This window comes from Hathewaya limosa, assembly GCF_030815255.1.
Classification (GTDB): domain Bacteria; phylum Bacillota; class Clostridia; order Clostridiales; family Clostridiaceae; genus Hathewaya; species Hathewaya limosa.
The window spans coordinates 115344-173014 of the sequence record NZ_JAUSWN010000001.1; the positions used below are offsets into that span (position 1 = coordinate 115344).

General features: G+C 27.9%; 47 protein-coding genes, 8 tRNA genes and 4 riboswitches (2 of these 59 cut by a window edge). Of the genes, 45 read left to right on the forward strand and 10 right to left on the reverse strand.

What is annotated here, in order from left to right; all coding sequences use genetic code 11:
• The 10 genes from atpA to mreB all read left to right on the forward strand — a co-directional run.
• Positions 1–256: the 3' portion of a F0F1 ATP synthase subunit alpha gene (gene atpA / locus QOZ93_RS00510; protein ID WP_111943892.1), read on the forward strand. Its footprint begins 1265 nt before the window's first position; 256 of the gene's 1521 nt are visible here — the last part of the coding sequence; its start codon lies off the left edge, out of view; its stop codon occupies positions 254–256.
• A 21-nt stretch (positions 257–277) separates the two neighbouring features.
• The gene (gene atpG, locus QOZ93_RS00515; protein ID WP_307354709.1) at positions 278–1135 is read left to right on the forward strand and encodes an ATP synthase F1 subunit gamma; all 858 of its coding nucleotides are present in this window, start codon (positions 278–280) and stop codon (positions 1133–1135) included.
• Positions 1136–1182: 47 nt separating this feature from the next.
• Entirely contained in the window at positions 1183–2577 is a 1395-nt protein-coding gene (atpD, locus tag QOZ93_RS00520) for a F0F1 ATP synthase subunit beta (RefSeq protein WP_111943890.1), read from the forward strand.
• A gap of 15 nt (positions 2578–2592) precedes the next feature.
• Complete coding sequence (atpC, locus tag QOZ93_RS00525) at positions 2593–2991, forward strand: ATP synthase F1 subunit epsilon (RefSeq protein WP_307354710.1); 399 nt, start codon at positions 2593–2595, stop codon at positions 2989–2991.
• Between the two features lie 182 nt (positions 2992–3173).
• On the forward strand, positions 3174–3842 hold the full coding sequence (locus tag QOZ93_RS00530) for a hypothetical protein (protein ID WP_307354711.1): 669 nt from the start codon (positions 3174–3176) through the stop codon (positions 3840–3842).
• Positions 3843–3873: 31 nt separating this feature from the next.
• Complete coding sequence (murA, locus tag QOZ93_RS00535; RefSeq protein ID WP_307354712.1) at positions 3874–5133, forward strand: UDP-N-acetylglucosamine 1-carboxyvinyltransferase; 1260 nt, start codon at positions 3874–3876, stop codon at positions 5131–5133.
• A 147-nt stretch (positions 5134–5280) separates the two neighbouring features.
• On the forward strand, positions 5281–6369 hold the full coding sequence (gene spoIID, locus QOZ93_RS00540) for a stage II sporulation protein D (RefSeq protein WP_307354713.1): 1089 nt from the start codon (positions 5281–5283) through the stop codon (positions 6367–6369).
• Between the two features lie 179 nt (positions 6370–6548).
• On the forward strand, positions 6549–7343 hold the full coding sequence (locus QOZ93_RS00545) for a M23 family metallopeptidase (RefSeq protein WP_307354714.1): 795 nt from the start codon (positions 6549–6551) through the stop codon (positions 7341–7343).
• A gap of 72 nt (positions 7344–7415) precedes the next feature.
• Positions 7416–7670, forward strand: a complete 255-nt coding sequence (gene spoIIID / locus QOZ93_RS00550) for a sporulation transcriptional regulator SpoIIID (RefSeq protein ID WP_111943885.1) — start codon at positions 7416–7418, stop codon at positions 7668–7670.
• Positions 7671–7848: 178 nt separating this feature from the next.
• Positions 7849–8847 (forward strand): rod shape-determining protein, encoded by a 999-nt coding sequence (mreB, locus tag QOZ93_RS00555; protein WP_111943884.1) that lies wholly within the window; start codon positions 7849–7851, stop codon positions 8845–8847.
• A gap of 71 nt (positions 8848–8918) precedes the next feature.
• Here the strand turns inward: mreB and yyaC are convergent, their stop codons facing one another.
• On the reverse strand, positions 8919–9440 hold the full coding sequence (gene yyaC, locus QOZ93_RS00560; RefSeq protein ID WP_422723859.1) for a spore protease YyaC: 522 nt from the start codon (positions 9438–9440) through the stop codon (positions 8919–8921).
• A gap of 268 nt (positions 9441–9708) precedes the next feature.
• Between yyaC and QOZ93_RS00565 the strand changes: the two genes are divergently transcribed.
• The 15 genes from QOZ93_RS00565 to QOZ93_RS00635 all read left to right on the forward strand — a co-directional run bounded on the left by QOZ93_RS00565 (position 9709) and on the right by QOZ93_RS00635 (position 22983).
• Positions 9709–9793, forward strand: a tRNA-Tyr gene (locus QOZ93_RS00565).
• Between the two features lie 16 nt (positions 9794–9809).
• A tRNA-Thr gene (locus QOZ93_RS00570) sits at positions 9810–9885 on the forward strand.
• Positions 9886–9889: 4 nt separating this feature from the next.
• Positions 9890–9974 (forward strand) — tRNA-Tyr (locus QOZ93_RS00575).
• Between the two features lie 24 nt (positions 9975–9998).
• Positions 9999–10074: transfer RNA gene (locus QOZ93_RS00580), tRNA-Thr, on the forward strand.
• A gap of 5 nt (positions 10075–10079) precedes the next feature.
• Positions 10080–10164, forward strand: a tRNA-Tyr gene (locus QOZ93_RS00585).
• A gap of 21 nt (positions 10165–10185) precedes the next feature.
• Positions 10186–10261, forward strand: a tRNA-Thr gene (locus QOZ93_RS00590).
• A 5-nt stretch (positions 10262–10266) separates the two neighbouring features.
• A tRNA-Tyr gene (locus tag QOZ93_RS00595) sits at positions 10267–10351 on the forward strand.
• Positions 10352–10473: 122 nt separating this feature from the next.
• A riboswitch (SAM riboswitch) is annotated at positions 10474–10580 on the forward strand.
• A 98-nt stretch (positions 10581–10678) separates the two neighbouring features.
• Complete coding sequence (metK, locus tag QOZ93_RS00600) at positions 10679–11854, forward strand: methionine adenosyltransferase (protein WP_307354715.1); 1176 nt, start codon at positions 10679–10681, stop codon at positions 11852–11854.
• A 121-nt stretch (positions 11855–11975) separates the two neighbouring features.
• Positions 11976–14186 carry an SF1B family DNA helicase RecD2 gene (gene recD2 / locus QOZ93_RS00605; protein WP_307354716.1) on the forward strand — a complete coding sequence of 737 codons (2211 nt, stop codon included), beginning with the start codon at positions 11976–11978 and terminating at the stop codon, positions 14184–14186.
• 72 nt (positions 14187–14258) lie between these two features.
• The gene (locus QOZ93_RS00610; protein WP_111943881.1) at positions 14259–14918 is read left to right on the forward strand and encodes a ComF family protein; all 660 of its coding nucleotides are present in this window, start codon (positions 14259–14261) and stop codon (positions 14916–14918) included.
• Positions 14919–15170: 252 nt separating this feature from the next.
• On the forward strand, positions 15171–15704 hold the full coding sequence (hpf, locus tag QOZ93_RS00615) for a ribosome hibernation-promoting factor, HPF/YfiA family (RefSeq protein ID WP_307354717.1): 534 nt from the start codon (positions 15171–15173) through the stop codon (positions 15702–15704).
• 364 nt (positions 15705–16068) lie between these two features.
• Positions 16069–18600: a preprotein translocase subunit SecA gene (gene secA, locus QOZ93_RS00620; RefSeq protein WP_111943879.1), complete on the forward strand. Its 2532-nt coding sequence runs from the start codon at positions 16069–16071 to the stop codon at positions 18598–18600.
• 121 nt (positions 18601–18721) lie between these two features.
• Positions 18722–19832 (forward strand): peptide chain release factor 2 gene (gene prfB, locus QOZ93_RS00625; RefSeq protein ID WP_307354718.1). Its coding sequence is split into 2 segments (ribosomal slippage): positions 18722–18799 and positions 18801–19832, totalling 1110 coding nucleotides; the frame shifts between segments, so codons are not numbered across the junction.
• Between the two features lie 47 nt (positions 19833–19879).
• Positions 19880–22042 carry a Tex family protein gene (locus tag QOZ93_RS00630; RefSeq protein WP_307354719.1) on the forward strand — a complete coding sequence of 721 codons (2163 nt, stop codon included), beginning with the start codon at positions 19880–19882 and terminating at the stop codon, positions 22040–22042.
• An 82-nt stretch (positions 22043–22124) separates the two neighbouring features.
• Positions 22125–22239, forward strand: a riboswitch (FMN riboswitch).
• Positions 22240–22341: 102 nt separating this feature from the next.
• Positions 22342–22983, forward strand: coding sequence for an ECF transporter S component (locus tag QOZ93_RS00635; RefSeq protein ID WP_307354720.1), 642 nt, complete (start codon positions 22342–22344; stop codon positions 22981–22983).
• 47 nt (positions 22984–23030) lie between these two features.
• Here QOZ93_RS00635 and rimI read toward each other — a convergent pair whose 3' ends face one another.
• Genes rimI through tsaE form a run of 3 tightly spaced genes read right to left on the reverse strand, consistent with a single transcriptional unit; the run spans position 23031 to position 24660 of the window.
• The gene (gene rimI, locus QOZ93_RS00640) at positions 23031–23486 is read right to left on the reverse strand and encodes a ribosomal protein S18-alanine N-acetyltransferase (RefSeq protein ID WP_111943876.1); all 456 of its coding nucleotides are present in this window, start codon (positions 23484–23486) and stop codon (positions 23031–23033) included.
• 2 nt (positions 23487–23488) lie between these two features.
• Positions 23489–24202 carry a tRNA (adenosine(37)-N6)-threonylcarbamoyltransferase complex dimerization subunit type 1 TsaB gene (tsaB, locus tag QOZ93_RS00645; RefSeq protein ID WP_307354721.1) on the reverse strand — a complete coding sequence of 238 codons (714 nt, stop codon included), beginning with the start codon at positions 24200–24202 and terminating at the stop codon, positions 23489–23491.
• Positions 24199–24660 (reverse strand): tRNA (adenosine(37)-N6)-threonylcarbamoyltransferase complex ATPase subunit type 1 TsaE, encoded by a 462-nt coding sequence (gene tsaE, locus QOZ93_RS00650; protein WP_111943874.1) that lies wholly within the window; start codon positions 24658–24660, stop codon positions 24199–24201. Before tsaE ends, tsaB begins: the two co-directional genes overlap by 4 nt.
• Before the next feature lie 316 nt (positions 24661–24976).
• On the opposite strand from tsaE, the gene QOZ93_RS00655 reads away from it, so the two are divergent.
• The 10 genes from QOZ93_RS00655 to pepT all read left to right on the forward strand — a co-directional run bounded on the left by QOZ93_RS00655 (position 24977) and on the right by pepT (position 34901).
• Positions 24977–25597: a CBS domain-containing protein gene (locus tag QOZ93_RS00655; RefSeq protein WP_307354722.1), complete on the forward strand. Its 621-nt coding sequence runs from the start codon at positions 24977–24979 to the stop codon at positions 25595–25597.
• 92 nt (positions 25598–25689) lie between these two features.
• Positions 25690–25765 (forward strand) — tRNA-Trp (locus tag QOZ93_RS00660).
• A 334-nt stretch (positions 25766–26099) separates the two neighbouring features.
• Positions 26100–27356, forward strand: a complete 1257-nt coding sequence (locus QOZ93_RS00665) for an NAD(P)/FAD-dependent oxidoreductase (protein ID WP_307354723.1) — start codon at positions 26100–26102, stop codon at positions 27354–27356.
• Between the two features lie 36 nt (positions 27357–27392).
• Positions 27393–28397 carry a tRNA epoxyqueuosine(34) reductase QueG gene (queG, locus tag QOZ93_RS00670; RefSeq protein WP_307354724.1) on the forward strand — a complete coding sequence of 335 codons (1005 nt, stop codon included), beginning with the start codon at positions 27393–27395 and terminating at the stop codon, positions 28395–28397.
• 24 nt (positions 28398–28421) lie between these two features.
• On the forward strand, positions 28422–29132 hold the full coding sequence (locus QOZ93_RS00675; RefSeq protein WP_307354725.1) for a lysophospholipid acyltransferase family protein: 711 nt from the start codon (positions 28422–28424) through the stop codon (positions 29130–29132).
• Between the two features lie 357 nt (positions 29133–29489).
• The gene (locus QOZ93_RS00680; RefSeq protein WP_111943869.1) at positions 29490–30683 is read left to right on the forward strand and encodes a glycine C-acetyltransferase; all 1194 of its coding nucleotides are present in this window, start codon (positions 29490–29492) and stop codon (positions 30681–30683) included.
• 40 nt (positions 30684–30723) lie between these two features.
• The gene (locus QOZ93_RS00685; RefSeq protein WP_111943868.1) at positions 30724–31677 is read left to right on the forward strand and encodes an L-threonine 3-dehydrogenase; all 954 of its coding nucleotides are present in this window, start codon (positions 30724–30726) and stop codon (positions 31675–31677) included.
• A 145-nt stretch (positions 31678–31822) separates the two neighbouring features.
• Positions 31823–32461 (forward strand): endonuclease III, encoded by a 639-nt coding sequence (gene nth, locus QOZ93_RS00690; RefSeq protein ID WP_307354726.1) that lies wholly within the window; start codon positions 31823–31825, stop codon positions 32459–32461.
• 12 nt (positions 32462–32473) lie between these two features.
• A complete protein-coding gene (locus QOZ93_RS00695) occupies positions 32474–33646 on the forward strand; it encodes an NAD(P)-dependent malic enzyme (RefSeq protein WP_307354727.1) in 1173 nt (390 codons plus the stop codon).
• A 28-nt stretch (positions 33647–33674) separates the two neighbouring features.
• Positions 33675–34901, forward strand: coding sequence for a peptidase T (gene pepT / locus QOZ93_RS00700; RefSeq protein WP_307354728.1), 1227 nt, complete (start codon positions 33675–33677; stop codon positions 34899–34901).
• Positions 34902–34942: 41 nt separating this feature from the next.
• On the opposite strand, the gene QOZ93_RS00705 is transcribed toward pepT, so the two are convergent.
• The 3 genes from QOZ93_RS00705 to QOZ93_RS00715 all read right to left on the reverse strand — a co-directional run bounded on the left by QOZ93_RS00705 (position 34943) and on the right by QOZ93_RS00715 (position 37831).
• Positions 34943–36229 (reverse strand): S1C family serine protease, encoded by a 1287-nt coding sequence (locus tag QOZ93_RS00705; RefSeq protein ID WP_307354729.1) that lies wholly within the window; start codon positions 36227–36229, stop codon positions 34943–34945.
• Positions 36230–36380: 151 nt separating this feature from the next.
• Positions 36381–37040 carry a type II toxin-antitoxin system VapC family toxin gene (locus tag QOZ93_RS00710; RefSeq protein WP_307354730.1) on the reverse strand — a complete coding sequence of 220 codons (660 nt, stop codon included), beginning with the start codon at positions 37038–37040 and terminating at the stop codon, positions 36381–36383.
• Between the two features lie 155 nt (positions 37041–37195).
• Complete coding sequence (locus QOZ93_RS00715) at positions 37196–37831, reverse strand: RusA family crossover junction endodeoxyribonuclease (RefSeq protein WP_307354732.1); 636 nt, start codon at positions 37829–37831, stop codon at positions 37196–37198.
• 194 nt (positions 37832–38025) lie between these two features.
• Here QOZ93_RS00715 and tsaD point away from each other — a divergent pair, with 194 nt between their 5' ends.
• Entirely contained in the window at positions 38026–39048 is a 1023-nt protein-coding gene (gene tsaD / locus QOZ93_RS00720) for a tRNA (adenosine(37)-N6)-threonylcarbamoyltransferase complex transferase subunit TsaD (protein WP_307354733.1), read from the forward strand.
• Between the two features lie 56 nt (positions 39049–39104).
• Here the strand turns inward: tsaD and QOZ93_RS00725 are convergent, their stop codons facing one another.
• The gene (locus QOZ93_RS00725; RefSeq protein WP_307354734.1) at positions 39105–40232 is read right to left on the reverse strand and encodes an AI-2E family transporter; all 1128 of its coding nucleotides are present in this window, start codon (positions 40230–40232) and stop codon (positions 39105–39107) included.
• Positions 40233–40438: 206 nt separating this feature from the next.
• On the opposite strand from QOZ93_RS00725, the gene QOZ93_RS00730 reads away from it, so the two are divergent.
• Together QOZ93_RS00730 and QOZ93_RS00735 are read left to right on the forward strand one after the other, a co-directional pair.
• Positions 40439–41713, forward strand: a complete 1275-nt coding sequence (locus QOZ93_RS00730; RefSeq protein ID WP_307354735.1) for a M14 family zinc carboxypeptidase — start codon at positions 40439–40441, stop codon at positions 41711–41713.
• 159 nt (positions 41714–41872) lie between these two features.
• Entirely contained in the window at positions 41873–47173 is a 5301-nt protein-coding gene (locus QOZ93_RS00735) for a diguanylate cyclase (RefSeq protein ID WP_307354736.1), read from the forward strand.
• A gap of 48 nt (positions 47174–47221) precedes the next feature.
• On the opposite strand, the gene QOZ93_RS00740 is transcribed toward QOZ93_RS00735, so the two are convergent.
• Positions 47222–49141, reverse strand: coding sequence for an ABC-F family ATP-binding cassette domain-containing protein (locus tag QOZ93_RS00740; protein ID WP_307354818.1), 1920 nt, complete (start codon positions 49139–49141; stop codon positions 47222–47224).
• A 279-nt stretch (positions 49142–49420) separates the two neighbouring features.
• Here QOZ93_RS00740 and QOZ93_RS00745 point away from each other — a divergent pair, with 279 nt between their 5' ends.
• The 4 genes from QOZ93_RS00745 to QOZ93_RS00760 all read left to right on the forward strand — a co-directional run bounded on the left by QOZ93_RS00745 (position 49421) and on the right by QOZ93_RS00760 (position 53873).
• Positions 49421–50065, forward strand: coding sequence for a redox-sensing transcriptional repressor Rex (locus tag QOZ93_RS00745; protein ID WP_307354737.1), 645 nt, complete (start codon positions 49421–49423; stop codon positions 50063–50065).
• Between the two features lie 253 nt (positions 50066–50318).
• A riboswitch (glycine riboswitch) is annotated at positions 50319–50422 on the forward strand.
• 161 nt (positions 50423–50583) lie between these two features.
• A complete protein-coding gene (locus QOZ93_RS00750; RefSeq protein ID WP_307354738.1) occupies positions 50584–51453 on the forward strand; it encodes a sulfide/dihydroorotate dehydrogenase-like FAD/NAD-binding protein in 870 nt (289 codons plus the stop codon).
• Complete coding sequence (gltA, locus tag QOZ93_RS00755; RefSeq protein WP_307354739.1) at positions 51453–52844, forward strand: NADPH-dependent glutamate synthase; 1392 nt, start codon at positions 51453–51455, stop codon at positions 52842–52844. The genes QOZ93_RS00750 and gltA overlap by 1 nt, the downstream gene beginning before the upstream one ends.
• A gap of 144 nt (positions 52845–52988) precedes the next feature.
• Positions 52989–53873 (forward strand): DNA-3-methyladenine glycosylase family protein, encoded by an 885-nt coding sequence (locus QOZ93_RS00760; RefSeq protein WP_307354740.1) that lies wholly within the window; start codon positions 52989–52991, stop codon positions 53871–53873.
• Between the two features lie 19 nt (positions 53874–53892).
• Here the strand turns inward: QOZ93_RS00760 and QOZ93_RS14045 are convergent, their stop codons facing one another.
• On the reverse strand, positions 53893–54558 hold the full coding sequence (locus QOZ93_RS14045) for a TIGR01906 family membrane protein (protein ID WP_422723860.1): 666 nt from the start codon (positions 54556–54558) through the stop codon (positions 53893–53895).
• Between the two features lie 360 nt (positions 54559–54918).
• On the opposite strand from QOZ93_RS14045, the gene groES reads away from it, so the two are divergent.
• From groES to guaB, 3 genes are all read left to right on the forward strand, one after another.
• Positions 54919–55203, forward strand: a complete 285-nt coding sequence (gene groES / locus QOZ93_RS00765; protein WP_307354741.1) for a co-chaperone GroES — start codon at positions 54919–54921, stop codon at positions 55201–55203.
• 43 nt (positions 55204–55246) lie between these two features.
• The gene (gene groL, locus QOZ93_RS00770; protein WP_307354742.1) at positions 55247–56881 is read left to right on the forward strand and encodes a chaperonin GroEL; all 1635 of its coding nucleotides are present in this window, start codon (positions 55247–55249) and stop codon (positions 56879–56881) included.
• A 104-nt stretch (positions 56882–56985) separates the two neighbouring features.
• Positions 56986–57083, forward strand: a riboswitch (purine riboswitch).
• 128 nt (positions 57084–57211) lie between these two features.
• Positions 57212–57671, forward strand: the 5' end (the start) of a protein-coding gene (guaB, locus tag QOZ93_RS00775) for an IMP dehydrogenase (RefSeq protein WP_307354743.1). It continues 995 nt past the right edge of the window; only the first 460 of its 1455 coding nucleotides appear in the window; it begins with the start codon at positions 57212–57214; its stop codon lies beyond the right edge, outside the window.

Below are 57671 nucleotides of genomic sequence, written 5' to 3' on the forward strand. Positions count from 1 at the left end.
AGACCAATATGATGTTATGTCTGTAGAAAAACAAGTTATAATTTTATATGCTGCAGTAAATAATTACTTAATGGATATTCCAGTTAAGCAAATGAAACAATTTGAAAAGGAATTCTTAGAGTATGTAGATACTCAGCATAGAGATTTGTTAAAAGCTATAGAAAAAGAAAAGAAATTAACAAAAGAGATAGAAGATATGTTAGTTAAGGCTATAAATGACTTTAAAAAAATATTTATTATAAATGAACAAAAATAGGCCTCTAAGGAGGTGGAGTTAATGGCGGGAGCAGGATTTGCAACCATAAAAAAGAGAATAAAGTCTATTAATAACACTAAAAAAATAACAAATGCTATGTCTTTAGTTGCTACATCTAAGTTAAGAAAAAATAAAGAAAAATTATATGTAAATAGTCAATTTAAAAAAGGCTTCGATGAAGTTATAGAATCAATAATAAATGGATATGAAGGTAATAATATTTATTTTAAAGGTAATGGTTCTAAGAATAAACTTTATCTAACAATTACATCTGACTTAGGATTATGTGGCGGATATAATATTAATGTAATGTTAGAACTTAACAATCAAGCTAAAGGTGATAGAGAAAACACAAAAGTTCTTTCTATTGGTCAAAAAGGAAGAAATCTTTTAAAGAAATACAGATATGAAACAGTAGCAGAATATGTTGAAATATCAGCTCCTCCATCTTCAAAAGATGCTAAAGAAATAACTAATAAAATGTTACAACTTTATAAATCTGGAGAAGTAGGAGAAGTTTATATAATCTATACAAACTTTGTTTCTACTATAAGAAGAAATGTAGGAGTTAAGAAATTATTACCATTAGAGCGTAGTGAATCAAGTGAGAGTAACGGAATTTATATAGACACTAAAAACACTGATGCTGAACAAATGATTAAAGAAATAGTTCCAATGTATCTACAACAAGTAATTTTAAATCTATTAATAACATCCAAAGCTAGTGAGGAAAGTACTAGAATGGAAGCAATGAATGGTGCAACTAAGAGTGCAAATGATCTTTTAGATAAATTGAACCTTCAATATAATAGATTAAGACAGAGTGTAATAACTCAGGAAATATCTGAGATTGTAGGTGGAGCGGAATCACAAAAGTAGAGTATTAATAGGGGGAGTAATCCCCCTTATTTTGGAGGTGAAACCATATGTCACAAAGAATTGGTAAAGTTGTACAAATTATAGGACCAGTTATTGACATAAAGTTCGATTCAGATGCATTACCAAATATATATAATGCTATAGAAATTAAAATGGCAGATAGAACTATAATAGCAGAAGTAGAACAGCACGTTGGAGACGATATAGTTCGTACTATAGCTGTTGAAAATACAGAAGGTTTAAGAAGAGGATTAGATGCATATGATACAGGAAAACCTATTTCAGTTCCAGTTGGAGATGCTGTTTTAGGTAGATTATTTAATGTATTAGGTAATCCAATGGATGAAGGAGATAAGATCAAAGCAGAAAATTATTATCCAATCCATAGATCAGCACCATCATTTGAGGAGCAATCTGTTAAACCTGAAATTTTTGAAACAGGAATAAAGGTTATAGATCTTTTAGCCCCATATCCAAAGGGTGGTAAAATAGGTTTGTTTGGAGGAGCTGGAGTTGGTAAAACAGTTCTTATCCAAGAACTTATCAATAACATAGCCAAACAATACGGTGGATTATCTGTTTTCACTGGAGTTGGTGAGAGAACAAGAGAAGGTAATGACCTTTATCATGAAATGAAAGATTCAGGCGTTATTAACAAAACAGCCTTAGTATTTGGACAGATGAATGAACCACCTGGAGCAAGAATGAGGGTTGCATTAACAGGACTTACAATGGCTGAATATTTTAGAGATAAAGGGCAAGATGTTCTTTTATTTATAGATAACATATTTAGATTTACACAAGCAGGTTCTGAGGTTTCAGCACTTTTAGGAAGAATTCCTAGTGCAGTTGGTTACCAACCGACCCTTGCTACAGAAATGGGTGCTTTACAAGAAAGAATTACATCTACTAAAAATGGTTCTATTACATCTGTTCAAGCAGTATATGTTCCAGCGGATGACTTAACAGATCCAGCACCAGCAACTACATTCACTCACTTAGATGCAACAACGGTTTTATCTAGATCTATAGTTGAGCTTGGTATATATCCGGCTGTTGATCCATTAGATTCAACATCTAGAATATTAGATCCAAGAGTTGTTGGAGAAGAACATTATGATGTTGCTATAAAGATTAAACATATCTTAGAAAGATATAAAGAATTACAAGATATTATAGCTATTCTTGGTGTAGATGAATTAGCAGAAGAAGATAAGCTTATAGTTAGTAGAGCAAGAAGAATTCAAAGATTCTTATCTCAACCGTTTACTGTTGCAGAACAATTTACAGGAATGCAAGGTAAATTTGTATCTATAAAAGATACAGTAAGAGGATTTAAAGAAATATTAGAAGGAAAACATGATGATATTCCTGAAAGTGCATTCTTATTCGCAGGTACAATAGAAGATGTTATAGAAAAAGCTAAAACAATGAATAATTAGTTGAAGGTGAAACTAATGAAAGAATTTATGTTGAAAATTTTAACTCCTGAAAAAAGTTTCTTTACAGGAAAAGTTACCAAGGTAATTACAGAAGATAGAAGTGGGAGTATAGGAATTTTATGTGAGCATGAGCCTATGGTAGGGATGCTTGTACCTAATGTAACAACTTTTGTTACAGAAGATGGTGAAAAGAAAGCTTTTATATCTCAAGGGATATTAAAAGTTGATAGTGATTCAGTTTCGCTTTTATGTGATGCAGCTGAATGGCCAGAGGATATAGATTTTTCTAGAGCTGAAAAAGCAAAAGAGAGAGCTGAAAAAAGATTAAAAGAGAAAGATAATAATCTGGATGTCTTAAGAGCTGAGATTGCATTAAAAAGATCTTTAACAAGACTAAAATTGAATGCTAAATAGATAAATAAAAACCGGTATTACTTTAATATAAAAAGTAATACCGGTTTTTTTCACATTTTTATAGAAACTATTATATTATAATATATGATAATTAAATAATATCTTCTCTTTTACTTAAAAACTGTATAATAAGTTAAAAAATGGTCAAAATTTAAATATAAAAATTGTTTTAGGAGAGTAATATGAGAAGAAAAAAGCTTTTTATCATTAGTTTAGTTTTAATTTTTATATTACAATGTAATATAGTATTTTGTTATAGTACACAAAAAAATACCGATATTAAAAATTTGATAAATAGTGGATATATGAATAATGTGAAAGAATATGAAAGAATAAGATTTCATATATCTAATACCAATAATTTAAATAAAAATATAATAGAATTACAAAATATTTTTCTAAAAGAAAGGGTAAAATTAAATTATTGTAGTAATGAAAATATTATTGATAATGATAAAATAAATACAGCAAACTTATATATAAAGAAAAAAGGAGAGAGTTTTGCTTTTGTAATAAATTTATGTATAAAACAAGATAATGAAAAAATATCAAAAAGTATACTAAGGCAAATCTTAAAATCCTTTAATTTAAATATGGCTGATATTAAAGTATGTAGAAATATAAAAGCAAAGCTAAATAATGAAGTTAATATAGAAGTTTTAAAAAATAAGAGTGAAAAATATTTAAAAAATAATGGATACAACATTAACAGTATAAAACTTAACAATGGATTTAGTACAAAAGTTTCACAAGGGGGAAATAGAGAACAAGGTTTTTATTACTCCTTATGTAAATATAGTTCGGGAAATTATATTGTCATAGGAGACCCTGAAATATTTATTTCATACTAAGTAGAAAACAAAGAAGATTGGAGGATTAAATATGGATAATATTGTGGTTAAAGGTGGAAATATACTTAATGGAGATGTAGAAATTAGTTCAGCTAAAAATGCAGTACTGCCAATTATCTCAGCATGTATATTAAATGGAAAGAAAAATATAATTTACAAAGCACCTATGCTAGAAGATGTTTTTGTATTAAGTGAAGCTCTAAAATTTTTGGATGGTAAAGTGAAGATAGATACTTTGCAAGAAAAGTTAATAATAGATAGTTCAAATTTAAAATCTATACGAGTTCCGGATGAGTTAGTGAGAAAAATGAGAGCATCTTTTTTATTAATGGGTCCTATGTTGGCAAGATTTGGAGAGTTTAAAATTTCCTTACCGGGAGGATGCAACATAGGGACAAGACCTATAGATCTGCATTTAAAAGGACTGGCTGCTTTAGGGGCTGAAATTAATGTAGGGCATGGATATGTAGAAGCTAAAGCAGAGAAACTTATTGGAGATAATATATATTTAGATTTTCCTTCAGTAGGTGCCACAGAAAATATTATGATGGCTGCTACATTAGCAGAGGGAGAAACTATTATAGGAAATTGTGCAGAGGAACCAGAAATACAGGATCTTGCTAATTTTTTAAATAAAATGGGTGCTTGCATTACAGGAGCGGGAACGGATACTATAGTTGTAAAAGGTGTAAAGATGTTAAATGAAGTAAGCTATACACCTATACCAGATAGAATAGAGGCAGGAACTTTTATGATTGCGGCAGCTATTACTAAAAGTATTATCAACATAAAAGGAGTAAAAGAGGAACACTTAAAACCTGTAATAGCTAAGTTGGTAGAAATGGGAGTAAATATACAAATAAATAAAAATGAAATGATTGTAGATGGTAGAGGAAATTTAAAAGCAGTTGATATAAAAACAATGCCATATCCAGGATTTCCAACAGATATGCAATCTCAACTTATGTCTTTATTAAGCGTGGTAAATGGTACTAGTATGGTAACTGAAACTATATTTGAAAATAGATTTATGCATGTTGCTGAATTAGCCAGAATGGGAGCTAATATTAAAATAGACGGTAGAAGTGCAATTGTCCAAGGGGTATCAAAACTTACAGGAGCACATGTTAGGGCTACTGATTTAAGGGCAGGAGCAGCAATGATTTTAGCTGGCTTGGTAGCAGAAGGAACTACCACAATAAGTGATGTTTATCATATAGATAGAGGTTATGTAGCAATTGAAGATAAATTAGGTAAATTAGGAGCACATATAGATAGAAAAAGTATATAAAATTTAAGATGAAAAATGAAGTTCTTTTAAAAAGGACTTCATTTTTTTATTAAATAATATAAGTTATTTGGTATGTAATATTTGTAGGAATAATTTAAAGATACGGGAATATATATAGTCTATATGGATGTGAATAGGGGGAATGAAATGAAAAAAGTTATAGTATCAGTAAAATTAAGAGATATTTTAATAGGTATTTTAATCTTTAATATATGCATAGTAATCTTTTCCTTAATTGTTGTTGGAGTAAATAAGGGAAATAGGCAGTTAAAGTATGGAAATACAGAGAATAAACAAATAGAACATAATAATTCTAAAGTAGATTTGGATCTAAAAAAAGAAAAAGATACTATATTTAATAAAAAGATAGATTGTTGTATAAATTTATATCTAACTAGAGAAAAAAGGATAGTAAAGCTTGACTTAGAACAATACGTATTAGGAGTTGTATCAGCAGAGATGCCTGCAAATTTTAATATAGAAGCTTTAAAAGCCCAGGCTGTAGCTGCACGAACATATGCAGTTTGTCATACTAAGCATTTAGTTGGAGGGGGATGTAGTTTAAATGCAAATGCGGATATTTGTGATTCTGTACATTGTCAAGCATACATAAGTCAAGAGAAACGTATGAAAACATGGCCTAAAAAAGAGCGAGCAGAGTTATATAATAAAGTAAAAGAAGCTGTGGAAAGCACTAGAGGACAAGTATTATCCTATGATGGAGAACTAGTTATGAACCCATATTACTTTGCTACTAGTAGTGGTAAAACAGAAAATTCAGAGGAAGTTTTTAAGGAATCAAAACCATATTTAAAAAGTGTTGAAAGTCCAGGTGAAGAAGTTGCGCCTAAATATAAAACTCAATTTAAGTTTTCTAATGCAAATTTTACAACTGTAATGAATTCTCAATTTAAAGGATTAAATTTAAATTCTAATATAATAAAAGATAAAATTAACATTTTGGAAAGAAGTCAAGGAGGAAGCATAAAACAGATTAAAATAGGAAATATAACAACTACAGGGAAAATGATTAGAAAATTATTTGGTCTTCCATCTGCTAATTTTACAATAAGTTTTGAATCTACTAATATAGTCTTTAATTGTAAGGGGTATGGACATGGAGTTGGAATGAGTCAATGGGGGGCAGGAGTAATGGCCAGAGAAGGAAAAAAGTATGATGAAATATTAAGACATTATTATAGTGGAATAGAAATAAAGACTCTAAATTATAAATAGAAATTTCATATTAATTTAGAAAGCCTATAAGATTTATGAAAATCTTATAGGCTTTTATTTTTTGTTTTTAATAATAAAAAAAACGTCTAAAAATGTAAAAAAAAAAAACATAAAAAATTTTATCAAATATGTATTATTTATTACATAATGGACAAAATTACAAGTAGGAGGTGCTTGAAATGAATAATAAATCAAACAACATGGAAAATTCTAAAGGGAGCTTTGCAAATTTTTTGAAGAAAGAGAGCTTTTATGTAATTTTGTTTATTTGTTTATGTATAGTTGCTGCTGTAGCTGCACTAACAATTAATTCTAAAAAGATGGATACAGCTAAGGTGCAAAATGCAAATAAAACAGCAATGGAGAATCAATCAAAGAAACAGGATCCAAACAATGCATTATTTGTAAAAAATGAAAAAGAAAATAATAAAGTTGAGAAGGATGAAAATATAAAAGTTCGTAAAAGTGGAAAGACTTTAAAAGAAGCAAGTGAGTCAGTTGCAAATAATGTAAAGGTTCAATTTACTAAACCGGTAGAAGGAAAGTTGATACAAGGATATTCAGAAATACCTGTATTAGCTAGTGAAGATTCTAATGGAAATTCAAAAACATATAAAACAAATTTAGGTATAAACATACAATCTAAAGTAGGAACTCCAGTTAAGGCTGCTGCAGATGGTGTAGTAGAAGAGATTGGGGAAAACCCTAAAGGATATGGATATATGGTTGTTATTAATCACCAAAATGGATATAAAACAGTATATTCAAACTTAGATCAAAAAGTACTTATTAAAAAAGGTGATAAAGTAACTCAAGGTCAAGAAGTTGCTAAGATTGGCAATACAACTTTAAGAGTTAGTAATAACAAATCAGAAGGAAGCTATTTACATTTTTCTATGTTAGAGGGCAACGAAAGTTTTAAAAAATTGGATTATGAGAATAAATATATTGATCCATGTAAATTTATAAAATAAGAAAACTAAAGATAGTCACTTTTCTATAGAAAAGTGGCTATTTTAAAATTTAAATCTTAAGGAGGGTTTATTTTGAAAGATTATATAGAACAAAGAGTATTGGAAGTAGCTCAATATATTATAGAATCAAAATCAACAATAAGAAAAACCGCTACAGTTTTTGGAGTAAGTAAAAGTACAATTCATAAGGACATGACAGAAAGACTTCCTAAAATAAATCCACAAATTGCAAGCCAAGCTAAAAATGTTTTAGAATTAAATAAGGCGGAAAGACATATAAGAGGTGGAAAAGCTACCCAATTAAAATATAAAACTATGGAAGTTTAAAAATACCTATTTCATATGCACAATTATTATGTTAGAATAGTTAATGTGATATTTTACAATGCTTAAATTAAAGTAAAAAAAATTTTTTAAAAATTTATTCTAAAAAAAAGGTTTTTTTTGATTAGTATAGAAGTAAAATATGTTAGAACTAATATACCAATGAGCAGGAGTGAAAGCTATGTTTTTTTTCGGAATGGGTACTGATATGGGTATAGATTTAGGTACAGCTACAGTTCTTGTATACATAAAAGGAAAAGGTGTAATCTTAAAGGAACCTTCAGTAGTTGCAATCGACAAGACAAATGATAGGGTTTTAGCTGTTGGAGAAGAAGCAAGACAAATGATTGGTAGAACACCAGGGAATATAGTAGCAACAAGACCATTAAAAGATGGTGTTATCTCTGATTATGATATGACAGAAAAAATGTTAAAACATTTTATTAGAAAAGCTTGTGGAAGAAAGAAAGCAACTCCAAGAGTTGTTATTTGTGTTCCATGTGAAGCTACAGAGGTTGAAAGAAGAGCAGTTAAAGGAGCGGCAAAAATGGCGGGGGCAAAAATGGTTCAATTAATAGAAGAACCAGTAGCAGCTGCTATAGGTGCAGGCTTAGATATATCTAAAGCTAGTGGAAATATGGTTATAGACATTGGTGGAGGTACCACAGATATAGCAGTTATATCTTTAGGTGGTATGGTTGTAAGACAATCTATAAAGGTAGCTGGAGATGAATTTGACGAAGCAATTATTAAGTATATAAGAAAGAAACACAAGCTTATGATTGGTGAAAGAACTGCAGAGGAATTAAAGATAAATATTGGTTGTGCATATGAAGTAGAAGAAGAAAGTATGGAAATAAGAGGAAGAGATTTAATTACAGGACTTCCTAAAAACATAACAGTAACTTCTAGTGAAATGAGGGAAGCTTTAGCAGAAGCTGTAGAAGCTATAGCAGAGTGTGCACATGCTGTTCTTGAAAAGACACCACCTGAGTTAGCATCTGATATAGCTGACAAAGGAATTGTTATGACCGGTGGTGGAGCATTATTAAATGGGCTTGATAAGTTAATCCAAGATCATACTAAGGTACCAGTATATGTAGCAGAAGATAGTGTATCTTGTGTTGCATTAGGAACAGGGAAATCATTAGATTCCATAGAATATATGGGAAAAGAATAATATATTATTAAGTTATTATGTAAATAATAAAAAAATACAAGCTATATTATAAATAGCTTGTATTTTTTTATCTAAATTTTTAATGTATAAGATTTTTCTAAAGAAATACAAATTTTTTTAGCCATATTCATGATAAAACTTAATCTAATACTTCTAGAATAAAAAGGTTCCGAATTATTATAGGAATCAACAACTGCTACTATGGATAGGTTACCTACAGGAGGTAAATATTTTCCTACGCCTTTTCCAGGACATATGGGGTAATCTCTAATTATTATGTTACCTATATCTTCATCATCACTTAAACAAGCATCTATTCCTATAATGTTATGATTGGGATATTCATTATTTATATAGTTTAAGTTTTCTTCTAAATTTAAGGCGTGAATAGGTTTGTTTAAGGAGCCAAATACTTTTAGAGGAAACTTTCGATCTATCAATAGAGAACCTACTAATGGACCTAAACAATCACCTATGCATCTATCAGTGCCTATACATACTATTATAGTTTTTTCATCTATGGTTTTTTTTAAAGATTCAACTAGTGTATTTATACAGCGTTCATTTAAATAGTTAATACAAGTTTTATCCACAAGGCACCTCCTAAATATAGCAGAGTTTTAAAGGATAGTATATAATATTACACTAATAAAAATATGTGAATGAAAGATTAAATATGAAGAAGGTGTAAAAAAACATATTAATTTTTAGTAAAAAGGAGTATTATAAAGAAAATATAAGTATAAAGAAAGTAATCTTCTTAAATAAGGAGAAAACGACTTGAAATAAGAACCGTAAAAATGTATACTACTTCTTGTCGGAAATACACGACAACAAAACATAATAAGTAGTATTAAATAGGGATGAGTTCCCGAGTGGCCAAAGGGGGCAGACTGTAAATCTGTTGCGTTTCGCTTCGATGGTTCGAATCCATCCTCATCCACCATTATTTTAATACTTATGCTGGCATGGCTCAATTGGCAGAGCAGCTGACTTGTAATCAGCAGGTTGTAGGTTCAATTCCTATTGCCAGCTCCAATTTGGAGGAGTTCCCGAGTGGCCAAAGGGGGCAGACTGTAAATCTGTTGCGTCTCGCTTCGATGGTTCGAATCCATCTTCCTCCACCATTTTAAAAATAGAATATGTTTTGTGCTGGCATGGCTCAATTGGCAGAGCAGCTGACTTGTAATCAGCAGGTTGTAGGTTCGATTCCTATTGCCAGCTCCATTTTTGGAGGAGTTCCCGAGTGGCCAAAGGGGGCAGACTGTAAATCTGTTGCGTTTCGCTTCGATGGTTCGAATCCATCTTCCTCCACCATTTTAAAAAAATATATTTTGTGCTGACATGGCTCAATTGGCAGAGCAGCTGACTTGTAATCAGCAGGTTGTAGGTTCGATTCCTATTGTCAGCTCCATTTTTGGATGAGTTCCCGAGTGGCCAAAGGGGGCAGACTGTAAATCTGTTGCGTTTCGCTTCGATGGTTCGAATCCATCTTCATCCACCAAGGACATGTTTTCATGTCCTTTTATTTTTTATCATTTAAATGTTTCTATTGACCATGTAATAAGATTATGCTATGATGAAGTTATAATGTAAATATAAAAAAATAAAAAATTAAATAAAATGCTCTTATCAAGAGAGGTGGAGGGAAAAGGGCCCTGTGAAACCCGGCAACCAGTGTATAAACACTAAGGTGCCAATTCCTGCAGAATTTTATATCTGCAAGATAAGAGGTGGTAGATATTAACAACCTCTTCTTATTGAAGGGGTTTTTTTATTAGGAAAAAAGGCCATGCTCTAGAAAAGATAAACATTTTGGAGGGAGAATAATATGAGAAAGTTATTTACATCAGAGTCAGTTACAGAAGGACATCCAGATAAAATATGTGATCAAATTTCAGATGCTATTTTAGATGCTATTTTAGAAAAAGATCCTCAAGGTAGAGTTGCGTGTGAGACAACTTGTACAACTGGTGTTGTTTCAGTAATGGGGGAAATTACTACTAATTGTTATGTTGATATTCCTAAAGTTGTAAGAAAGACTGTAAGTGAAATAGGATATACAAGAGCTAAATATGGATTTGATGCAGAAACTTGTGCTGTTATGACATCTATTGATGAACAATCACAAGATATTGCTATGGGCGTAGACGAAGCTTTAGAATCTAAAGAGGGTAAAATGGATACAATAGAAGCTATTGGTGCTGGAGATCAAGGTATGATGTTTGGATATGCATCAAATGAAACAGCAGAATATATGCCACTTCCAATATCACTTGCTCATAAGTTAGCTTTAAGATTATCACAAGTTAGGAAAAATGGAACATTAGGATATTTAAGACCTGATGGAAAAACTCAGGTAACAGTAGAATATGAAGGTGATAAACCTGTTAGAATAGATACAATTGTTATTTCAACTCAACACGGTCCTGATGTTACTCGTGAACAAATTGAAGCTGATTTAATAAAATATGTAATTAAAGAAATAGTTCCTGAGGAATTATTGGATGGAAATACAAGATATTTAATAAATCCAACAGGAAGATTTGTAATTGGTGGACCACAAGGTGATACAGGATTAACAGGAAGAAAGATTATAGTAGATACTTATGGTGGAGCTGGAAGACATGGTGGCGGTGCTTTTTCAGGTAAAGATCCAACAAAGGTAGATAGATCTGCAGCATATGCAGCAAGATGGGTTGCTAAAAATTTAGTTGCAGCTGGTATTGCTGATAAATTAGAAATTCAGTTAGCTTATGCTATAGGAGTTGCTAAGCCAGTATCTATTTGTGTTGAAACATTTGGAACAGGTAAGAAATCAGAAGAAGAGATTGTTGAAATAATTAATAAAGTATTTGATTTAAGACCGGCTGCTATAATTAAAGAACTAGATTTAAGAAGACCTATATATAGACAAACAGCAGCATATGGCCATTTTGGAAGAATAGATGTTGATCTTCCTTGGGAAAGATTAGATAAAGTAGAGAAAATTAAAGAATTAATGTAATTAAATATTTTATAAAGGACACGATTACTCATTTATTTGGATAATCGTGTTTTCTAATTTTATATAAATTTTATGTTATAATTTAATAATAAGAGTTATAAAAAAGTATGGGAGAGATTTTATGTTTGAAATTATAGGTATAATAGAATCGATAATTTTTAAAAATGAAGAAAATGAATATACAGTAGCTAAATTAAAGGATGAAAAAGATGAACTTGTAACTATAGTTGGAACAATACCTTTTGTGAATGAAGGCCAAAATGTAAAAGTTACAGGTGAATGGAATGTTCATCCTAACTTTGGTAAACAGTTAAAAGTTAATTCATGTGAAGAAATTATACCTAAAACTTTAACAGGGATTGAAAAATATTTGGCTTCAGGCATAATTTCTGGAATAGGTCCTGTTACAGCAAAAAAAATAGTCTCACATTTTAAAGAAGAGACCTTAGATGTCTTAGATAATGATATTGATAGATTAGCCGAAATTGAAGGTATTGGGAAGAAAAAGATTAAATTAATATATGAATCATATTCTAGGCAAAGAGAATGTAGGAATATAATGATTTTTCTTCAACCTTACGGAATGACAGCTAATCAGTGTGTAAAAGTTTATAATAAATATGGGATTAGTGGAATAGATATAATAAAACAAAATCCATATAAGTTAGTAGAGGATATAGTAGGGGTAGGCTTTAAGACTGCAGATAAAATAGCACTAAATTTAGGAATAGAAAAAAATTCTCCTTATCGAATAAAAAGTGGAATAAAGTACTTGGTAAATGAATTTTGTTTGTTGGGAAATACTTATATGCCAATGGGTGAATTGATGGAAAAAGGAGAAAAGGTTCTTTGTGTAGATAAAGAAGAAATTGAAAAGGCTATTTTTGAAGTAACTATGGCTGGCAATATTAAAGTTGAAAATATAGATGAACAAGAATGTGTTTTTACAATACCTTATTATTATAGTGAATTATCTGTAACAAAAAAGATTTTAAGTCTAACTATGAGTTCTTATGATAAAGTTCATATTGATGTTGAAAAAGAAATAAAAAATTTTGAGAATGAAAATAATATTAAATTTGCTGTATCACAAAAAGAAGCCATTTGTGGGGCATTTGAAAATGGTATGGAAATAATAACTGGTGGTCCAGGAACAGGAAAGACTACTATAATTAATTGTATAATAAGAATATTTGAAGAATCAGGATTAAGTGTAGGTATGGCGGCTCCTACGGGAAGGGCAGCTAAAAGAATGACGGAAGCAACGGGTAGAGAAGCTAAAACTATTCATAGACTTTTAGAAATTGGATATAATGATGATGATAATATGCAGTTTTTGAAAAGTGAAGAGGATCCTTTAGAGTTTGATGTAATTATAGTAGATGAGGCATCTATGATAGATATTCTTTTAATGAACAATTTATTGAAGGCAGTTTCTTTAGGAACTAGAGTCATAATTGTGGGTGATGTAGACCAATTACCATCAGTAGGTCCAGGAAATGTACTTAGAGATCTAATAGAAAGTAAATGTGTAAATGTTGTTAGGCTAAAAGAAATTTTTAGGCAGGGAAAAGAAAGTATGATTGTCACTAATGCACATAAAATAAATAATTCAGAAATGCCTATTTTGAATAAAAAAGACAATGATTTTTATTTTTTAAGATGTGAGGACAGGGAAAAAATTTTAAATACAACTTTAGAACTTATACATAAGAGATTGCCTAAATTTAATGAAGCTTGGGATAATATGAAGGATATTCAAATTTTATCGCCAACAAGAAAAGGAGTTTTAGGTGTAGATAATTTAAATAAAGAATTACAAAATATATTAAATCCTAAATCAAAAGCTAAAAGAGAAAAAGAATTTAGGGATACCATTTTTAGAGTTGGGGATAAAGTTATGCAAATAAAAAATAACTATTCTTTAAAATGGGATAAAATAGATACAAAAGAAGAAGGTATAGGGGTTTACAATGGAGATATTGGATATATTTCTAAAATAGATGACGATGAAAATGTAATAGTTGTATTTGAAGATGATAGGATAGTTAAATATGAAAATACTTTCTTAGATGAATTAACTTTAGCATATGCAATTACTATTCATAAAAGTCAAGGAAGTGAATTCCCAGTAGTTATTATACCTATATTTATGGGACCTCCTATGTTGATGAATAAGAATTTATTATATACAGGGATTACTAGAGCCAAGAAATTAGCAGTTTTAGTGGGTTCCCAAAAAGCGTTAAAGTTTATGGTTACAAATGATAGAAGTTTTGAAAGGTATTCCGCCCTTAAATGGAGGATAACAAATATTATAGAGGATTTTTAAAAAACAGAATAAAATTTTAAAAATATGGATATAGTCTAAGATGAAACATATCTCAAATTATTAGAGGAGAATATGGAAAAGTTAAATTTTTTAATTAATTCAATCTTAGACTTAATTTATTTTAAAGAAGGGTTTTGTTTAAGTTGTGGAAATGAGCTTTTTACAGAAAAATTATTATGTAATGATTGTATAAAACGATTAAATTTATGCGTAGAAAAATTTAATATAGGAGAACATAAAGAAATTAAATGTTACACATGTTCAATATATTCTAAAACTATTAAAAAACTAATACTAAAGTTAAAATATAAAAATGGTTTTTCACAAGGAGAATTATTGAGTTCTTATATATATAGGTTAGTTTTAAGAGAAAAATTAAATTTTGATATGATAACATTTGTACCGTCTTCTAGAAAAAGAAAACGAGAAAGAGGATATAATCAATCTGAAATACTTGCTAAAAATTTAAGCAAACATATGAATATAAAATGTTATAAATTATTAATAAAAAATAAAGATACAAAGGATCAAATTGGATTAAATGAAGACCAAAGATGGGAAAATGTTAATGATGTATTTTGTATTAATTCCAAGTATAATCTAAAACAAAAGAAAATTTTAATTATAGATGATGTTATTACAACAGGTGCAACAGTTTATAATTGTAGTAAAGAATTGCTTAGAAATGGTGCAAGTGAAGTTATTGTAATAGGTGTTGCAAGAAATATATAATATATCCTCATAGAATTATATTATAGCATAAATTGAATAAAAAATCATATGTCCTATAATAGGGCGTTACTATAAAAGAGTATGAAAATAGAAGAGTGAGAGGCATAATTTTATTTAATTTTCTGTAAATTACTTCAAAACTAATTGTTATTTTATTAATTTCATTATAAAATGTATACAACAACAAAATAAAACCCAAAAAATTTAATTAAACTAATGCAAAGTTTTAGTTTAAGAGAGGGGCTGTGAAATATGGAAGTTAAAATAATTGGTAAAAACATCCAGGTTACAGAAGCATTAAAAGAAGTCATTACTAAAAAATTGGCTAGGCTTGACAAATATTTTAAAGACGAAGTAGTAGCTCATGTGGTTTTAAGTGTACAAAAAGGAAATCATAAAGCAGAAATAACTATTCCTTTTAATGGAGGGGTTGTAAGATCAGAAGAAGCAAATGATGATATGTATAAATCAGTTGATTTAATCTTAGATAAAATAGAAAGGCAAATTAGAAAGCAAAAAACTAAATTACAAAGGAAACTTCACGAAGAATCCTTAGTCTTTTCTCTAATCCCAGAAGATGATAAATATAAAGATAAGGAAGAACCAAAAATAGTTAAAACTAAAAAATTTGCCATGAAACCTATGGTAGCAGAAGAAGCTATTTTACAAATGGAACTTTTGGGTCATAATTTCTTTGTATATATGGATGCTGAAACTTCAGAAGTAAATGTTATATATAAAAGAAAAGATGGTAATTATGGATTAATTGAACCAGATTTTCAATAATTAATATTTAGTTTATTATATAGAATCAGTGAGTAGCAATGCTCACTGATTTTTAATTACAATATTAAGAAAATTTTGGTTAAAAAACTGTAAAAAGTAAATAATATTAATGCAAATTTTATAATTGAATATATTTACATTAATACTTTTATAATATATTATAAAATAGAACATTCTAAATAATTTATAAATATTATTTAGAATAAACTGTAAAAAGTTTATTCTAAACTAATAAAGTTGAATAGTAAAATTTTAAATGATATAATTTAAAATTATAATAAGAAATATAGATAAAGAGTTAATAAAAGTAGAGTAAAAGATATTTTAAAATAATAATGGAATAAGATTGCGAGGATGGCGAAGTATGAAGCTTTATGAAAAAATTTTTGGTACATATAGTGATAGGCAGGTAAAAAAAATATTACCTATAGTTAATAAAATAGATTCATATGAGGAAGCTATGGGTAAATTAAGTGAAGAAGAATTAAAAAATAAAACTTTAGAGTTTAAAGAAAGATTAGCTAAAGGAGAAACTTTAGATGATATACTACCAGAAGCTTTCGCTGTAGTTAGAGAGGCTTCATGGCGTGTTCTGGGAATGAAACATTTTAGGGTACAATTAATTGGGGGTATAGTTCTTCATCAAGGAAGAATTGCTGAGATGAAAACAGGAGAAGGTAAAACATTAGTAGCTACTCTTCCTACGTATTTAAATGCATTAACAGGAAAAGGTGTTCATGTAATTACAGTAAACGATTATCTTGCCAAAAGAGATAGTGAATGGATGGGTCAACTATATAATTATTTAGGTCTTACAGTAGGTGTTATATTACATGGGTTAAATACTGATCAAAGAAGAGAGGCATATGGTTCTGATATTACTTATGGAACTAATAACGAATTTGGATTTGATTATCTAAAAGATAATATGGTTATATATAAGGAAGAAAAAGTTCAAAGATATTTAAATTATTGTATAGTGGATGAAGTAGACTCAGTTTTAATAGACGAAGCTAGAACACCTCTTATTATTTCAGGTGAAGGTGATAAGTCTACTGAATTTTATAAAGTTGCGGATTTATTTGTTAAAACATTAAATGAAAAAGATTATGAATTAGATGAAAAGGCTAACTCTGTTATTTTAACTGAAACAGGGATTAAAAAGGCAGAGCAATTTTTTAAATTAGATAACTATGCAGATGCAGAAAATATGATGATACAGCATCATATAGTTCAAGGGTTAAAAGCTAATTATCATATGAAGAGAGATAAAGATTATATGGTAAAAGATGGCGAAGTTGTAATAGTTGATGAATTTACAGGAAGATTAATGGAAGGTAGAAGATATAGTGATGGACTTCATCAAGCTATAGAGGCTAAAGAGGGTGTCAAAGTAGAAAAAGAATCAAAGACTTTAGCAAGTATAACATTCCAGAACTTCTTTAGAATGTATGAAAAATTAGCTGGTATGACAGGTACAGCTAAAACTGAAGAAATAGAATTTAGAGAGATTTATGGTTTGGACGTTATAGAAATTCCTACTAATAAACCTATAGCAAGAAAAGATATGCCAGATCTAGTTTTTAAAACTCAGAGAGCTAAGTATAATGCTATAGTTGAAGAAATTGCTGAAACTAATAAAAAAGGGCAACCTATATTAGTTGGTACTGTTAGTATAGAAAAATCAGAATTATTATCATCATTATTAAAGAAAAAAGGTGTACCACATCAAGTATTAAATGCAAAATACCATGAAAAAGAAGCTGAAATAGTATCTCATGCTGGTGAAAGAGGAATGGTTACTATAGCAACTAATATGGCAGGACGTGGTACTGATATTAAACTTTCAGATGATATAGCTGAAGTTGGCGGATTAAAGGTAATAGGTACAGAAAGACATGAATCAAGACGTATAGATAATCAGTTAAGAGGACGTTCAGGACGTCAAGGAGATCCAGGACAATCAAGATTCTATGTTTCTTTAGAAGATGATTTAATGAGAATATTTGGTTCAGATAAGCTTCAAGCGGTTGTAGGTAGATTAGGATTAGATGATGAGGCTATAGAAAGTAAAATGGTTTCAAATGCTATAGAGAGTGCTCAAAAGAAAGTTGAAGGAAATAACTTTGACATAAGAAAAAATGTATTACAGTATGATGATGTTATGAATCAACAAAGAACTATAATCTATAAGCAAAGAGCTGAAGTTTTAGAAGGTGAAAACTTAAAAGAACAAATTATTAGTATGATAAAGGATGTAATTTCTGTAGCTGTAGATTCTCATGTTCTTCAAGTAGATGATGAAAAATATGATGAAAGTATAGAAAAGCTTATAACATATTTAGAGGATATTTTCTTACCAAGGGATATGATTAATCCAGAAGAATTAGGTAAAAAAGGTATAGATGAAATAAAAGAAGAATTAATTAATGTAGCATTAGATTTATACAATCAAAAAGAAAGAGAACTTCAAGGAACAGATGACGAAGAAGATAATAGTCCAAAGAATTTAAGAGAAATCGAAAGAATTATACTTTTAAAAGTTGTTGATTCTAAATGGATGGATCATATAGATAGTATGGATCATTTAAGACAAGGTATAGGATTAAGAGCATATAAACAACAGGATCCAGTTCAAGCATATCAATTTGAAGGAACAGATATGTTTAATGAAATGATTTGGAATATTAAAGTTGAAACAATTAAATATTTATTCCATGTTCAAGTTCATGAAAACATTCAAAGAGAAAGAGTTGCTACAGTAACTAATACTAGTCATGGAGAAGAAGATCTAAAGCAAGAACCTATTAGAAAAGAAAATAGAGTAGGTAGAAATGATCTTTGTCCATGTGGATCAGGGAAAAAATACAAAAATTGTTGTGGAAAATTTCAATAATAAAAAATAAAAATTAAAGTAGGTGAAGAATGGTTTCACCTACTTTAATTTATTCTATAAGTATTTAAGATAATATTTTATATGATATAATATGTTTATTCCATGAAAAGAGGTGTTGACTTTGTTAATTAAATTAGAAGAAATTTTAAGTGAGATAACTATATTAGTTAATGATGTGAATGAAATGAGTGTTTCACTTTGACTTAGATAGAATGCAGATTAGACTTTCAGAACTTGAAAGCGTTATGCAACAACCAAGTTTTTGGAATGATATAAAAAAAGCTGGAGAAGTAACAGTAGAGGCTAAAAACATAAAAGATAAAATTGAACGATATAAGGATTTAAAATTTAGGATAGATGATCTTAAAATGTTAGCAGAACTTAGTATTGAAGAAAATGATGAAGAATCTTATAGTGAAATAAAAAAAGAACTTAAAGAGTTAAATAAACTATATGAACAATTAAAGATAGAAACATTACTTTCTGGTGAGTATGATAGGAATAATGCAATTCTAACTCTTCATACAGGAGTTGGAGGTAATGATGCACAAGATTGGACAGAAATGCTTTATAGGATGTATTCAAGATGGTGTGATAAAAAAGGGTTTAAAATGCAGGTTTTAGATTATATACCAGCAGATGAGGCTGGTATTAAAGGTGTTACATTAAAGGTAATAGGAGACTTCGCATATGGATATTTAAAAGCAGAAAAAGGTGTCCATAGATTAGTAAGAATTTCACCTTATAATGCTAATGGCAAAAGACAAACATCTTTTGCATCTTGTGAAGTACTGCCTGAACTTAGAGATGAACAAGATAATATTGAAATTAATATGCAAGATTTGAAAATAGATACTTATAGAGCAAGTGGCGCTGGTGGGCAACATGTTAATAAAACAGAATCCGCTATAAGAATAACACATATACCTACCGGAGTTATTGTACAATGTCAAAGTGAGAGAAGTCAATTTACAAATAAAGATACAGCACTTAAAATGTTAAAGGCAAAATTGATTGCATTAAAAGAATTAGCACATAAAGAAAAAATTGAGGATTTAAGTGGAGAATTAAAAGATATTAGTTGGGGAAGTCAAATAAGGTCTTATGTATTCCATCCTTATAATTTAGTTAAAGACCATAGAAATGGTGTGGAAACATCTAATGTAAATGCAGTTATGGATGGTGAAATTGATATGTTTATAAACGCATTTTTAGAAAAGGATGTAAAGTAGAGAAAGAAGAAGGAGGATGGCAAGATTAAAATTGCCTTAGTGTGCATATGAGTAGTATATCAGAAATTTTATGTAAAGAATTTAATGTAAAAAGTTTTCAAATAGAAAATGTTATTACGATGTTAGATGAAGGCGCTACAGTTCCTTTTATAGCTAGATATAGAAAAGAGAGAACTGGAGGATTAAGTGATGTAACTTTAAGAGAAATATATGATAGATTAAAATATTTAAGAAATCTTAGTGAAAGAAAAGATACAGTGCTTAAGTCTATTGAGGAACAAGGGAAATTAAATGATGAATTAAAAGGTAAGATTTTAAATTCGCAAACTCTTACAGAAGTTGAAGATTTATATAGACCATATAAGCAAAAGAAGAGAACAAGAGCGACTATTGCAGTAGAAAAAGGATTAAAACCTTTAGCAGAAACAATTTTAAGTGATAAAACAATAGAAGATATACAAGTATTGGCTAGTAAGTATGTAAATGAAGAAAAGGGAGTTGCTAATACAGAAGAGGCATTGAAAGGTGCTCAAGATATTATTGCAGAGAAAATATCTGATGAAGCTAAATTTAGAAAGTGGATAAGAGAATTAGTTAAAAAAGAGGGAATAATACAATGTAAGAAGTCTTCTAAAGAAGAGGAACCTACTCCGTATGAAATGTATTATGATTATAGTGAAAGTATTAAAAATATACCTTCTCATAGAATTTTAGCTATAAATAGGGGTGAAAAGGAAGACGTAATTAGTGTTAAGATATTAGCCGATGAAGATAGAATATTAAATTATATATTACAAAATGTAAAAACAAATAACAATATTTTAGATAAATATATAGAAGAAAGTGTAAAAGATTCTTTAAAAAGACTGATATATCCATCTATTGAAAGAGAAATACGAAATGAACTTACAGAAAAAGGCGAGATAGGTGCAATTCAAATTTTTAAAGAGAATTTAAAGTCTTTATTAATGCAACCACCAATCAAAAAGAAAATAGTTTTAGGTTATGATCCAGGATTTAGAACAGGTTGTAAAATAGCTGTTTTAGATGAAACAGGAAAGGTATTATCTACAGAAACAGTATATGCGGCACTTCCAAAGGATGATAAAGAAAAGGCTATTAATATATTAAAAGATTTAATATATAAATATGATGTAGATATAATTTCATTAGGTAATGGAACAGCCTGTAGAGAATCAGAGGAACTTATTGGAGAACTTATTAAAAAGGTAAAAGAAGAAAAAAATAAGGATGTTTATTATGTAATAGTTTCTGAGGCAGGTGCATCTGTATATTCAGCGTCTGAATTAGCTACAAAGGAATATCCTGATATTAATGTATCATTAAGAGGTGCCATATCTATTGGAAGAAGACTTCAAGATCCTCTTGCAGAACTAGTAAAGATAGATCCTAAATCTTTAGGGGTAGGACAATATCAACATGATGTTATCCAAAAGAAGTTAGAAGAGTCTTTAAAAGGTATAGTTGAAGATGCTGTTAATAATGTAGGAGTAGATTTAAATATAGCTACACCATCTTTATTATCATATGTTTCAGGGGTAAATAGTACCATAGCCAAAAACATTGTAGCATATAGAGAGGAAAATGGTAAATTTACTAGTAGAGCACAACTTAAAAAAGTAAAAAGGCTAGGGGATAAAGCATTTGAACAATGTGCGGGATTTTTAAGGGTTATGGAAGGAAAAGAACATTTAGATAATACAAGTGTGCATCCAGAATCTTATAAGGGAGCTAAAAAACTTTTAGAACTATTAGGATACTCTAAAGAAGAATTAAATAATTCTGGATTAAAGGATATTGATGAAAGAGTCAAGAATTTTAGTTTAGAAGAGCTAAGTGAAAAAATAGAAATTGGAATTCCTACGTTACAGGATATTATAAAAGAGCTTAAAAAGCCAGGTAGAGATCCAAGAGAGGAACTACCAAGACCTATATTTAAAACAGGAGTATTAGAATTAAGTCAGTTAAAACCTGGTATGGAACTTATGGGAACAGTTAGAAATGTAGCTGATTTTGGTGCCTTTGTTGATATTGGAGTACATCAAGATGGATTAGTTCATTTAAGTCAACTTGCGGATAAATTTGTAAAGCATCCATTAGATGTAGTAAAGGTAGGAGATATAGTAAAAGTAAAAGTTCTTTCAGTAGATGAAAAGAGGGGAAGAATTTCACTAACTATGAAAGAGTAAAATTAAAAAAATAAATGTAATAAAAGCTATTGATAAAATTTGTTATAAATAGTATAATGTTTTTGAAAAGTTAATAAAACTTAAAATTCTTCAGGGCGGGGTGTAATTCCCCACTGGCGGTAAAGCCCGCGAGCCATAATGGCAGATTTGGTGTAATTCCAAAGCCAACAGTATAGTCTGGATGAAAGAAGATAGGTATATTATGTATTTACGCCCTGATTTTATAAATCAGGGCTTTTTTATGTATATGTACCTCACACCCTGAAAGATGAATATCTTTTAATGGGGGAATGAAGTTTATGGAAAAAAATAAGAAAACAAAGTTTAGTATTAACACATTAATTAAAATAGCTATGCTTTCTGTAATAGCTATGATTTTAATGAAATTAGAATTTGCATTAACTTTTTTATTTCCAAGTTTTTTAAAGTTGGATATTAGTGATATCCCAGCGTTATTAGGTGGTTTGGCTCTTGGACCAGTATCTGGAGTTTTAATATTATTATTTAAAAACATTTTAAAGATAATAGTATTTGGTACAGGAACTGCTGGAGTTGGAGAAATAGCTAATTTTACAGTAGGTATGTTTTTAGTATTTATAGCAAGTTTTATGTATGACAAGAAGAAAAATGTAAAATCGTTGATACTAGGACTTGTTATAGGAACTATAGTAATGTCTTTAGCTGCCGGTATATTAAATTACTATGTATTTATCCCACTTTATGCTAAGGGAATGGGGGCGCCAATAGATGCCTTTGTACAATTTGCTAAAAAAGTAAACCATAATGTAGTAGATTTTAAAACATTAATTTATTGGGCAATCATACCGTTTAATTTATTAAAAGGACTTATAGTATCATCAGTATATTTAGTTCTTCATAAAAGTCTAAATCCAATTATTCAAAAAGAACGAATAAAGAGCAAGAATAAAATAAGTGCATAAATAATAAATATAAAAAGCTATCTCATAAAAATATGGATAGCTTTTTTTTATAAATCATAACACCACATAATTAGGGCATCTTCTTTCGGATTAGAATAGAAATTTTTCCTAATGCCTTCATTTTTAAAACCCTCTTTTATGTAAAGAGTTTGAGCAGGAATATTAGAACTTCGAACTTCTAAAGTAATAGCATTACAGTTTTCCTTTTGGCAAAGAGTTTTTAATTCTTCAAGGATTCTTGAAGCTATTCCATTTCTTCTAAAATTAGGGTGAACAGCTATATTAGTAATCTGTCCTTCGCCATGTATTATCCATATACCACCAAAGCCTAAAATTTTTCCTGTAGAATCTTTGCAAGTTATATAATGTGAAAAGTTATTTGAAAATTCATCTTCTAAAGAATTTATACTCCAAGGAGTTTTTAAACTAAGCTTATTTATTTCATATACTTGGTTTAAATCTTCATGAGTCATAGTAGTATATGTAAAGGTATTTGAAGACATTGTTAATCCTCAACTCCTTTATGATATTTTTCTTCATATTCTCTTTCAGCCTGAGATTTTCTAAGATATATAGGTGCCAATGAATATATATCATCTATATTGTTATCTTTTAAATGTTGTAATCCAAGTTCACCTAAAGAAGAAGCTTTAACTACATTTAAACTAGTAGGTGCGAAGAATACGTTGCTTAACTTTGAACTTAAAAGTTCTTTGAATTTATATGTACCATCACCGATAAATGTAATATTACATTTGTAATCATTAAGTTTTTCAATTAATTCTTCAATAGAAGTACAAGAATAATCATCTAATTTTACCAAAGTACCATTTTCAAATTTATAAATAGCAGTATATACATTATTTCTAAGAGCATCTAATATAGGACATATAATCCCATCAGTATATGCTAGATTATAAGCTAGTGCATCTAAAGAAGATATACCAATCAAAGGTTTATTTAATCCATTACATATTCCTTTAAAAGTTGCCATACCAATTCTAAGTCCAGTAAAGGAGCCAGGACCTTTTGAAATTGCAAATCCATCTATATCAGCAATATCGGTTTCTGTGTTAGTTAAAAGTGTGTCTATCATAGACATAATTAAAACTGAATGTTGTTTTTTATAGTTAAAAGTTATCTCACCTAATAGTTTTTCATCTTCAATTAATGCACAAGTTGCACTTTGTGTGGCAGAATCAAAACTTAAAATCTTCATAATCTTATCTCCTTTATGTAGTCATATTTTTTGTTTGTATATTCTATATTGATTTGACGTTTATTAGGAGTAAGCTCATCACACTTATTTACATATATGTATAGAGCATCTTCTTTAGGGATTAGGTCTTCTATATAATTAGCCCATTCAATTATAGAAATACCATCACTAAATATGTATTCATCAAAACCTATGGCCTCTATTTCATCAGGATCATTTACTCTATAAACATCAAAATGATATAATTTTAATCTCCCGTCATATTCATTAACAATAGTGAAAGTTGGGCTTGTAATATGTTCATCTATGTTTAATCCCTTCGCTATTCCTTTGGTTAAATGAGTTTTTCCAGTTCCTAAATCTCCGATTAAGCAAATGATATCGCCGCTATTACATGTTTTACCTAATTTAACACCTAAATTGAAAGTTTCTTCAACTGAGTTAACTAAAAATTTCATTATCTCACCTCTGTATATTATTTTATCCTAATTAATAAAAAAAGTTAAGTATTCTATTAAATATAAAGCAATATATATAATTTTATCATATAGTATATAGTCATAATATATTAACTATATGCATAAAATATTAATTATATGGTTTAATATGGTTTGTTAAAATAAGTATTAAAGTTTTATATAAAACTTTAAAATTAACAAATTTTAATATTGGTCATAATTCTTGGAAAATTAAAAATATTATTCAAATAATATAGGCAATATGAGGTTAATAAGTTATAATAAGTTTAAAAGGATTTATAAAGGAGGGTCATAAATGTTTGTTAATAATTTAATGTTATCTAAAGAAAAGTTAGTAACAGTAACACCTAAGGACTCTGTCAAGAAAGCCTTAGAACTTATAGAAGAATATAAGTTTTTATCAATTCCTGTAGCAGAAGGGGATAAGTTCTACGGTACTATTTCAAAAGAAAGAATTTACACTTTTTATTTCGAGAAAAATCTAGATAAAAAAAGTTTATTGGAAGAGTTTTTAGTAGAAAATGTTATGAGAGTTGATGTACCTAAAGTAGACCCAATGGAACAAGTAGAAGAAGCATCTAATTATTTAGCTACAGAAAACACACCATTTGTGGCTGTAATAGATAGTGCAAATGAGTTTAAAGGTATAGTAACTCATAATGCAGTATTTAAGCAATTCACAGAATTATTTGGTTTAAATAGAGGGCAAAGAATATCTGTAATTGCCCATGATATTCCAGGACAAATATCTAAACTTTCTAAAATTATAACAGAAAATAATGGTGATATTATTAGTTTTGTTGTGGTTGATCCAAAAAGTTTAACAGAAGTAAAAGAAATCGTTGTAAGAATAAAAACAGAAAATTATGATGATATATTAAAGAAAGTCAAAGACGCTGGATTTAAAGTACAATAATATGTTTTAAATAAAGGAGGAATTTTTATCCTCCTTTATTTAAAAATATATTGATTTTAAAAAAAAATGATGATATAATGTTAATTGTTTTTAGGGGTATAGCTCAATTGGTAGAGTAGCGGTCTCCAAAACCGTTGGTTGCGGGTTCGATTCCTGCTGCCCCTGCCAGTTAATATTTAAAAAATTGATACAGCATTTGAATGACTAAGCTATATTTTATTATAGCTTGGTCATTTTTAATTTTTACTGAATAAACAAAGTTCATATCTTATAACTTAATTAAAAGGATCTTAGGTTACTATAAAAAATTCAAATTTAGTTAGGTAATTCTCAGAAATCTTATTAAAAATTTTTTCATTATGCAAATTTGTGGTTTTAAATAAAGATAGAAGTAAAATATAAATTATTTGATTTAATATACATAATAAGTCTATAATATACTAGGAATATATTGCAACAAAAAGGAGTAAATTTATTTACTATATTTCTTTGAGGTGAGTTTATGAAAGAATATGATATAGTTATAATAGGAGGCGGAGCATCAGGGCTGTCAGCTGCAATTGAGGCTAGAAAACAAGGTATAGAAAAAATACTTATTATAGATAAAGAAAAGTTTTTAGGTGGGATTTTAAATCAATGTATTCATAATGGATTTGGAAGATATATTTTAAAGGAAGAATTAACTGGACCAGAGTATGCCAATATTTTTATAAAAGAAATACAAAGACTAAGAATAGGATATAAACTTGAAACAACTGTATTAGAAATAGATAAAAACAAAAAAGTAACTTTTGTAAATTCAGAAGAAGGAGTTGTAGAAATAGGGGCAAAAGCTATTATACTTGCTATGGGATGTAGGGAAAAAACCAGAGGAGTGGTAAATATATCTGGAAGTAGTTTTGCAGGCGTTTTTACAGCAGGAATGGTACAAAGGTTAATAAATTTAGAAGGAATAATGCCAGGTAAGGAAATAGTTATTTTGGGATCTGGTGATTTAGGATTAATAATAGCTAAAACATTAACTTTAGAAGGTGCCAATGTTAAGGCCGTAATAGAAATGTTGCCTTATTGTAGTGGACTTAAAAGAAACTATAAAAAATGTTTAGAACCATTTAATATTCCTTTAAAGTTGCAACATACAATAATTGATATTAGAGGAAAAGAGCGAGTTAATGGAGTGGCTATAGCTAAAGTAGATGATAATTACAAGCCAATAAAGGGAACGGAAGAATTTATAAGTTGTGATACTGTCGTATTGTCTGTAGGATTGGTACCTGAAAGTGAACTATTTAAAAAGTTAGGAATAAAAATTAATGCTGTAACAGGAGGTACTTTAATAGACGAAAGTATGCAAACTAATATTAAAGGTGTTTTTGCATGTGGAAATGTGGTTCATTTACATGATTATGTGGATAATGTTACACAGGAAGGTGTTCTTGCCGGTAAGAAGGCTGCAATGTATTTAAATGGAGACTTAGATAATAATGAAGGTATTAATGTGGAAAAAGGAAATGGAATTTCATATGTTATACCTAATAACATTAATATTAATAATATAGAAAAAGATGTGCAATTTAAATTTAGAACAGAAAAATTGTTTAAAAATATTAATATAAAATTTAAGTTTGGAGAGAAAGAAATTAATTTTTATAGAAATAGTATAATTCCAAGTGAAATGGAAGTAATAAATATACCAAAAGAAATATTGAAAGAAAATAAAAATGAAAAAAATATAAATGTTAGTATTTGTAAAATATAATCAAATGTTAAGGTAATTAGAATAACAGAGGTGGTTATGGATTTAAAAAAGAAAATTATAGATTTTTGTAAATCTATAGGAATAGATAAAATAGGATTTGTTAAATGTGAGAGGTTTTATGAACTGGAAGAGTATTTTAAGTATAAAAAATCCAAAGATTTACTAAATGATTTTGAAGAAGATACTATAGAAAATAGAGTAAATCCAAAATTAATTATGCCTCAAGGTAAAACTATTATTTCGATAGCACTACCATATATGACAGAGAATATAGAAAAACAAGAACAATATTTTTCAAGTTATGCTTTAGGCGAAGATTATCATAATGTAGTTAACTTATATTTAGAGAAGATTGCTACATTTATAGAGAAATTAGGTGGCATAACAGAAACCTTTGTTGATAATAATCCATTGCCAGAAAGGTACATAGCCATGAAAGCGGGTATTGGGTTTATTGGAAAAAATAATTGCTTAATTACAGAGGAATATGGTTCTTATGTTTTTTTAGGAGAAATTATAACAGATTTAGAAGTCGAAGAAAGTACGCCAAAAGAAAGTAAATGTGGGAATTGTAATAAATGTATAGATATATGTCCAACTAAAGCTATTTTAAGTATAGATACAAATAAAAATATTAAAGGAATAGAAAATAATTCTAATATATGTCTTTCTTATGTAACTCAAAAAAAGAACCTAGAGGATTTTTGGTTTAAAAAATTTGAAGGAAGAATATGGGGTTGTGATAAATGTCAAGATATATGTCCCTTTAATAAAAATGTACAAAATAGTAGAATAGTTGAATTTCAACCAAAAGAATATATGAAAAATCCTAATTTAGAAGAAATTATACAACTAGATAATAAAACTTTTAAAGAAAAATATAAAATAACCTCATGTGGTTGGAGAGGAAAAAATATATTAATAAGGAACTCGTTAATATCTTATTACAATTTAAATGGATACATACCTAAGTTAGAAGATATAGGGTCTCCTTATATTAAAGAGTATTATGAAAGAATCATGAAAAGAATGAAAGAATAATTATAAAAGAAAGGATGAGGTTAAATGATATCTACTAAAACAGCAAAATTAATTTCATGTTTACCTCAGGGATTAGTAAATTACATAGCTAAGAAGATATTAAATGGATATTTAAATAAATATGCGGATTTAAAAATAAAGGGTCTTAATAATTTAAAAGATATAAAGACACCAACAATTTTTATCTGTAATCATTTGAGTAATTCAGATGCATTAATATTAAATAAGGTGTTACAAGATTTTGATCCTACCTATGTAGCAGGCGTAAAATTGTCTCATAATCCTATAACTAATTTAGCCGTTGGAATATGTAAAACTACTACAATTAAACCTAATACTCCAGATAAGGAAGGATTAAAAAGAATTGTAGAACTGATTAAAAAGGGAGAAAATATTGTTATTTTTCCGGAAGGAACAAGAAGTAGAACGGGAGAAATGATAGAGGCTAAGAAGGGAATTTTACTTATGGCGAAACTTACTAAAGCGCCTATAGTACCAATTGGAATTTCAGGAAGTGAGAAGTTATTACCTATTAATAAGCAGGGCAACATGAGTAATGAAAGTTTTCAATATGCAGAGGTTACAGTTGAAATAGGTAAACAATTTGAATTACCTAAAAAAGAAAAAGAAGAGGGAAAAAAGGAATATGAAGATAGGGCAATTAATTTCTTAATGTATTCAATTGCTAAACTTATTCCAGAAAATTACAGAGGACATTACAAGATAGATAAATAAATAACAAATATAAAAAATTTTTTTGAAAGAAAAGATATAATACTTGCAAAATAAGATACTAAAATATAATACGTTTTAATTATATTTTGGTACTATGTGTTACTTTAAGTAGCCTACATAGAAAGCTCATTTTACTTAGTTGAAAACTAAGTAAAATGAGCTTTTGTTTATATATGCAAGTTTTATTTCTTTTAGTATGCAAGAATAGAAGAAATTGAATTATTGAATTCAATTTTCGGATATATTTGCGTTGAAAATATTTTAAATATGGAGTATATTTAAACTATACAAAATATTTAAAAAATAAATAAATACTATCATAAGTTAAACTTAAATATTCATTTTGGAGGTGTTTTAATGTCAAGTAAAACATTAGACAAGTTTTTAAAAGAAAATTTAGAGGATTTAAAACAAAAGGGATTGTACAATGAGATTAATCCATTGCAAAGTGCTAATGGACCAATAATTAAGATAGACGAAAAAGAATTTATAAACTTATCATCTAATAACTATTTAGGATTGGCAACAAATCCTGAAATGATAGAAGCAAATGTACAAGCAACTAAAAAATATGGAGTAGGTGCAGGAGCTGTAAGAACTATTAATGGAACTTTAGATGTTCACGTAGAGTTAGAAAAAAAATTAGCTGAGTTTAAACATACAGAAGCAGCCATCGCTTTCCAATCAGGTTTTAATTGTAATATGGGTGCAATTCAAGCTGTTATGAATAAAAATGATGCTATATTATCAGATGAATTAAATCATGCATCAATTATTGATGGATGTAAATTATCAAGAGCTAAAATAATAAGATTTAATCACTCCGATATGGAAGATTTAAGAGCTAAAGCAAAAGAAGCAAAGGAATCTGGATTATATAATAAAATAATGGTAATTACTGATGGAGTTTTCTCTATGGATGGAGATATTGCTAAATTACCAGAAATAGTTAAAATAGCAGAGGAATTTGATTTAATTACTTATGTAGATGATGCTCATGGTTCTGGAGTCTTAGGAAAAGGTGCTGGAACAGTTAAAAGCTTCGGACTTTCAGATAAAATAGATTTTCAAATTGGAACATTATCAAAGGCTATAGGTGTTGTAGGTGGATATGTAGCTGGTAAAAAAGATTTAATAGATTGGTTAAAAGTTAGAGGAAGACCATTCCTATTTTCAACTTCATTAACTCCAGGAGCAGCAGCATCTTGTATAGAGGCATTAAAGATTATGACAGAAAGCACAGAATTAAATGATAAATTATGGGATAATGGAAATTATCTAAAAAAAGGATTAAAAGAGCTAGGATTTAATATAGGCAATAGTGAAACTCCTATAACTCCATGTATTATAGGTGATGAAGCTAAAACTCAAGAATTTAGTAAAAGATTATATGAAGAAGGAGTTTATGCTAAATCTATAGTATTCCCAACAGTTCCAAAAGGAACAGGAAGAGTTAGAAATATGCCAACAGCAGCTCATACAAAAGAAATGCTAGATAAGGCTTTAAAAATATATGAAAAAGTTGGTAAGGAACTTGGGGTTATAAAATAGTTTTTTTATAATAACTATCTTAAATAAGGGGGATAATGTAATGAAAAAAATATTAGTTACAGGTGCCTTAGGACAAATAGGTTCAGAACTTGTAGAGAAACTAAGAAAAGAATATGGTACGGATAATGTAATAGCTACAGATATCAGAAAAGTAGAAGGAAACCCTGTAGTAGAAGAAGGACCTTTCGAAATTCTAGATGTTTTAGATGCAAATAAAATGGCTGAAATAGTTAAAAAGTATAATGTAGATTCAATGATTCACTTGGCAGCACTTTTATCTGCAGTAGCAGAAGCAAAACCTCAATTAGCTTGGAATATTAACATGGGTGGACTTGTAAATGCATTAGAAGTTGCAAGAGAAAGTAAATGTAAATTTTTCACACCAAGTTCTATAGGTGCATTTGGACCTTCTACTCCAAAGAAAAATACTCCACAAGATACATTACAAAGACCTCAAACAATGTACGGAGTAACTAAAGTTTCTGGAGAGTTATTATGTGATTATTATTTTAAAAGATTTGGCGTAGATACAAGAGGAGTTAGATTCCCAGGTTTAATCTCTTATGTAGCACCTCCAGGGGGTGGAACTACAGATTATGCTGTAGATATATATTATGAAGCTATAAAAAATCAAAAATATACAAGCTATATAGGTAAAGGAACTTATATGGATATGATGTATATGCCAGATGCTTTAAATGGAGTTATTAAATTAATGGAAGCAGACCCTTCTAAGTTAATTCATAGAAATGCATTTAATATTGCTGCTATGAGCTTTGAACCAGAAGAAATAGCTGCTGAAATTAAAAAACACATTCCAAACTTTGAAATGACTTATGATGTAGATCCAGTTAGACAGGCTATTGCTGATAGCTGGCCAGATTGTATAGATTGTACACAAGCTCAAGAGGAATGGGGATTTAAGGCTGAATATGATTTAGCTAAAATGACAAAAGATATGTTAGAAAAATTAGCAGCTAGGGGAATTAAATAGTCTTTAATATAAAAGCTTGTATGATTAATCTAGTTTAAGAATACAAGCTTTTCTCTTAATCCATACTATAGTTGAAGTAACATACAAAAAGACTGCTGTATGTTATAATAAAATTAGTAAAATTTTTAATTTAAAGGTGATACCTATGAATAAAAAAGAAATTGATAAGGTTTTAGAAATTTTAGAAGAAACTTATAAAGGGGCAAAGTGTGGACTAAATTTTGAAAGCCCATATGAACTTTTGGTATCCACTATTTTATCAGCTCAATGTACGGATGAGAGGGTTAATAAAGTTTGCAGTGAATTATATAAAGAATATAATACTCCAGATAAAATTATTACTTTAACTGAAGAAGAACTAGGTCAAAAAATAAGATCTTGCGGTTTTTATAAAAATAAAAGTAAGAATATATTAGGAACTACAAAAATTATTGTAAAGAAATACAAGGGTAAAGTTCCTGATACTATGGAAGAATTAGTAGAACTACCTGGAGTAGGTAGAAAAACTGCTAATGTAGTCTTATCTAATGCCTTTGGAGTTCCAGCTATAGCTGTAGATACACATGTGTTTAGAGTATCTAATAGAATAGGTATAGCTGAAGGTAATAATGTTGACATAGTAGAAAAAGAGTTAATGAAAAATGTTCCACAAGAAAAGTGGAGTGATACTCATCATTATTTAATTTGGCATGGAAGAAAAATTTGTAAGGCAAGAAAACCTAATTGTGAGGAGTGTCCACTTTCACTACATTGTTGTTATTATAAAAATTTAATTACAATTTAGGAGGGTATTTATATGTCATATGCAGAACAAGCTTTAAAAGTTCATAAGGAAAATAGGGGTAAACTAGAAGTAAGAGGAAAGATAAAATTAGAAACTAGCGATGATTTAGCAGTTGCATATACTCCAGGAGTGGCTGCACCTTGTCTTGAAATTGCTAAAGATAATGAAAAAATTTACGATTATACAATAAAAAGTAATACAGTTGCTATTGTAACTAATGGTACAGCAGTACTTGGATTAGGAAATATAGGGGCAGGGGCAGGACTTCCTGTTATGGAAGGAAAGGCATTATTGTTTAAAGAATTTGGTGGAATAGATGCTTTCCCAATTTGTATAGATTCTGAAGATCCAGATGAAATTATAAGAACAGTTAAATTAATTCAACCTGTTTTTGGAGGAATTAACTTAGAAGATATAAAAGCTCCTCAATGTTTCTATATAGAGGAACAATTAAAGAAGGAATTAGACATTCCAGTATTTCATGATGATCAACATGGTACAGCTATAGTTACATTAGCAGGACTATATAATGCTCTAAAAATAGTTAAAAAGCCTATAGATGAAATAAAAGTAGTAATCAATGGATCAGGAGCAGCAGGTATAGCTATATGTAAATTACTTTTAAGTGCTGGGGTTAAACATATAGTTATGTGTGACAGTAAAGGTGCCATAGTTGAAGGTGCTCCAAACTTAAATGAGTCTAAAGCCGAGATTTCAAAAATGACTAATAAAGATCATGAAACTGGTAAATTAGTTGATGTAATCAAAGGTAAAGATGTATTTGTGGGGGTTTCTGCACCAAATTCTGTTACAAAAGAAATGGTTAAATCTATGAATAAAGATGCAATAATATTTGCAATGGCTAATCCAACACCAGAAATTATGCCAGATGAAGCTAAAGAAGCTGGAGCTAGAGTAATTGCTACAGGTAGATCAGATTTCCCAAATCAAATTAACAATGTTTTAGTATTCCCAGGAATATTTAAAGGGGCATTACATGTTAGAGCTAGTGAAATCAATAATGCAATGAAGTTAGCAGCTGCAAGAGCTATTGCTTCTTTAATTAAAGAAGAAGATTTAAATGAAGAAAATATTATACCAAATGCTTTAGATAAAACTGTTGCTGATACTGTATCAGCAGAAGTTGAAAGAATTGCTAAAGAGGAAGGTATAGCAAGAATTTAAAAAGTGATACTCAAGGGAGGCATTAAATATGTCAAAATTAGTTGATAGGTTTTTACATTATGTATCATTTGATACTTGTTCAAGTGAAGAATCAAATACATTTCCTTCTACAAGTAAACAATTAGTATTAGCTAAGGAACTTGCAAAGGAATTAAAAGAATTAGGGTTAAAAAATGCTAATGTGGATGAATATGGTTATGTAATGGCTGAATTACCAGCTAATACAGATAAAAAGATTCCTACAATAGGTTTTATAGCTCATATGGATACAAGTCCTGAAATGCCAGGAAATGATGTTAAACCACAAATTGTTGAAAATTATGATGGCGGAGATATTATATTAAATAAAGAAAAAAATATAGTTTTATCCCCAAAAGAATATCCAGAAATTAAAGATTATGTTGGACAATCTATAATTACAACAGATGGAACTACATTATTAGGTGCAGATGATAAGGCTGGAATAGCAGAGATTATTACAGCTATGGATTATTTAATAAATCATCCTGAAATTAAGCATGGTAAAATAATGGTAGGATTTACTCCGGATGAAGAAGTTGGAGGAGGAGCAGATCACTTTGATGTGAAAAAATTTGGAGCAGATTTTGCATTTACATTAGATGGTAGTGAACCAGGAGAATTTGTATATGAAACATTTAATGCTGCTGGGGCTAAGGTTATAATTAAAGGTAATAATGTTCATACAGGACTTGCTAAAAATAAAATGATAAATTCCATGCTTATTGCACAAGAATTTATTGGAATGTTACCAGAAGATCAAAGACCAGAGAATACTGAAGGATATGAAGGATTCTTTCATTTAGATGTTATAAAAGGATCTGTAGAGGAAACTATACTTGAATATCTTATAAGAGACTTTGATAGAGATAGTTTTGAAAATAAAAAAGTATTAATTAAAAAAGTTGGAGAAGATTTAAATAAAAAACTTGGAAAACAACTTATTACAGTTGAAGTAGAAGATCAGTATTATAATATGAAAGAAAAGGTAGAGCCATTTAAACATATTATAGAAACTGGTATTGAAGCTGTAAAACAAGTAGGACTAGAACCTAAAGTTCAACCTATAAGAGGTGGAACAGATGGGGCTAGACTTTCATTTATGGGATTACCAACACCGAATATATTTGCTGGAGGAATGAATTTCCACGGAAGATTTGAATATGTTCCAATTCCTTCTATGGAAAAAGCTGTAGAAGTAATTGTAAAATTAGTAGAATTGTATGGTTTAAAATAAAAAATAAGAGGCTAAACATTATAGTTTGGCCTCTTATTTTTTTATTTTAATTCTTGCAAGGTAAGTTTAATATTAATTTTTTGATTATCCCTAAATAATTTTATATTTAATATATCACCAGCTTTATGATTTTCTTTAGTTTTGTTTAGTTCCTCATTATTTTTTATCTTCTTACCATTTATCTCTAAAATGATATCGCCAGGTTTTAAACCAGCTTTTTCAGCAGGTGAATATTGTTGAATATCTGTAATAAATACACCTATAGGAATGTTATAGTATTTGGAATCTTGTTCAGTAACGGTTCTACCTACAATACCAAACATTAATTTGGGAGTCATTAAACTTTGAATTTTAGGTTTAATTTGATTTATTGGAATAGCAAAACCTAATCCTTCAACGCCATTACCAACTCTTTTCTCTGTATTAATACCTATTACTTGACCTTTAGAATTTACAAGAGGGCCACCGCTGTTACCAGGGTTAATAGCTGCATCCGTTTGTATCATTTTTAAATCTTTATTTCTAGCATCGATTGATCTATTAACGGCACTTATAACTCCAGTTGTAACAGAACCAAGTAAATCTTTACCTAAAGGGTTTCCAATGGCTATGGCAGTTTCACCTACATTTAATTTATCAGAATCGCCAAATTCAGCAACTGCAGGTACTTCTACATGATCAGTAATTTTTAGTACAGCAACATCATAATTAGGATCAGTATTAATTAATTTTGCTTTAACTTCCTTTCCATTGTTGAATATAACACTAATAGTTTGAGCACCTTCTACAACGTGATTATTAGTTAAAATATAACCTTGCTTATCAAAAATTATTCCAGAACCTAGTCCTTCTTGACCTGCTACCTCAAATCCCCAACCTACATTTTGAGGGAAACCTTTAGTAGAGATTCCTACTACTGCAGGACCTACTTTTTTTATTACCTCCGGAACAGATAATTCTGATAATGAATTAGGACTTTTATTTGAATTTAAAACATTTGAGCCATTATTGGCAGGAGTTTTTTCTGTTATCTCAGTGTTGGATTTAAGATAATTAACAGTAGCAACTGAAGATGCTATACCACCGACAGTAGATGATAAAACAGCTATTAGCACATAAATTAATATTTTACTACCGTTTTTTTTCTTTTTATTAGGTTTTTCATAGGGAAAGTCTTCTGTAAAGTGATTTTTTGCAAATTGTTCTGTATTGTCATTATTAAAAGAATCATTGTGATTATTCATTTCTTCTTTTACCTCCTTAGCTAAATTTTCATTTATCTCTGAATTATTAATATTATTATCTTTATTATTATCTAACATACTCATATTTTAACCTCCCATAGATTTTGTTTAACTTCTATATTTAAATAATAAAAAACTTATGTGACAATTAGGTGACAAAAATGAAAATAAAATTTAAAGTTAAAGTTTTATGCAAAATAGCTAAAAAAGAACATACTAATAAATAGCATGTTCTTTAAATTTTTAATAATTTAACAGTAGTTTGAATATTGCTTTGAAAATCTCTATCTAAAGTTAAAAAATATTGTATGCCATAGTATTGAGAGCAAGCAAGATGAAATGCATCATTGACAGATAACATGTATTCATTCATAAAAGTTTTTGCAATGTTAATACAATCTTTATTAATGCTTAGATATTCAAAGTTTAAAATATTTTCTAAATAAGTGTGTAATTCTACAGATTTATCAAAATAGACTTTTAGTAAATCCTTTTTCCACTCATTTTTAGAAATATTATAGAAATATTTATTAAATGGAATTTCTTTATATTTCTCTAATTTTTTTTCGCGAATTATTTTACGATGATGTTTGTTAAAGCAAGCTATTATCAAATTTATATCAGATATAGTGTTAACAGGTTGTACCTTTTCTAGTCTATATTTCATATCATTTAAAAACAATTTTTTAGTAATTTGATTTATAGTCTCTGCTGCTACCATATCGGTTATATAAAGGTTGCAATCTAATAATTTTAATTTTGTTGCTATATTACAACATTCTCTATTTTTAGGATCCTTATCATAAAGCAAAGTTAATATAAAGCATGTGTCCATCATGATAGAGCTACCAGCGTTAAAGTTACATTCTGAAAAAGGATATTCAATAATATCCATAAACAATCCTTCGTAATACATAATAATTTTTTTTAAAGGTAAACTGCTTTATAAACTTTAACATGTTAAGGCTCCTTATAAGTTTAGTATCTATATATATTTATTAATACTAATTAGTTTATATAACTAAAATATAAGGGTACTTATATAATTTGTTAAAAAGATTTCTTAAAACATGATTTACATATAAAAGTTTTGCCTTTATTAGCAGATATAAGGTCATCTTTTGTAAAATTTTTATTACAAATTGAACAGGTAAATTTATTCATAGACTCACTTGAAGTTTTAGTCGATGGTATGATTGGAGTTTTACAAGTTTTTTTAGAGTTAGGTGGTGGAGAATATAAAATAGGTTTTTCTTTAATCTCCCGTTTACAGATAGAATAATTTATTTTGTAAATACTTTCGGCAAAAAGTTCTAGTTCAAAGCGAGGATTTTCTTTATCATAAAACTCCTCTATAATTATTCTTCTTATTTGGGCATCATTTATTATAAGTCCGCTTTTTTCTATACCATCAAAAATACTTTTTGTTATGTTATTTGTGTCAGGATGACGTTTACTACTTTTATAAAATACCTTTAAAACAGCTATGACAGCTTCCTCTATAATCGTGGAAGGATTTTGGGCTCTAGCTTTTAGAGCAATTTCTTCTTCGTATAATGCATATCTATCATGATATTTACCAGAGTTAACAGGTAAAATTGCTCTTCCATTAACATTAAATAATTTAAAATTAGATTTTGAAATAGGAGAACCATCTACAATTATCTTTGCATAGGTGTTATTCATATGTTATATTCATCTCCTTAATATTTAAAGATGTTAAGATTTATATTATATAAATTATATAATAACATAGTTTATAACTTAAAATTTATGTTTAAAGTTAAAATTGAATAATTAGTGTAAAAACGATATAATTAATTATTATAAGTAATAGAAAAGTTTTGATATAAACTTTGAATTGAAATGAGGGTTTAATAATGAAAAAAGGTATGAAAATACTTGCTATAGAGTCAAGTTGTGATGAAACTTCAGCTGCAGTAGTAATAGATGGTAGAGAGGTTTTATCTAATATAATTTCATCTCAAATAAATATTCATGAAAAATTTGGTGGAGTTGTTCCAGAGGTAGCTTCTAGAAAGCATATAGAGGCAATAAGTTTAGTTGTAAAAGAAGCCCTAGCAGAAGCTAATACAACTATAGAAGAAATAGATGCTATAGGGGTTACTTATGGACCAGGACTTGTTGGTGCACTTTTAGTTGGACTTCAATATGCCAAGGGATTAGCATATGCTACAAAAAAACCATTAATTGGAGTAAATCATATAGAAGGTCATATTTGTGCAAACTTTATACAACATAAAGAGTTAAAGCCTCCATTCATTTGTTTAGTAGTATCAGGAGGACATACTTTTATTGTACATATGAAAGATTATGGTGAATTTGAAGTCCTAGGTCAAACAAGAGATGATGCAGCTGGAGAAGCTTTTGATAAAGTTGCGAGGGCTATTGGTCTTGGATATCCTGGTGGTCCTAAAATAGATAAATTATCAAAAGAAGGAGATCCATATGCTATAGAATTCCCTAAGGCTAAGTTCAATGAAGAAACTTTAGATTTTTCATTTAGTGGATTAAAATCTTCAGTATTAAATTATATCAATAAAAAGAGTATGAAAAATGAAGAAATTAATAGAGCAGATTTAGCAGCATCTTTTCAGAGAGCTGCAGTGGAAGTATTGGTTCAGAATGCGATGAAAGCATGTAAAAAGAAAAAAGTTGATAAAATAGTTATTGCAGGTGGAGTCGCATGTAATTCTTGTCTTAGAGATACTTTAGATAAAGATGGACAAAAGAATAACATTAAAATTTTATATCCAGCACCTATTCTATGTACAGATAATGCAGCAATGATTGGTAGTGCAGCTTATTTTGAACATATGAAGGGCAGAGTAACTTCTTTAAATATTAATGCAGTTCCAAATTTAAAACTTGGTGAAAGATAATATTAAAGGCTATATCAAAGTTTAAGTATTTTGATATAGCCTTTAAGTTTAAAATTTTAAATTTCTAAGTTTTTTTTCTTTAATTTTTTTGAGATAAAACGATCTACAAACATTTTGATTATAGCCATAACAGGAGCACCTAAGAACATTCCTAGCACACCAAATGCACTTCCACCAACAGTTATACCAAGAATAATCCAAAATGGACTTAATCCAACGTGACTTCCTAGAATCTTAGGTCCTAAATACCATCCATCAAATTGTTGAAGTAATATTATAAAAATAAGAACCCATAAAGCCTTTAAAGGGCTGGAAAGTAAAGTTAATAATGTAGCTGGAACCATTCCAATAAAAGGACCAAAATAAGGTATCATATTTGTAATACCAACAATTAAACTAAGTAAAGGTGAATAAGGAATTCTTAAAATAGTCAATCCTATAAAACACAAAATACCTATTATTAAAGAATCTATAAATTTTCCTATTATATATTTAGAAAAAATCATATTAACTTCTCTTGCAAAAATAGTAAAATCATCCACATGTTCTTTCTTTAAGAGTGCATAAAATAGACGTTTTATGTTCTTTATAAAAACTTCTTTATCTTTTAACATGTATATAGATATAATTAAACCGAAAATGAGTTTTATAAAAGAAGATGTAAAACCAATAGCTGTAGTAAAAATAGTATTAACACCTTTTTCTAAAATTCCGTTTAAAAATTTACTTATAGAAGAATTTATAGAATTTATATTAGAAAATGCGTTTTCTATAGTTTCCCTTATGTCTGCGTTTTGAAAAAATTTACTGTTATCTAAAAAGTGATTTATAGTATCTTGAGTTTTTACTATGTAGTTTGGTAAAGAGTTAAATAAATCTTTTATACTATGTATAATCGTAGGGGTTACTATTGTGATTAAAAGGATAATAAAACCGACAACAATAATATAAACTATTAAAAGAGCAATAGGTCTAGAAAGTTTAAACCTTTTTTCTAAATACAGCATTAGTGGATTTAATAAGTATGCTATACCAAAGGCCCATATAAAAGCTGAAAAACAAGATATAACGATTCCTAAACTTCCTTTAACAATATCTAGGTGGTTTAATAAATTAAAGGCAATAATAGAAAGTACTATTATTGGAAAAAACTCTATATAGGGTATTTTTTTATTTTTAAACATTGTATCAACCTTTCTGTAAAATTAAGAAAAAATTTTAACATATTATTATATATTATTATACACTAATTAATAAACAGTTTAATTAAGAAATCCTTACAATTTTAAATTATAAAGAAATATTAAAAGTAAAATTAACTATAATTATCACAAAAAGAAAAATAAATTAATACAATAATATATTATAAAGAAATTTTTGAGGTGATTTTTTGATTATTTTAAAAGAGGGAGATAAAGGGACAAAGGTTCAAAGATTGCAATCTTTGTTAGGACAATTAGGCTATTATAAAAATGGTGTAGATGGAATATTTGGAGCTAAAACTAAACAAGCATTAATGAGGTTTCAGGGAAATAATGGACTGTTACCAACGGGAATAGTAGATGATAGAACTGATAGAGTATTAGAAAGTTTTTATAAAGGTTTTTTTAATTATGTAGTTAGAAAGGGAGATACTCTAAATAATATTGCTAAAAAATTTAAAACTACGGTGAATAGATTGGTGCTTATTAATAAGTTAAAGAATCCAGATTTAATATATATTGGACAAGAACTCATAATACCTTATTCTAATTTGGAGGTGGTACCTACGAATATAGAATATGATTATGAAGTTATGGAGAAAAATATAAAGTCACTAAAAGTTTTATATCCATTTATAGAAGTAGGTACTATTGGACAAAGTATTTTAGGAAAAAACTTATATTATATCAAGTTGGGAAAAGGGGAGAATGTAGTAGGATATAATGCATCTCATCATGCTTTAGAATGGATAACATCAGTACTCCTAATGAAATTTATAGAAAATTTTTCAAAAGCATATTTTGAAGGTAATAACATAGGAAAATATTCTCCAAAACAAATTTGGAATGAAAGTTCTATATATATTATTCCAATGGTAAATCCAGATGGTATAGATTTGGTGATTAATGGACTTAAAAAAGGAAATCCTTATTATGATGATTTAATTAATTGGAATAAAGGAAGTTTGGATTTTTCAAAGGATTGGAGTGCAAATATAAGAGGAGTAGATTTAAATCATAATTATAATGCTTCTTTTGAAGAATCTAAAGCTGCTGAACAAGTATATGGAGTATATGGCCCAGGACCAACTAGATATGGAGGACCTTATCCAGAGTCAGAACCTGAATCAAGAGCTTTAGCTAACTTTACAAGAGAAAAAGATTTTAGATTAGTTTTAGCGTATCATAGTCAAGGTGAAGTTATATATTGGCAATATAAGGATATGGCCACAAAAGAAGCTAAGAGCATAGGAGAAGTTTTAGCAAATGTAAGTGGTTATGAATTAGGAGAAACAACGGGTATAACTTCTTATGCAGGATATAAAGATTGGTTTATAAAAGAATATTTACGTCCAGGATATACAGTTGAGGTAGGAAAAGGTAAAAATCCATTGCCAATAAGTCAATTTGATAAAATTTATATGGATAATACACCATTGCTATTGGAAGCAGCAATTATATAGAATAAAGGACATTAGGTCTATAAAGTGTTGAAATATATAAGCTTTATAGACTTTTATTATACGAAATTTTAATAAGTATAGAGAGTATAGATAAATTTTATGATATAATTATTAAAAAAAAGAAGTTAATTACAAGTTATAGGGCGAAGAGGGGAGACAATGAAACTTGTTAATAATAGGTTTAGAATAGTAAAAGCTATAGAAAAATTTGATTATTGTTCTTCTTATTTAGTATGCGATGAGGATAAAAATGGAAAATTAAAAATTATGAATGTTATAGAAGAAAATCATTATACAAAGAAAAAAATAAGTGAATTAAAGCATAATTTTGAAAATTTTTCTAATATTCATACTAAATATATTTGTAAAGTTTATGACTTTGGAATAATAAGTTCAATTAATAATGAAAAAAGTTTAAAAAATATATATTACTATACGGCAGAGTATATAGAAAATAAAAAAGATTTAATAGATGAAATAGATAAGGTTTCAGAAGAAGAATTTTTAGGCTTATATGTAGATATATTGAAAGGTATCAATTATCTTCATCTTAAAGGCTATGTTTATAAATATTTAGATTTAACTAGCTTAAAGATAAAAGAAATAAGAGATAAGAAAAAAGCTTATATTGAAGAACCTATTAAAAATGAATTTAAAGTTTTTAATCAAACTAATATAAGGGAAAGTATATTATATATAGATGATATTTATTCACTAGGGATTATAGGAATTAAATTAATATTTAAGGATAAAATTGATTTTAATAATATATATAATTATAACAAAAAATGTATTAATTTAAATGAAAGATCTTTGATTTTTTCAAAAGATTTTACTAAAAAACTATTAAAAATATGTTCAAGTATGATACAGGGTAATACTGTAGGTGTAAAGAGTATTAATGGAATTATACAAACTATTAATAAAGAGTTTAATAAACAATATAGTAAATTTGAGTTTAATGAATTAGAAAGATTAAATTTTAATCCAAGTTTTATAGGAAAAACTGGTGAATTAAATGAAGTTATAGATAATGTTAAAAATAATAAAGGAATAATAGAAATTAAAGGTACTTTAGGAATAGGTAAAACAAGTTTCATAAAAAAAATAGAAGAAAAATTAAAATATGAAAAGTATGAAGTATGTTCATTATATTATGAAGAAGATTTTACAAAGAAAGGTTATGAGGATTTTGCACAATTCTTAAAAAATATTATAAATATAAGTGATAGGGAAACTATAAATAGATATAAAAAAGATTTAGGTGCTGTAGTACAAGAATTTTCAAAAGATAGAATAGATATGACTAATATCCTAAATGAAAAACAAAAAATTTTAAGTAGTCTATCTAATTTTATTTTTGAGGTTATTAATACAAAAAATGTTGTATTTTTAATTGATAATATCTGTTATTGTTCAAAATTATTTTTAGAATTTGTGCAATATAATGTTAGGGCATATAAAAAATCCTTAGATAAAAAAAATTTAAGTTTTATAATATCATATTCTAATAAGCAACTTAAAGAAAATTATCAGTTTAAAGATTTCATATATAAAATTTCTAAAATAGAAAAAAGAAAAATAATAACATTAAATGGATTTAATAAACAGGAAATACATATGTATTTAAAAAATATCTTTAATTCAAATAAAGTAAATATTGAAGAAGTAGATTGTTTTAAAGATCAAACTTGTGGGAATCCTAAAATTATTTTAGAAATTATAAAAGATTGTTATATAAAAAAGATTTTTTATGTGAATGAAAATGGACATTGGAATCTAGATAAGAAAAAATTTAAGAAATATGAAATTTCTGGTGAGGTTCAAAAAATATTATTGAATCAATTAGAAGGTTTAAGTAAAAACGAATTAGAAGTATTAAAATACATAGCTGTTTTTAATCAGAATGAAATTAAAAATGAAGTCATAAAGTATGTTAAATACATTATAGGAGGTAATGTAGAAAGTGTATTAAAGGGATTTATTTCTAAAGGGATTTTACAAGTTACAGATAAAAATGGACTAAAAACAGGTTCTTTTGTAAATAAAATTTTAAAATCTATAATATATAACCAGATGAGCCAAGAGGAAAAGAAAGAAAAACATAATAATATTGTAAAATATATTGAGATAAATTATAAAACTAAATATAAAAATTTAGATCAACTTATATATCATCTGGAAAAAAGTCAACAATTTAATAAGGTTATAAAATATAGTTGTATACTTGCTAATAATTATAAAAATAAATATGATTTAGAAAATGAAAAATTTTACATAAAAAAGGCTTTAGATAATTTAGAAATTGTGAATGGTGCAAAATCGAGAATATATACCTTAAGTAAAAAAATGGGATATATATTATTTATACAAAATGATTTAAGTAAAGCGTTATTGTATTATAAAAGATGTCTTAATTTGGCAATAGAAATGGGAAGTAATAATAAAAAAATAGACATTTTAAACTTGATGATTTTTATATTTATAGAAAAGGAAGATCTAAATAAAGTAAGCATTTTTATGAATGTAGTGAAAAATATGCTAAGTAAGACCGTTTATAAAAAAGGATACATAAAATATAAACAGATTCAGAGTACAGTAAACTTAAAAAAAGGTAAGCTTAATGAATCTAAGACAGTAGCATATGAAATTTTGCCATTATGTTCAGGAAAATATGAAAAATATTCAGGAAAGTTTTATTTTATACTAGGAAATATAGAATATGGTAATGGAAACTTACAAGAGGCATATAATAATTATCTAATATCACGTAAAATATTTGAAAAATATAAACAAAGTCAAAATCTAGCTAAAGTTTTAAATAATTTATCTATAATAGAGATTTATTTCAAACACAATTTAAAAGCATGTGAATCTTTATTAAAAAAATGTCTTAAAATACATCAAATTACTGGAGGGTATCAAGAACAATTATATCCATTATATAATTTAGTTAATCTTTATATAAAAATAAGTAAGATTAAAAAAGCTAAAGAGTATGCATTGTTAATTTTAAGTGAATCGGAAAAATATAAATCACAGAAAGAATGCATTATAGCGTATAATTTATTGTTTAATATAAACAGTGAAATTTATAATTTTAAAGAAGCTCATAAATATTATCAGTTATCTTACAAGTTTATAATAAATAGCAATTATCCTGAAATTATAAAAAATGATTTTTATGTTAGGTCTATGAATTACTTTTTTAATTTAAAATGCACAGAACAAATACAGCGATTTACTGAGTTTATTTTAAATTCTAGTAATCATCTTAGTGAGACCGATAAAGTAGAAATTTTTCTTATAAACCAAATACTACAATTTATAAAAATTTACTTTAGAAGTAAAGATAAAAAATTACAGGATGAAGCATTTATTAAATTATTAAAAAGAATAAAAAGTTGTAAGGACATCTTAGAAAAAAGAAAGTTTTTAGTTAACTTAGGTATTATAGTGGTAAAGAGTAAACCTTTTATAAACAAGGTTTATGAGGAGTTAAAAACAACAGAACAAGGTGATTTTAAATATACTCACTTAAGTAAAAAATATTTTATAACTTCATTTTGTGAAGAAAAGCAGAGATTAAAATATTTGAAGTTAGCTTTACAAGAGGCTCAAAATGAGGTTAATCATTTAATGATGAGTAAAATATATATAGAAATAGGTAATTATTATAAAAATAAAGATTTTTATAATTCTATAAATAATTATTTTTATGCATATAAGCAAATAAGATATATTTTAAAAAATATGGATTTAATATATAGGGATAAGTTTATAGAATATAATAATTTAATTGAATGTCTTGAAGGTATTAGTTTAATTGAAAGTAAATTTAATACACAAAAAAACATTAAAATTGAACAGAAAAGTAGATTAAGCTGGCAAGATAATTATTTGGATTACAATTATTTGGAAGAAATATTTAATAATAGGGCTTTCAAAGAATATTATAAGATAGAACATGCAAAATTTATTGGAACAAAAATAGAAGATATAAATGAGGTTATAGGTGAAATAGCCGAAGATTCTAAAATAAACTTAGATAATATTTTAAAATATTTAACATGGACCAGTTTGGGTACTTTTGGAGCTATAGTTAAATGTGAAAAAAATAAATTTGAAATTTTAATGAGCACAAATAATAAATTAGATTTACCTAATTCACTTATAAATGTTATATGTAAAAATTGTGACAAACCAATGATAGTAGATGATACATATATACAAAATATACAGCCTAATAATTTATTTTTAGATTTACAGAAAAGTTTTTGTATGCCATTGTATAATAAGGCAATTGGAAATAAAGATAATGTTAAAACTTATCTTTATATAGAAACAGATAGAATTATTGATGATATTAATAAAGATAATGCATATAAATGTATGAAAATGAAAAAAATATTAAACTATGTAGTTAAAAATTATATATTAGAATTAAATTCTAACATAGATAAATTAACTAAAACATTAAATAGAAGCGCTATGGAATCAAGGTTAGGAAATGTTCTAAATGAAGCGGCATTAAGAAAAGAAGAAGTATCAATAATAATGATTGATATAGATAATTTTAAGAGTATAAATGACGAATTTGGACATTTAAGAGGAGATAAAGTTTTAAAAGAAGTATGTGATGTTATTTTTTCACAAATAACTCTTAATCAATATGTAGGTAGATACGGAGGAGAAGAGTTTTTAATTATACTTCCAAAATGTAATTGTGATCAAGCATTTAAATTATCAGAAAAGATAAGAAAAAAAATATATAATGATAAATGTATAAACAATAATATAAGGGTAAGTATTAGTGCAGGAATATCTACTTATCCATGTCAGGGAATAGAACTTTGGCATCTTATAAATAAGGCAGATATGGCGTTATATAAGGCTAAAAAGACTGGGAAAAATAAGAGCGTAATTTGGGATGAGAGTTTTAAAGATGAAGAAAAAAATAATAATAAACTTATATGGAGCATAAAAAATAATGAGGTTAAAGAGTATGAAAATATTAATTTCATGCTAAGATGTATAGAAATTTTAAATAAAAAACAAGATAAAAAAGAAAAATTAAACATTATATTAAATGATTTACTTAATATAATGAGGGGGCAGTATATAGCGATATATGATGTTGAGGATGATCTTTCATATTCAGAAAAAATGTACGTTATAAAAGATAAAAAGAATGTAAGTAAGTTTGTTAGTAAAAAATTAATGAATGAGGTTGTTAACAATAAAAAGGGTATTGTTACGATTAATTGGGAGAAAAGTCAATATAAAAGTTATATAGGTAATAGAGTAGATGCATATTCTAGTATTATTTGTCCTTTAATTAAGAATGAAGAAGTAATAAGTTTGTTGTACTTAAAGGTATCTATTAAAGTTCAAGAGTTTACAACTAAAGAATATAATTTTGTTAATATAATAGCTAATATACTTTGTAACTTATATTAGAAATAATAAAACTTAGCTATCTCTAAAGTTTTAGAGATAGCTAAGTTTTTATTCTAATAAGGATTCCCATTCACTATAAAGGTTTTGAAGTATGTTTTCTTTTTCTGTTATAGAAGAATTAACTTCTATAGTTTTTTCAGGATTAGAATAAATTTCTTCTTTACAAAGATCTTCATGAAGAGAAGAAATTTCAGATTCTAAACTTGCTATGTCTTTCTCTATATTTTTTATTCTAAGTTTTTTCTGTTTATTTTCTTTTTCCTGTTCTCGTTTTTTCTTTTTCTCATTGTTAATTTGAGTTTTTGTTTTTCCGCCAGATTCTTCTTCAATATCTTGAAATCTATTTGGATTTTGTTTCTTTTCTATATAGTAAGAGTAATTTCCAAGATATTCTTTAATTCCATCTATTTGAAGTTCAATTATTTTATTTACAACTTTATTTAAAAAGTATCTATCGTGAGATATTACTAAAACTGTACCATCATAAGTTAAAAGGGCATCTTCTAAAGCCTCTCTAGATATAATATCTAAGTGATTGGTAGGTTCGTCTAATAATAAGAAATTAGCTTTTTTTAGCATTAATTTTAATAAATTTATTCTACATTTTTCACCACCACTTAAAGAAGAAATAACTTTAAAAACATCGTCCCCCATAAATAAGAAAGAGGCCAGGGCGCTTCTAATTTCAGTCATGGTTAATTCAGGAAAATCATCCCATACTTCTTCTAAAATAGTTTTATTAAGATTTAAATTAGATTGTTCCTGATCATAATATCCTATTTCTACATTTCTTCCTAAACATTTTGTTCCACCATCAGCTTTTATAAAGTCCATAATTATTTTAAATAAAGTAGTCTTACCTCTACCATTTTCACCAATAAGTGCAAGTTTTTCTTCCCTATTAATTTTTAAATTTAAATTTGTAAATAAAGTTTTTTCTCCAAAACTTTTAGAAAGTTTATCTACAATCAAAACATCATTTCCACTTGTAAGATCTGTTTTAAAAGTAAATGGTTTTAATTTCGTTTCTTTATCAGGAGCATCTATTCTTTCAATTTTATCTAAAGCTTTTTGTCTGCTTTCAGCGGCTCTAACACTTTTTTCTCTGTTAAAAGACTTATAACGTTTTATAATTTCTTCTTGTCTTTTAATTTCTTCCTGTTGTTGTTCAAAAGCTTTTTGTTGAATTTCAAAGTTCTTTTTTCTAAGTTCTATAAACTTAGTATAATTTCCATTGTAGTCTTGGATTTTTCCATTAATAAGTTCTAAAGTTCTATTTGTTATAGCATCTAGGAAAAATCTATCATGGGATATTACGATAATGGTTCCTTTATAAGATTTTAAGTATTCTTCTAACCATTCTATAGCATCAAGATCTAAATGGTTTGTAGGTTCATCTAATAATAAAATTTCTGGATTGGTAAGTAATAGCTTGCACAGAGCAACACGTGTTTTTTGCCCACCACTTAAAATGTTAATTTTTTTATTAAAATCATTTTCTACAAAACCTAATCCATATAGAACTTTATATATTTCAGCTTTATATGTATATCCGCCCTTTATATCATAAGTTTCTTGTGCTGTAGTATAAGTTTTAATTAAGTTATTATAATGGTTTTCATCTACTTCATCGTAAGGAGAATTTAATTCTTCTTCTAACTTTTTTAACTTGTCTTCTAATTTAATTAAAGAATCGAATACCCTTAACATTTCTTCAAAAATAGTATTTTCAGATTCTAGTGAAAGATGCTGAGACAAATAACCTAATTGTTTACTTTTATCTATAAATATTTCACCATTATCTGGTTCAAGAGAATGTGTCAAAATTTTAAATAAAGTAGATTTACCAGCACCATTAGAACCAACTAAACCTAGTTTATCACCTTCATTTATACTAAATGTAACACTTTTTAAAATCACATCTATACCGTAACTTTTACTAATTTCTTTGCAACTAAGTACAATCATTTTATTCACCTTCATTCTATTAACATATATAATATTATATCTAACTCTTCAGTTTTAGTCACTAAGAATTAGTTAACATACATAATTATGCATAATTAGTATATATAATTATAAGATGTTTATTATATAACTATATATATAGGAAATAAAGGTTACAATGTGTTAAAATTTACATTACAGTATATTATAACACTTGACAATAACTCCAATTAGATAATAATATTATAGTAATTGTGTTGTTAATAAATTATTTTATAATGGTTTAAGGGAGGTGTTCGCGTGGAAAGGAAAAAAGCTAATATATCTATGGCTGTTATTAAAAGATTACCTAAATATCATAGATATTTAAATGAATTGTTAAATAACGAAGTAGATAGAATTTCATCAAAAGAATTAAGCGAAAAAATTGGTTTCACAGCGTCACAAATTAGACAAGATTTAAATTGTTTTGGGGATTTTGGTCAACAAGGATATGGGTATAATGTAAAAGACTTATATGAAGAAATAAGTAAAATTTTAGGCTTAAAACAAGTATATAATATGGTTTTAATTGGTTCAGGTAATATAGGTCAGGCAGTTGCGAATTATGATAATTTTCAAAAAATGGGATTTAGAATAGGAGCTATCTTTGATAGAAATCCGAAACTTATAGGATTGAAGATAAGAGATATAGAAGTGCAAGATATAGATTCTTTAACTCATTACTTAAAAGAAAATCCTACAGAAATAGGAATTATATGTGTAAACAGAGAAAGCGCACAAGGAATTTGTGAGTTACTTGTAAACTGTGGCATAAAAGGTATTTGGAATTTTGCACCAGTAGACCTTAAGGTACCTGAAGATGTAGTTGTAGAAAATGTTCATTTAAGTGAAAGTTTACTTACATTGACATGTTTATTAAATGATTGTGAAGATTCCCAGTAAATTAAATAAAAATCTTTAGTAAAATTCATGGGAATTTTCTAAAGATTTATTTTGAATTTTTATACTCATTATTGACTAAATATTTATAAGATTATAAAATGAGTATAAAAGGTGAAATATATAACAATTTTAAATTTTATAATGAGAGTGAATGAAGGTTGTTGGAGATACTCCTTTTGGAGTAACCGAAGAAGAAACGAATAATAAGTCGCTATAGATTATTCAGAAACTTTCAGGTTATTGAACAATAACTGGACACCGCCCTGGAGAGAACCATAATTGGTCATCGAAGAAGAAACTTAATTTTTTTATAAAAGATTTAAGGAAGCTTTCAGATAAAAGGACAGGGATAAGTAGCGTAAAATATCGTTATTTATTTCCTAATATTAATATATTAATATTAGTTATTTTTCTAATTAAGTATTTAGAAAATCTTTATAATTTTAATATTATGTTGATTTAAAATCTAATCAATGGTTATAATTTTTACTAAAAAACTTAGGTGTGGAGGAATGAAAATGTTTAAAATTGTTGCAAGAAAACAATTAGCTCCTCAGATCTTTTTAATGGATGTTGAGGCTCCAAAAGTAGCAAAATCAGCTTTGCCAGGTCAATTTGTTATAGTTAAAATGGATGAAAAAGGTGAAAGAATACCTTTAACAATTTGTGATTATAATTCTGAAAAAGGTACAGTGACTATTGTAGTACAAGCAATAGGATGTTCAACTAAGAGAATGATGGATTATAAAGAAGGAGATTACTTTGAAGATTTTGTTGGTCCACTTGGACAAGCATCTGAATTTATAAGTGAAGATATAGAAGAATTAAAAAATAAAAAAATATTATTTGTAGCAGGTGGATTAGGAACAGCACCAGTGTATCCACAAGTTAAATGGTTACATGAACATGGAGTAGAGGCAGATGTTATTATAGGCGCTAAAAATAAAGAGCTATTAATAATGGAAGAAGAAATGAAAGCAGTAGCAGGAAACGTATATCCAGCAACAGATGATGGATCATATGGATTTAAAGGGCTAGTAACTAATTTAATAGAAGAATTGGTTAATAATCAAGGGAAAAAATATGATGTAGTTGTAGCAATAGGACCTATGATTATGATGAAATTTGTATGCCTAACTACAGAAAAGTTAGGAATAAAAACTATAGTAAGTTTAAATCCAATTATGGTTGATGGAACTGGCATGTGTGGAGCTTGTAGAGTAACAGTCGATGGGGTAACAAAATTTGCATGTGTAGATGGTCCAGAATTTGATGGTCATAAAGTTAATTTTGATGAAGCAATGAGAAGATCAGCTATGTATAGAGCTGAAGAAAAAGAAGATAATGATGCTTTAAGATCAGGTTGTGGTTTAGGAGGTGCGAAATAATGGCAGTAGATAGAATGAAAAGAATTCCAATTTCAGAACAAGACCCAAAGGAAAGAGCAAGAAATTTTAAAGAAGTATGTTTAGGTTACACTGAAGAAGAGGCTGTAAAAGAAGCTTCTAGATGTTTAAATTGTAAAAAACCAGGATGTGTCACTAAATGTCCTGTAAGTATAGATATTCCAGGATTTATCCAACATGTTAAGAATAGAGAATTTGAAGAAGCAGCTAAGGTGATAGCTAAATATAGTGCATTACCTGCAGTCTGTGGTAGAGTTTGTCCTCAAGAACTACAATGTGAAAGTAAATGTGTACTAGGTATAAAAGGTGAAGCGATTGCTATAGGAAAACTTGAAAGATTCGTAGCAGATTGGACAAGAGAACATAATGTTGATATTAGTGAAACAAAAGAGAAAAATGGTAAAAAGGTAGCTGTTATAGGAAGTGGTCCTTCAGGATTGACTTGTGCAGGTGAACTTGCTAAAGAAGGATATGATGTAACAATATTTGAAGCACTTCATGAAGCAGGTGGAGTTTTAGTTTATGGTATTCCAGAATTTAGATTACCAAAAGATACAGTTGTTAAGCATGAAGTAGAAAATGTTAAAAAATTAGGTGTTAAGATAGAGACAAATGTTATAATAGGTAAAACTATTACAATAGATGAATTGTTAGAAGATGAAGGATTTAATGCTGTATTTGTTGGTTCTGGTGCAGGTCTTCCAAAATTTATGGGTATCCCTGGAGAAAATTTAAATGGAGTATTCTCAGCCAATGAATACTTAACAAGAACAAACTTAATGAAGGCATTTAAAGAGGGATATGATACACCAATAAAAGTAGGAAATAAGGTAGCAGTTGTTGGTGGTGGTAATGTTGCAATGGATGCTGTAAGAACAGCATTAAGATTGGGTGCAGATGAAGCACATATAGTTTATAGAAGATCAGAAGCTGAATTACCAGCGAGGGTTGAAGAAGTTCATCATGCTAAGGAAGAAGGCGTTACATTTGACCTTTTAGTTAATCCAAAGGAAATCATTAGTGATGAAAATGGTTGGGTTAAAGGAATGAAATGTGTAAGAATGGAACTTGGAGAAGCTGATGAATCTGGAAGAAGAAAACCAGTAGAAATTCCTAATTCTGAGTTTATTTTAGATGTAGATACTGTAATTATGTCTTTAGGTACATCACCAAATCCATTAATTCCAGCTACTACAAAAGGTCTTGATATTAATAAAAGAAAATGTATAGTTGCTAATGAAGAAACTGGATTGACTTCAAGAGAAAAAGTATTTGCTGGTGGAGATGCTGTTACAGGTGCGGCAACAGTTATATTGGCAATGGAAGCCGGTAAGAAAGCAGCGTATGCTATAGATGAGATGTTAAGTAAATAAATTTGAGTATTATATTTATAAAAATAGTTATCCTTAAAAATTTAAGGATAACTATTTTTGTTTAAATAGAGAATTTTTTTGTGTAAAGGGATAAAATATAAGTAAATACAAGGTGAAAAATAGTTATATTAGGAGAGAGGATAAATGTATAGAGATTATGAATCAGTAGAAGTAATAGAAAATGGAGTAATAGTTAAAGAAATAAAAAATTTTGATCTACATAATGTTTTTGAGTGTGGTCAATGTTTTAGGTGGAACAAAACTGAAAGTGGAAGTTATATTGGAGTTGCCTTTGAAAAAGTTATAGAAGTGGATAAAAAAGACAATAATATGCTTATTTATAATACAAATTTAAAAGAATTTTATGATATTTGGGAAGAATATTTTGATTTAAAAAATGATTACGGAAAGATAAAAGATATATTAAGAGAAGATCCTATTTTAAAAGAAGGAATTAAATTTGGAGAAGGAATAAGAATTTTAAAACAAGAACCTTTTGAAATAACACTATCCTTTATAATATCTGCCAATAATAGAATATCTATGATAAAAAAAGCAATAAGCAATATAAGTGAGAAGTGGGGTGAAAAATTAGAATATAAAGAGAAAACCTATTATACGTTTCCTAGTCTTGAAAGCTTAAGTATTGCTACTACAGAAGAATTAGAGGGGTGTAGTACAGGATTTAGAGCTAAGTATTTAAAAGATACTATAAATAAAATATATACTGGTGAAATGAATTTAGAAGAAATTAAAGAAATGAATGATGATGAATGTCATAAAAAAATGCAAGAGTTTAACGGTGTAGGTCCCAAAGTTTCTGATTGTATTATACTTTTTTCTATGCAGAAATATTCTGCATTTCCAGTTGATGTATGGGTAAAAAGGGCTATGCAATACTTTTACCTAGCCCCAGAAGTATCTTTGCCTAAAATTCGAATATTTGCAAGAGAAAAGTTTGGAGAACTTTCTGGATTTGCACAACAATATTTATTTTATTATGCAAGAGAAAATAAAATTAATATTTAATAAATAAGAAATTTTACTTTCATTTTTTTTGATTTTTTTTTAAACTCATAGAGTAAATCATAAAAAATAATAAAGAATATAATAAAAAAATTGATAATATAAAAATTCCTTCATGAAAGAAAAAAGTTTCAGGAAGAACATTTATTACGGGATCTTTTATAGGATCAAAAAGCCAGTAGTTATTGTTAAATAGGATTTTATGAAAAATTTTAAAGGTAAAGTTAAAATTAATTAAAATGGGTATAGTTAGAACAAAGGGAATGATCAATGAAATAACGGAAAAATTGCGTATGAATTTGAATTCCTTTTGTTTGTACTTTTTTGCAAAATTATAAATTGTAATTGGAAGAAAAATAAACATACCTAAATTCATATTTTGTATAACATTTCTTACTTCAAAAAAATGAGTGGTTCCTTCTTGTGAAGATATAAAATAAGGCATTTTAAAATTATATGTAGTACTATATAAAAAATTTATTAGATAGTTATAATTATGTTTTAATTGTTCATAGGATAAAGAAGATAAATTTTCAAGATTTAAAAATTTAATATCAAAATAATATATGTTTTTAAAAAGTAATGTAATATTTATACTAAAAGTTATAAGACAGTATATAAAAGATGAATAAAAAATAATATTTCTAATAGTAAATATTTTATTAATTGATAATTTAGAATTAGTCATTGTAAGTACCTCGTAAAAGTATGATTATTAATAAAGTTGAGTTAATTTTGTCTTTTTATTATATTATAATCATTTTAAATAGAATAAAAAGACAAAAATATCTTATATTCCATTTAAAAATAGTATATAATAGTAAAATAAAGAAATATTAAGATTTATACTTATAAATTTAAATATTGATAAAAAATTATTGATAACGGTCTATTTTAAAACAGTATCATAGTTGATATTAATATTAGTATTAATTACTATAATAATTGTATTAGCACTCTAAATCAATGAGTGCTAACAAAGAGATACTAATAAAAATTACTAAGTTATAAATATAAATATAAACGATTTGATTAAGGAGGGTTTAAAATGAGTATAAGACCACTTGGTGACAGAGTTGTTATTAAAAGATTAGAAGCAGAGGAAACTACTAAAAGCGGTATTGTTTTAACAGGGGCTTCAAAAGAAAAACCTCAAGAAGCTGAAGTAATAGCAGTAGGACCTGGCGGAATAGTAGATGGTAAAGAAGTTAAAATGGAATTAAAAGTTGGAGATAAAGTATTATTCTCCAAATATTCAGGAAATGAAATTAAATTTGAAGGTCAAGAATATATAATTATAAGTCAATCAGAAATATTAGCAGTAGTAGAATAATAGAATTAATCCTAAAAAGTTTAATAAATAGGAGGTTTTGATAATGGCAAAGACAATATTATTTAATGAAGAAGCTAGAAGATCAATGCAAAAAGGTGTTGATAAATTAGCTAATACTGTAAAGGTAACACTTGGACCAAAAGGAAGAAACGTAGTTTTAGATAAAAAATTTGGAGCACCACTAATTACTAATGATGGTGTAAGTATAGCTAGAGAAATAGAATTAGAGGATCCATATGAAAATATGGGAGCTCAACTTGTTAAAGAAGTTGCAACAAAAACTAATGATGTAGCAGGGGATGGTACTACAACAGCTACTTTATTAGCACAAGCTATTATAAGAGAAGGTCTAAAAAATGTAACAGCTGGTGCAAATCCAATGCTAATAAGAGAAGGTATAAAAATGGCAGTTGATACGACTGTTGAAGAAATTAAAAAATTATCTAAACCAGTTAATGGTAAAGAAGATATAGCAAGAGTTGCAGCTATTTCAGCAGCAGACGAAGAAATAGGTAAATTAATTGCTGATGCTATGGAAAGAGTAGGCAATGAAGGTGTTATAAGCATAGAAGAATCAAAGACTATGGGAACTGAATTAAGTGTTGTTGAAGGTATGCAATTTGATAGAGGATACTTAAGTCCATATATGGCTACAGATACTGAAAAGATGGAAGCTATTCTTGAAGATGCATATATATTAATTACAGATAAAAAAGTTTCTAATATTCAAGAATTATTACCAATTTTAGAACAAATAGTTCAACAAGGAAAGAAACTTCTTATAATTGCTGATGATGTTGAAGGTGAAGCTTTAGCAACATTAGTTGTAAATAGATTAAGAGGAACATTTACTTGTGTAGCTGTTAAAGCTCCAGGATTCGGTGATAGAAGAAAAGAAATGTTAAATGATATAGCTATCCTAACAGGTGGAGAAGTAGTTTCAGAAGATTTAGGAAGAGATTTAAAAGATGTAACTATAGATATGTTAGGAAGAGCTGAAAGTATTAAAGTATCTAAAGATACTACTACTATCGTAAATGGTAAAGGAAGTAAAGAAGAAATCAAAAATAGAGTTACTCAATTAAGAGCTCAAATCGAAGAAACAACATCTGATTTCGATAGAGAAAAATTACAAGAAAGACTTGCTAAATTAGCAGGTGGTGTAGCTGTAATTAAAGTTGGTGCTGCTACTGAAACAGAACTAAAAGAAAGAAAACTTAGAATTGAAGATGCTTTAGCAGCTACAAGAGCGGCAGTAGAAGAAGGTATTGTTCCAGGTGGTGGAACAGCATATGTTAATGCTATAAATCAAGTATCAAAATTAACTCACAAAAACAGTGATGTTCAAGTTGGTATAAATATTATAGTAAGAGCATTAGAAGAACCAGTTAGACAAATAGCTAAGAATGCTGGATTAGAAGGTTCAGTAATAATAGATAAAGTTAAAGCAAGTAATGAAGGCGTAGGATTTGATGCTTATAATGAAGAGTACGTAGATATGATAAAATCAGGTATTGTTGATCCAACTAAGGTTACAAGATCAGCATTACAAAATGCTTCTTCAGTAGCTTCAACATTCTTAACAACAGAAGCTGCAGTAGTTGATATTCCAGAAAAACAACCAGCAGCTCCAATGGCTCCAGGTATGGATGGAATGGGTATGGGTGGTATGTATTAATATATACCTTAAAAGAGTTTTGCTATGCAAAACTCTTTTTTTTGCAAAAAATACATTGACAAATGTATAAACTTTAAATAGAATAAATATTAATAATTATTTTAGAAAAATTGCATAAATCTTTTCATATAATCCTTTAATATGGTGGGGAGTCTCTACAAGAAACCGAAAATTTCTAACTATGGAAAGAGCATTTAGTTTACTGTATAGCTATTGGCTCTTTTTATAGTGTGTTGCATATGAAATGTGATATGTTATAGCCTTAATAGGTGTACTTTTTTTGTAGTTAAAAAAAGAAAAATGGCAATGATATAAAGGGAGGTCGAAACAATGGCAATAATTTTAAAACAAGCATTTACTTTTGATGATGTACTATTAGTTCCAAATAAATCAGAGGTTTTACCAAGAGAGGTTTCATTAAAAACTAATCTTACAAAAAAAATTAAATTAAATATTCCTTTAATGAGTGCAGGGATGGATACTGTTACTGAGTCTAAAATGGCAATTGCTATGGCTAGAGAAGGTGGTATAGGCATAATACATAAGAATATGTCTATTGAGGCCCAAGCTGCTGAAGTAGATACTGTTAAAAGACAAGAAAATGGAGTAATAACTAATCCATTCTATCTTTCACCAGAAGACAAAATTGAAGATGCTCTAAGATTAATGAAGAAATATAGAATTTCAGGTATTCCTGTAACAGTTGAAGGAAAACTTGTAGGAATAATAACGAATAGAGATATTGTTTATGAAACAGATTATAGTAAGGCAATTAAAGAAGTTATGACTA

Coding starts and splice junctions, on each gene's coding strand:
- atpG (WP_307354709.1), top strand. CDS start 278: ATGGCGGGAGCAGGATTTGCAACCATAAAAAAGAGAATAAAGTCTATT.
- atpD (WP_111943890.1), top strand. CDS start 1,183: ATGTCACAAAGAATTGGTAAAGTTGTACAAATTATAGGACCAGTTATT.
- atpC (WP_307354710.1), top strand. CDS start 2,593: ATGAAAGAATTTATGTTGAAAATTTTAACTCCTGAAAAAAGTTTCTTT.
- QOZ93_RS00530 (WP_307354711.1), top strand. CDS start 3,174: ATGAGAAGAAAAAAGCTTTTTATCATTAGTTTAGTTTTAATTTTTATA.
- murA (WP_307354712.1), top strand. CDS start 3,874: ATGGATAATATTGTGGTTAAAGGTGGAAATATACTTAATGGAGATGTA.
- spoIID (WP_307354713.1), top strand. CDS start 5,281: ATGAAAAAAGTTATAGTATCAGTAAAATTAAGAGATATTTTAATAGGT.
- QOZ93_RS00545 (WP_307354714.1), top strand. CDS start 6,549: ATGAATAATAAATCAAACAACATGGAAAATTCTAAAGGGAGCTTTGCA.
- mreB (WP_111943884.1), top strand. CDS start 7,849: ATGTTTTTTTTCGGAATGGGTACTGATATGGGTATAGATTTAGGTACA.
- metK (WP_307354715.1), top strand. CDS start 10,679: ATGAGAAAGTTATTTACATCAGAGTCAGTTACAGAAGGACATCCAGAT.
- recD2 (WP_307354716.1), top strand. CDS start 11,976: ATGTTTGAAATTATAGGTATAATAGAATCGATAATTTTTAAAAATGAA.
- QOZ93_RS00610 (WP_111943881.1), top strand. CDS start 14,259: ATGGAAAAGTTAAATTTTTTAATTAATTCAATCTTAGACTTAATTTAT.
- hpf (WP_307354717.1), top strand. CDS start 15,171: ATGGAAGTTAAAATAATTGGTAAAAACATCCAGGTTACAGAAGCATTA.
- secA (WP_111943879.1), top strand. CDS start 16,069: ATGAAGCTTTATGAAAAAATTTTTGGTACATATAGTGATAGGCAGGTA.
- QOZ93_RS00630 (WP_307354719.1), top strand. CDS start 19,880: ATGAGTAGTATATCAGAAATTTTATGTAAAGAATTTAATGTAAAAAGT.
- QOZ93_RS00635 (WP_307354720.1), top strand. CDS start 22,342: ATGGAAAAAAATAAGAAAACAAAGTTTAGTATTAACACATTAATTAAA.
- rimI (WP_111943876.1), bottom strand. CDS start 23,486: ATGTCTTCAAATACCTTTACATATACTACTATGACTCATGAAGATTTA.
- tsaB (WP_307354721.1), bottom strand. CDS start 24,202: ATGAAGATTTTAAGTTTTGATTCTGCCACACAAAGTGCAACTTGTGCA.
- tsaE (WP_111943874.1), bottom strand. CDS start 24,660: ATGAAATTTTTAGTTAACTCAGTTGAAGAAACTTTCAATTTAGGTGTT.
- QOZ93_RS00655 (WP_307354722.1), top strand. CDS start 24,977: ATGTTTGTTAATAATTTAATGTTATCTAAAGAAAAGTTAGTAACAGTA.
- QOZ93_RS00665 (WP_307354723.1), top strand. CDS start 26,100: ATGAAAGAATATGATATAGTTATAATAGGAGGCGGAGCATCAGGGCTG.
- queG (WP_307354724.1), top strand. CDS start 27,393: ATGGATTTAAAAAAGAAAATTATAGATTTTTGTAAATCTATAGGAATA.
- QOZ93_RS00675 (WP_307354725.1), top strand. CDS start 28,422: ATGATATCTACTAAAACAGCAAAATTAATTTCATGTTTACCTCAGGGA.
- QOZ93_RS00680 (WP_111943869.1), top strand. CDS start 29,490: ATGTCAAGTAAAACATTAGACAAGTTTTTAAAAGAAAATTTAGAGGAT.
- QOZ93_RS00685 (WP_111943868.1), top strand. CDS start 30,724: ATGAAAAAAATATTAGTTACAGGTGCCTTAGGACAAATAGGTTCAGAA.
- nth (WP_307354726.1), top strand. CDS start 31,823: ATGAATAAAAAAGAAATTGATAAGGTTTTAGAAATTTTAGAAGAAACT.
- QOZ93_RS00695 (WP_307354727.1), top strand. CDS start 32,474: ATGTCATATGCAGAACAAGCTTTAAAAGTTCATAAGGAAAATAGGGGT.
- pepT (WP_307354728.1), top strand. CDS start 33,675: ATGTCAAAATTAGTTGATAGGTTTTTACATTATGTATCATTTGATACT.
- QOZ93_RS00705 (WP_307354729.1), bottom strand. CDS start 36,229: ATGAGTATGTTAGATAATAATAAAGATAATAATATTAATAATTCAGAG.
- QOZ93_RS00710 (WP_307354730.1), bottom strand. CDS start 37,040: ATGGATATTATTGAATATCCTTTTTCAGAATGTAACTTTAACGCTGGT.
- QOZ93_RS00715 (WP_307354732.1), bottom strand. CDS start 37,831: ATGAATAACACCTATGCAAAGATAATTGTAGATGGTTCTCCTATTTCA.
- tsaD (WP_307354733.1), top strand. CDS start 38,026: ATGAAAAAAGGTATGAAAATACTTGCTATAGAGTCAAGTTGTGATGAA.
- QOZ93_RS00725 (WP_307354734.1), bottom strand. CDS start 40,232: ATGTTTAAAAATAAAAAAATACCCTATATAGAGTTTTTTCCAATAATA.
- QOZ93_RS00735 (WP_307354736.1), top strand. CDS start 41,873: ATGAAACTTGTTAATAATAGGTTTAGAATAGTAAAAGCTATAGAAAAA.
- QOZ93_RS00740 (WP_307354818.1), bottom strand. CDS start 49,141: ATGATTGTACTTAGTTGCAAAGAAATTAGTAAAAGTTACGGTATAGAT.
- QOZ93_RS00750 (WP_307354738.1), top strand. CDS start 50,584: ATGTTTAAAATTGTTGCAAGAAAACAATTAGCTCCTCAGATCTTTTTA.
- gltA (WP_307354739.1), top strand. CDS start 51,453: ATGGCAGTAGATAGAATGAAAAGAATTCCAATTTCAGAACAAGACCCA.
- QOZ93_RS00760 (WP_307354740.1), top strand. CDS start 52,989: ATGTATAGAGATTATGAATCAGTAGAAGTAATAGAAAATGGAGTAATA.
- QOZ93_RS14045 (WP_422723860.1), bottom strand. CDS start 54,558: ATGACTAATTCTAAATTATCAATTAATAAAATATTTACTATTAGAAAT.
- groES (WP_307354741.1), top strand. CDS start 54,919: ATGAGTATAAGACCACTTGGTGACAGAGTTGTTATTAAAAGATTAGAA.
- groL (WP_307354742.1), top strand. CDS start 55,247: ATGGCAAAGACAATATTATTTAATGAAGAAGCTAGAAGATCAATGCAA.